Raw genomic sequence first — 45,397 nt, forward strand, 5'->3', positions numbered from 1 at the left:
GGCGCCGGGGGGTGGGGCGGCCCGCCCGCACCCCGGGGGGAACCGGGCGGGTGGGGGCGGCCCGGTTCCCTGCCCCGTGGGTGGTGCGGTCAGCGGCGGAGCGGTCCCTCGCAGGTGTAGTCGGCGCTGCCGGCGCGGCCGTTGGGCCAGATCTCGACCTGGCCGAACCAGCAGTTCATGTCGGCGAGGTTGTTGGCGGCCGTGCCGGCGCGGGTGAGCAGGAAGTAGTCGACGGTGTCGCCCATCGACTCGCGGATCTGGCCGGCGCTCAGGGAGTTGGTGAGGTTGGCGGTGATCCGGCCGGTGCAGGTGAAGCGCATGCTGTTGTTCCAGTCGGCGTTGTCCTTGCAGACCGGGGTGTTCTGGGTGGCGCGGGCGAAGGCGTCCTGCACCTCGGAGGCCCAGGCGTAGTTCAGCTGGGAGTTGGGGGTGTAGGAGGTGGCCGGCACGTAGAGGTCGTCGGCGCGCGGGACCTCGGCGTCGAGGTAGGCGGTGTACTCGCGCTGGAGGGCGGCGTCCTTGCCGAGGCGGTCGCGCCAGGCGTTGTAGCCGTCGAGGTCGTCGGCGCGCAGCAGGCGGTACATCTCGGCGAACCGGTCGGGGTGGCGCTCGCCGAGCAGGTTGAAGAAGGTGGCCGCGTACGGGTAGACGCGGAAGCCCAGGGTGCTCCAGGAGGCGTGCAGGATCTGGTCGACGGTCAGCCGCGGGGTGCCGTCGCGGTCGTCCCAGGCGATCTGGCGGACCATGTACTTGCGGGCCTTGACGCCGTCCTTGGCGGTGGCGCCGGCGAAGTACTCGGCGGTGCCCTCGTTCATCGCGAAGGTGGCGTCGCTCGGCCAGCGCGTGGTGTAGCCGGTCTCGGGGATGGCCCAGCGGGCGTTCAGGTAGTGGGTGTACTCGTGCCGGAAGAGCTCCTCCAGGCTGAAGTACGACTCCTGGGTGGTGCGCTGGTAGGTGTAGAAGGTGGAGTCCGCCTCCATGAACATGCCACCGTTGGCGACGTCGCCGATGCCGAACAGCAGGTACTGGAGCAGCTGGTAGTTGGTCTTGGTGTCGTACAGCTGCACGGTGAGGACGGGGTGGGTGTCCTCGGCGAGCGGCTGGTCGGTGCCGATGGTGCGGAAGAACTGGGCCTTGACCTGCTTGGTGGCGTAGTAGAGCTGGTCGGCGGTGGCCTTGTCGAGGGCGGTGCGGATGACCAGGGTGCCGTTGTCGTAGCTGTAGGTGTTCGGGAAGTAGTGCCGGATCAGGTCGGCGCGGCAGGCGTCGTACGCCTGGCAGATGCCGAAGTCGTTGACCGGCACGGCGACGTTGAGCCATGGGCGGCTGAGCCGGCCGAAGTTGTCGCGCAGGGTGGTGATGACCTCGCCGACGTCGGCCTTCATCGCGGGCTTGAGCGCGTCCACGGTGGCCAGGCGGGCGTACTCCAGCATGGCGTCGCCGACGGCCCACTCCGTCCCGGTGCCCTTGAGGTGGGTGTAGGAGGAGAAGGCGCGGATCGCCTGCCGGTAGCCGGGGTTGGCGGTGGCGGCGGCCTGGAAGGCGCCGCCGTCCTCGACGACGTTGTTGACGCCCTGGAAGTTGATCTGCAGCGAGCTCTGCAGGGCCCAGTTCCAGCCCCGGTTGCCGATGTACGGGCTGGAGGCGTCCGCGACCTGGCGCAGCACCCGCTCGGTGAGCGGGAGGCGGCCGGGGCGGAGCTTGGGGGCGGTGGAGGTCTGCAGCAGTTCGCCCATGGCGTTGCCGGCGGCCTCGGTCGGGTCGAACGCCCGGGGGTTGGCGGTGTAGGCGGCGATCGCGCGCTCGATCGCGGCCGTGGTGGTGTCGTCGTTGATGTCGAGTTCGGCGTGGTCGAAGTCGAACAGGACGGCGACGTGCAGGAAGTACCAGAGTTCCTGCTGGTGGAGGGTGTTGGCGCTGTCGAAGCGCGGCGCGAGGGCGGTGATCCGCTCGGCGACGGCGCGCACGTGGGCCGGGGTGAGGACCTTGGTGAACTCGGGGTGCCAGTCGCGCAGCAGCGGGAGCAGGCAGCCCTCGTAGGAGTGCGCCGGGTCCGTGAGGAAGTCGGCCAGCGCGGTGGGGGACAGGGCGGTGAAGGAGGCGACGGTACAGCTCGCGTCGGCGGCGAGCGGGGCCGGCGCGGCGGTCGCGGTGGTGAGGTCCGACGGGTCGGCGACCGGCTGCCCGGCGGTCGTCGTCGGCTGCCGGGTCTCGTTGCCCGGTGCGCCCTGGGGGCCGGGGAGGCCGGTGCCGGTGTTCCCGTGGGCGACGTCGCCCGCCGGGCCGGCCGGGTGGGCGGTCTCGCCGAAGGCGGAGGGGGCGGCGATCGCGGGGCTGGAGGCGGTCGGCGCGGCGGCGGGCGTGGCGGCCCGGGCGCTCTGCACGAGCGGGGCCGCGAGGGTGACGGCGAGGGCCGCCGAGAGCAGGACTGAGCGCAGACGTGGGGTGGCTGACACCGGTTCTCCAGTGGGGTGGGGGTGCGCGGTGCTGGGCGTGGCAATCGGACCGAGGGCGTGGGGAGCACCAAGGCCGCAGAAGCGCGTGGGAGTTGAAGGCTCGGTGGGTCGGCGTGGAGGTGCTCGACCCACCGGTCAGTAAAATAGTAATGTCAAATTGCATTGCGCAAGAGGGTAAACGCCCAGGTCTCGGCCCGGGTAACGAGAGGGTCTCGACCGGGCCCGACTCGCCGCACGGGTCTTGACGCGGACTTGCCGACAGGCGTTTGCTGGCTCCCGCTCGTTCGACAGTGATCGGTTCTGTTTGTTTGTGTGTGATTTGAACGTTCAAATCGCCCCATAGGTGGGGGAGGGTCATGCGTGACTACCTGACGCAGTTCGCCGAACCGTTCGGCTACCTGGACTTCGCGCGGTTCGGGCCGGTCTCGGAACCGGTGCGCCGGGTGCTCGTCCGCGAGGCCGACCGGCTCCACCGCCGCGGCTGGGCCGCGCTCGAACGCCTGGACGCGGAAGCGGTGGCGGCCGCCCGGACGGCGGGCGAACTGCTCGGCTGCGCGCCGCACGAGATCGCCTTCGTGAGCTCCACCTCGCACGGGCTCTTCGCCGCGGCCCACGCCTTCACCCGCACCCCGGAGGGCGCCGACGGGACGGTGCTGGTGGCCCGCACCGACTTCCCCGGCGCGATCTACCCGTGGCTTCGCGCCGCCGAGCACGGCGGACTGGCGGTGCGCCAGCTCGACGGCCCGCTCACCGTCGACAGCGTCCGCGCCCACCTCGACGACCGGGTGCGCGCCGTCGCGGTCTGCGCGGTGGACGCCGCCACCGGCTTCCGGGCACCGCTGGCCGGGATCAAGGAGCTGATCGGCCCGGACCGGGTGCTGGTGGTGGACGCCGTGCAGGCCCTCGGCGCCGTCGACTTCGACGCCGACGCGGCCGACGTGCTCGCCTCCGGCGGCCAGAAGTGGCTGCGGGCCGGCTGGGGCGCGGCCGTGCTGATGGTCCGCGACCGGGTCGCCGGGCGGCTCGGGCCCGGACTCGGCGGCTGGTCCGGCGTCCTCGACCCGGTCGAGGCCCCCGCCCACCCGTGCCCGCCCCGGCCCGGCGCCGTCGCCCACACCCTCACCAACCCGGACGGTCCCGCCGTCGCCGCGCTGGGCGCGGCGCTCGCGCTGGTGCGGGACACCGGCGCCGGCCGGATCGAGGCCCGGATCGGCGAGGTGCTCGGGGAACTGCTCGCGGCCGCCCGCGGCGCCGGCGCCGAGACCGACGGCGGGCCGGACGGCCCCGCGCCCGGCGACGGCGGCGACAGCGGTGCCGGTGCCGGCAGCGGCATCGGCCGGCTGCGGCTGCCCGGCGCCGACCCCGAGGCCGTGCACCGCGCGCTGACCTCGGCCGGCCTGGCCACCACCCTGCGCAACGGCTGGATCCGGCTGTCGCCGCACGCCAGCACCCGCCCCGAGGCCGCCGAGCCGCTCGCCGAGACGCTCGGCCGGCTCCGCCGCGAGGTCCGCGCCGCCTGAGCGCGCCCCGCGCGGCACCCACCGCGCCACCCGGTCGCGGCCGTGCCACCCCACGTCGCCCGCGCCACCCAGAACCGCCCGCGCGACCCGCGTCACCCGGACCCACCGGCGTCACCGCGCACTACCCGCGCCACCCGCGCCACCCGCACGACCTGGACCACCCACCAGCGTCACCCCGCACCACCCGCGTCACCCTGACGTCCTGACGTCCTGACATCCCCGCCCTTCGACGACCCCCCTCGGAAAGGCTTGCCATGTCACACCTCACTCGCCGCGACCTGCTGCGCGCCTCTGGCGCCGGACTCCTGGCCATGGCCGCCGGCGGAGCCCTCTCCGCCTGCGGCGGCTCCAACGGCTCCGGCTCCTCCGGCGGAGACGCCGCCACCGGAACCATCACCGTCTGGTCCTGGACCAACGCCGCCGAGGCCCTGCGCGGCGTCGTCCCCGCCTTCGAGAAGGACAACCCCGGCATCAAGGTCGACGTCCAGGACGTCGGCAACCCGGCCATCTGGGACAAGATCACCGTCGGCCTGGCGGCCGGCGGACAGGGCCTCGCCGACGTCCTGCACATCGGCTGCGACTACCTGCCCGGCTACCTGGAGAAGTTCCCCAACGGCCTCGCCGACCTCTCCGCCCTCGGCGCCGACGCCCACAAGGACAAGTTCACCCCCGGCCTGTGGCCGGTCGTCACCGACAAGGACGGACGAGCCCGAGCCCTGCCCTGGGAGGTCAACGCCCAGGGCTTCTTCTACCGCAAGGACATGTTCGACAAGGCCAACCTCGACCCGACCACCTTCGCCACCTGGGACGACGTGATCGCCGCCGCCGACGCCTTCAAGGCGGCCAACCCCGGCGTCGGCCTGGTCGGCCTCAACCGGACCGGCACCCCCGGCCCCGACGTGGACTTCCTGCAGGCCCTCATGCAGCAGCAGGGCGCGTTCTTCTTCGACCTGAAGGGCGACATCACCCTCACCTCGCCCGAGTGCGTCCGCGCCCTCACCATCGTCAAGCGCCTCAACGACGCCGGTCTCGTCCTGGAGACCCCCGGCTCCACCGTCTGGCGCGCCCAGATGAAGGAGGGCAAGCTCGGCGCCGGTGCGCAGCCCTCCTGGGCGGCACACTTCATCGAGACCAAGTTCCCCGAGCACAGCGGCAACTGGCGGCTCACCCGACCCCCGGCCGTCACCCCCGGCGGCAAGCGCACCGCCCTGGTCAACACCACCCACCTCGCCGTCGCCGCCTCCAGCCCGCGCCGCACCGCCGCCTGGAAGTTCGTCGAGTACGCGCTCACCCGGGCCGACGCCGTCAACGCGATGTTCAAGGCCGGCAGCGTCTTCCCCGCGCTCACCGCCGCCTATCAGGACCCGGTCTACAGCGAGCCGAGCGCCTACTACGGCGGCCAGCCGGTCCTGAAGACCTTCACCGAACTGCTCGCCGAGGGCGGCGACGCCACCAACTACTCCGGTGACTTCGCCCGCGCGCTCAAGCTCGTCAGCGACGCCCAGAGCAAGGTGCTGACCAAGGGCGCCGACCCGGCCGAGGCGCTCCAGGAGGCTGCCAAGCAGCTCGCCCAGCAGACCGGGCGCAAGCTCAAGTGACGGCCACCGTCCCCTCGGTGGCGGGCCGAACCCCGCCCGGCAGAACCCCGCACGACGGCGCCCCGCTCAGCGGGGCCCGGCTCCGACGCGCCCGGCTGCGCCGCCGGGCCGTGCCCTACCTGCTGCTCGCACCCGCCCTGGTGCTCTTCGGAGTCTTCAAGGCCTACCCCATCGTCTCCTCGATGCTGCTCTCGCTGACGGCCGGCGCCGGCAGCGAGACCCACAGCGCCGGCCTCGCCAACTACCGCCGGCTGATGGACGATCCGCTGTTCTGGACGGCGCTCGGCAACACCGCCCGGATCCTCGTCGTGCAGGTCCCGGTGATGCTCGCGCTCGGCCTGCTGCTGGCGGTCGGCCTCAACACGGCCCTGGTCCGCTGGCGCACCGTGTGGCGGCTCGGCGTCTTCATGCCCTCCGTCACCGGCCTGGTCGCCACCGGCGTGCTCTTTGCCTTCCTGCTCAACACCGACAACGGCGCCGTCAACAAGGCGCTCGGCTCGATCGGGCTGCCCGCCGTCAACTGGCTCGGCGACGGCTTCTGGTCCCAGATGGCCATCGTCCTCGTCCTGACCTGGCACTACACCGGCTACAACGCCGTCATCTACCTGGCCGGACTGCAGGGCATCCCCAAGGAGCTGTACGAGGCCGCGATGGTCGACGGCGCCGGACCGGTGCGCCGGTTCCTCTCCGTCACCCTGCCCGCGCTGCGGCCGGTGGTGCTGTTCACCGTGGTGCTCTCCACCATCGGCACCCTCCAACTGTTCGACGAACCGTACGTCCTCACCCGCGGCGGCCCCGACAACGCCACCCTCACCGTGTCGATGTACCTGTACGACAACGGCTTCCGCTACTTCGACTTCGGCTACGCCTCCGCCATCGCCTACGCCCTCACCCTGATCGTCGCGGTGCTCGGCGCGGTCCAGATGCGCCTGATGGGAGAACGCGAATGACCTCGGCCGCCTCCACCGCGCCCGCTCCGCCGGCGGCGTCCGTGACACCCGCGAAGCCCACGGGCCCCTCGGTCCGCCGCCGGCTGCGCGGCTGGCCGATGACGCTGCTGCTCGCCGCCGTCACCGGCCTGTCCGTCGCCCCGTTCTACTGGCTGGTGATCTCCGCCACCCACAGCGACAACGAGATCTTCGACTGGCCGCCCCACCTGCTGCCCGGCTCCCACCTCGGCGAGAACCTCCAGCACCTCCAGGACCGGGTGGGCATCGGCCGGGTCGTGCTCAACTCGCTCCTGGTGTCCGGGATCCAGACCGTCGGCGCGCTCGTCGTGGCGCTGCTCGCCGGCTACGCCTTCGCCAAGTTCCGCTTCCGCGGCCGCACGGCGCTGTTCGCGCTGCTGCTGTCGACGCTGGTCGTCCCCGACCAGGTGATGCTCGTCCCGCTGTTCAAGATGATGATGTCCTTCGGCCTGCTCGACAGCTACCAGGGCCTGATCCTGCCCGGCCTGTGCGTGCCGTTCGCCATCTTCCTGATGCGCCAGTCGCTCGCCAGCATGCCCGACGAACTCCTCGACGCCGCCCGGGTCGACGGCGCCGGCGAGGTGCGGGTGCTGTTCGGCGTCGTCGTCCCGGTCATGCGGCCGGTGCTCGCCGCCCTGGGGATCTTCCTGTTCCTCGGCTCCTGGAACAACTTCGTCTGGCCGCTGATCGCCCTGCGCTCTCCCGAGATGCACACCCTGCCGGTCGCGCTCGCGACCCTCCAGGGCATGAAGAGCAACACCGACTACGGCCTGATCCTCGCCGGAACCGCAGTGTCCACCCTGCCGATGATGGTCCTCTTCCTGGTCCTCCAGCGGCAGTTCATCTCCGGCCTGTTGGCCGGCGCCACGAAGGGCTGAACCGAACCATGACGGAGAACGCCGAGGGCACGGCGGCCGCGGAGATCTGGGAACCGCACGCCGCCGCCACCACCGCCCGCCCGCGTCCGCTCGCCGTGCCCGGCCTCGCCGCCGGCCGGCTGGAACTGCTGGTCACCGGAACCGCGAGCGTGCGCACCGTCGCCGCGGACGTCGTCGAGATCACCGCCGAGGACCCGGACGGCCCCGACGGCACCGGCGACGTCCGGATCGAATGGCGCGTCCCGTGCACCGACGCCACCTCGTTCTGGACCCCCGAACCGCGCGGCACCGGCTGGCTGCCCGCCGCCTGGAGCGCCCCGCGCCGCACCACCCTCTCCCGCGGCGCCCCCGTCGCCGCCCTGGTCGGCACCGGTGACACCACGCTGTGCGCGTTCGCCGCCGACCGCGAGGAGGCGCTGGCCGGCGCCGGCGTCGTCGAGGAGACCGGCGAGTACCGCTTCTGGGTCCAGGCCGCCGGACGGCTCACCGTCCGCGTCGACGCCTCCGGACGCCACTTCGCCCACAGCCTCGCCGACCTCGCCGACTGGTGGGCCGCCGGGGCCGAGCGCCCGGCGCACGTCCCCGACGCCGCCCGGCTGCCCGCCTACTCCACCTGGTACTCCCTGCACCAGAACATCACCCCCGAGGCCGTCGAACGCCAGGCCGCCCTCGGCAAGGACCTCGGCCTCGACGTGATCATCGTCGACGACGGCTGGATGACCACCGACCGCACCCGCGGCTACGCCCACTGCGGCGACTGGGAACCCCACTCGCTGCCCGACACCGCCGCCCACGTCGCCCGCGTCCACGACCTCGGCGTGCGCTACCTCCTCTGGTACGCCCTGCCCTTCATCGGCAAGGACAGCGCCGCCTGGGACAGCCTCTCCCGCTTCGCCCTCGCCGACGCCGGCCACCTCGGCGCCGTCGTCGTCGACCCCCGCTACCCGCAGGTCCGCGCCCACCTCGCCGACCGGCTCGCCCGCGCCGCCGAGGAGTGGGGCATGGACGGGCTCAAGGTGGACTTCATCGACTGGTTCGGCGTCCAGGACCCGCCCGCCCCCGGTCCCGAGGCCGACTGCGCCACCGTCGACGAGGGCCTGCACCTGCTGCTCGGCGAGATCCGCCGCCGGGTCGACGCCGCCCGCCCCGAGGCGATGATCGAGCACCGCCAGCCCTACGTCAGCCCCGGCCTGTGGCCCTACGCCACCATGGTCCGGGCCACCGACTGCCCGCTCAGCCCGCACGAGAACCGGCAGCGGATCGTCGACACCCGGCTGATCGCCGGGCCGCTCGCGGTCCACTCCGACATGCTGATGTGGCACCCCGCCGAACCGGCCGAGCAGGTCGCCTGCCACCTGATCAACGTCCTGTTCGGAGTGCCGCAGATCTCCGTCGACCTCGCCGCGCAGGACGCCGGCCAGCGGGAGGCGCTCGCCTTCTGGCTGGGCGTCGCCCGCGCGCACGTCGACACCCTGCAGCTCGGCGCGCTGCGCCCGGCCCGCCCGGACCTCGGCTACCCGATGGTCACGGCGGTCGGCGAGGGCGAGGTCGTCGTCGCCCGCTACGCGGCGCTGCCGGTGGCCGCCGCGGGCACGTGGCGTACGCTGCTGGTCGCCAACGCCGACGCCGACCCGGACGTCCGCCTGGCCGGCGGCCACGGCAGCGCGGAGGCCACCGTCCAGGACGCCCGCGGCCGCACCGTCGGCACCTCGACCGTCGACCTCGACGGCGGGGCCACCGTCCACGTCCCCCGGGGCGGCCTGCTGACCCTCCGCCGGATCTGAGGGTCCGCCCGCCACCCCGGCCCGTCCTCGTCCAGGGAGTGCCGATGACCACCCCGGCCCCGCGCCCGGCCCGCCGCGCCACCACCGTCGCGGACGTCGCCCGCGCGGCCGGGGTGTCCCGGCAGACCGTCTCCAACACCCTCAACGCCCCGCACCGCGTCCACCCCGACACCCTCGCCCGGGTCACCGCCGCCATCGACCGGCTCGGCTACCGGCCCGACCAGTCCGCCCGCTCGCTGCGCACCGGCGAGCGCCGCACCATCGGCTACCTCGCCCCCGTCGACGACCCGCACGACCCCAACCCGCTGATGGCCGGCTTCCTCGAAGCCCTCGTCGACGCCGCCGGCGCCGAGGGCCACCACGTGCTGCTGCTGCGCCCGGCGGCGGGGGAGCGGCACGCCCGGGCGGTGATCGACGCCGTGACGGCCGCCCGCCAGGTCGACGGACTGATCCTCGCCGACGTCCTGCCCGACGACGCGCGCGCCGCCCACGCCGCCCGCCTCGGCATCCCCTTCGCCGCCTTCGGCCGCACCGGCCCCGGCCTGCCGCCGCACTGGGTCGACATCGACAACGCGGCCGCCACCGCCGACGCCGCCCGCCACCTCGCCGACCGCGGCCACCGCCGGGTCGCCTTCGTCGGCGCCCCCGGGCCCCTCCCCTGGCTGGCCGCCCGCCGCGAGGGCTTCCGGCGCGAGGCCGACCGCCTCGGCCTCACCCTCGTCCCCCCGCCCGCCGACGGTGACCTCCGCACCCTGCTGCGCGCCCCCGACCGCCCCACCGCCCTCGCCGCCGACAACGACCTCGCCGCCCTCGACATCTACGAGGCCGCCCGCACCGAGGGCCTGCACATCGGCCGCGACCTCGCCGTCACCGGCTTCCACGACACCCCTCTCGCCCGCCACCTGCGCCCGCCCCTCACCTCCCTGCGCCTGCCGCTGCGCCCCATCGCCACCGCTCTGGTCACCCGCCTCCTCACCCAGGTCCGCGGCGAACCCACCCCCACCGAGGGCGTCGAACTCCCCGCCGAACTGATCGTCCGCCCCAGCTCCTCCCACCCGCTGCCGCGCGACTGACGGCGGCCCGCCCGTTCTCCAGGTGGTCGGAGCGGTTCGGCCGCGATGCCCTGGTGCTTCCGTAGGCCTGGACATTCGGCGGCCCCACCACTTCCGGTGGGGCCGCCGGTGTTGTCTGGCCCGCCGCTCGGGGAGGAGGTAGAACTGGCGGAGCGTCATGACAGCTGTGAAGGAAGCGGAGGGTGTGCTGTGCGGCGGATCGCGGTGGTGGGGGCGGGGCAGGCGGGGTTGCAGGTGGCGCTGGGGTTGTTGGGGGTGGGCGGGTACGAGGTGACGGTGGTCGCGGCGCGGACGCCGGCTCAGGTGCGGGGTGGGCGGGTGATGTCGACGCAGGCGATGTTCGGGCCGGCGTTGCGGGTGGAGCGGGCGGCGGGGCTGGACCTGTGGGAGCGGGAGGCGCCCGGGGTGCGGTCGGTGGATGCCGTGCTGGTGCCCGAACCCGGGGTGCGGGCGCTGGAGTTCACCATGACGCTGGACGAGCCGGCGCAGTCGGTGGACCAGCGGCTGAAGATGGCGCGCTGGCTGGAGCTGGTGGAGGAGCGCGGCGGGCGGGTGGAGTACCGGGAGCTGGACCTGGCCGGGCTGCGGGAGCTGGCGGCGGCGCACGAGCTGACGGTGGTCGCGGCGGGGCGCGGCGAGCTGGCCGGGATCTTCGAACGCGACGCCGCCCGTTCGCCGTTCGACGCGCCGCAGCGGCGGCTGGCGGCGCTGTACGCGCACGGGGTGGGGGCGCCCGATCCGGCGGCCGGGCCGCGGGCGCGGATGCACGCGGTGCCCGGGGTGGGGGAGTTGTACCTCCAGCCAGCGCTGACGCTGTCGGGGCGGTGCGACATCCTGCTCTGGGAGGCGGTGCCGGGCAGTGCGTTCGACTGCTTCGGTGATCGGCCGGGGGGAGATGAACAGCTGAAGCGGATGCGGGAGTTGATGGGCGCCTACCTGCCCTGGGAGGCGGAGCTGTGGGCCGGGGCCGAGCCCACCGACGCCGGTGGGTCGCTGTACGGCGCGCTCACGCCGGTGGTGCGCCGACCGGTGGCCGAACTCGGCGGCGGGATCGCGGTATTGGGGATCGGGGACGCGGTGGTGGTCAATGATCCGATCACCGGTCAGGGCGCGAACAGCGCGGCCCGGGCGGCGGAGGCGTACCTGCGGGCGGTCGTCGACCACGGGGACGGCCCGTTCACCGCGGAGTGGATGACCGGGGTCTTCGAGGAGTTCTGGGAGCGGCACGCCCGCCACGGCGTGGCGTTGACGGCGGCGCTGCTGACGATGCCGGACCACCTCCAGGCGGTGTTCGCGGCCGCCGCGGAGCACGAGGAGGTGGCCCGGCGTCTCGCCAACACCTATGCCGAGCCCGCCGACCACGCCGCCTGGCTCGCCACGCCGGAGCTGACCGGCGCGTATCTGGCCTCGGTGGGCGGCTGAGCTGCCGGGCGCTCAGGGCGCGTCGCCCACCCGTAGGTCGGTGGTGATCTGGCGGCGGCCGGTCAGCAGGGCCTCGCCGAGGACGCCGGCCGCGACCAGGGCGGTGAGGGCGAGGGCCGGGGGCAGGACGGCGGCGGGGCGCAGCGGGAGGCCGGGCGGAACCCGGGTGCCGAGCAGGGCGGACAGGTCGAGGGCCGGGCCGAGCAGGAGGACGGCGGCGAGCGAGGCGAGCGCGCCGCCGGCCGCCGCGAGGAGGGTCTGCGGCAGGGTCTCGACCAGGATCAGCGCCAGGCCCTGGCGCGGGCGCAGGCCCATGGTGCGCAGGCGGGCGAGGACGGCGGCCCGGTCCGGGGCGGCGCGCAGCAGGGTGAGCAGGGCGGCGAGCAGCGCGAACGCGCCGGCGCCGGCGGTGGTGGCCCAGAACACCCGGTTGGCGGCGCGCTGGAGGGGGTCGTCGGCGAGCGAGGCGGTGAGGCCGGCGGCGGTCTTCACCAGGTAGCCGTCCGGGACGGACTCGGGGCTCGGTCCGACGTAGGGGACGCCGCTCAGCCGGGCGGTGTCGGCGATCAGCGGGTGCACCGGCAGGTCGTGCACCAGCCGCCGGACGGCCGCCTCGTCGATGTCGCCGACGGCGAACCAGTAGCCGTGGTTGCGGAGTTCGGGCAGCCGGGCGGTGGCCGGGCCGGCCGGGAGGACGATGAACGGGTGGGTGGAGTCGCGCAGCGCGGGGGTGGCGTCGACGGTGCCCGCGTACTGGGCGCGCAGTTCGCCGGTGCTGGTGAGGTAGATCCGCTCCGCCCCGGCGTGGCCGCCGAGCAGGTCGAGGAGTCCGCGGGAGTAGAGGGCGGGGACGGGGTCCTCGCGCCCGTCCGGCCACCGCGGGCCGTCGGGGGCGGCGAGCCGCGCCGGGTCGAAGGCGCCGCGGCCGAGGGAGCGGGAGATCTCCGCGTAGGCCGGCGGGTCGGCGACCACCAGGCTGATGGTGAGGTGGGGTTGGCCGGGGCGCAGGACGGCCGCGTCGGTCAGCAGGGTGACGGCGGTGGCGGCCCTGACGCCGGGCAGCGGGCCGGCCGCCTCGACGAAGGACGGTGCCAGGCCGTAGCCCTTGGGGGCGCTGACCATGACGTCGCCGCCGGTGGCGTACCGGGACTCGCGGGCGCGGCCGGTGTCGACGGCGTCGAGCACGTCGGCGCCGAACCCGGCCGTGGTGACGGCGAGCAGCAGCGCGAGCATCGGCAGGGTGGAGGGGCGCGGGCGGCCGCCGCTGCCCCGCGCGGCGCCGGCGAGTCCGAGGAAGCCGGCCGCGCCGCGCCGCCGGCCGACCGCCCGGGCGAGGGCGCCGACCAGCGGTGGCTGGAGCCGGGCGAGCAGCAGGCCGGTGGTGAGGGCGATCAGCAGCGGGGCGGTGATCAGCAGCGGGTCGAGGCCGGCGCCGGGCGGGGCGGCGCCGCGCCGGCGGACCTCGACCACGGCGGCGGCGGTGACGGCGAGCACGGCGAGTTCGCCGACCACCCGGCGTGCGTCGACCCGGCGCGCGCCACCGTCGCGCGCGCCTCCCCGCGCGCGGGCGCGCGGGCCGAGCAGCATCAGCGCGCGGGCAGGGAAGGCGAGCAGAGCGAACCCGGTGGCCGTCACCCCGGCGAGCAGGGCGGCGCCCCAGCGCGGGGTGGGCAGCAGCAGGAGGGCGAGCAGCGTCCCGAGCGCGGCGCCGGGCAGTACGAGTGCGGCGCCCTCGCCGAGCAGCCGCCGCAGCACGCCCCGGCGGGAGCCGCCGCGGGCCTGGAGCAGCAGGAGTTCGGGGCCGCGCCGGTCGGCGGCCAGCGCGGCGGCCAGGCACAGCACGACCACGACGTCGCCGGCGAGCCCGGCCGGGCCGAGCGCGGCCGGCGGCGCGGCGGCGTCCCGGCGGGCGGTGGCCAGGGCGAACAGTTCGGGCAGCGTGGAGAAGGTGCGCAGGTCGGGGCGGCCGGTCTCGGTGGTGATCCGGGCGGCGGTGGGGCCGGTCAGGTAGCTCGCCAGCTCGCGACCGGCCGCGGGCAGCCGGTCGGCGCGCAGCGAGTCCGGGTCGATCGGCAGCCGCCAGTAGAGCTGGCCGCCACCCGCCCAGGTGAGCAGGCGGTCCAGGTCGTCGCCGCTGGTCAGACCGGTGGCCTCCCACCGGCGCTTCCGCTCGAAGGTGTCCGGGATCTTGAGGCAGGGCCGGGTGAGGCAGGCGATGTCCGTCCAGTACGGGTCGGCCTCGTCGAGGGGGCGGAAGGTGCCGACCACCTCGGTCCCCGGGGTCGGGCCCAGCCGGAACCGGGGGTCGGGCTCCTCGGTGAGCACGTCGCCGATCCGGAGGTTGAGCTTCTCGGCGCCGGCCTGCGACACCACGATCTGCAGCGGCCGGTCGGCGGGGACGGGGGCGGGCCACCGGCCGTCGACGAGGGCGGCGTGCTCGGCGAGCCCGGCGAGGTGGCGCAGGGCCAGGTTCGGCGGCACGTCGTCGGGCCGGGACAGCTGCGGGTCGGTGAGGGTCCGCACCTGGCTGCCGCGCACCCCGTAGACCGGTCCGCCCGCCGAGACGCGGAACTCCCCGCCGGTGTGGGCCAGCAGCCGCCCGGCCACGGCGTCCAGGTCGGCGGAGCCGTCACCCGGGCGGAGCGCGGCGTGGGTGACCAGACTGGTGGCGTCGATGCCGCGGTCGCGCAGGAAGTCGCGCAGGGCGGCGTCCTCGGCGCGGTCGATGCCGCGGGGCAGGCCGGTGGCGAGCAGCACGACCGCGAACACCAGTACGGCGTTCAGCAGCGCCGTCCAGGGCGCGGCCCGCAGCCTGGTGCGCACCCACCGGGCCGGCCGGTGTCCGGTGCGCGGCCCGGACGCGGGCGGTGGCGCGAGGTCCTGCATCCGTTCCGCTCCCCGCCCCCGTGGCCCGCGCTCCCCGGCGCGGGCAGGCCCGATCCCGGTGCCTGGTGACCGGATAGCGGACGATGCTCCCAGAGCGGCCGGCGGGAACGGAAGGTCCGTTCGGGCAGACCCCGCGCCCGGTCGGCCCGGTCGGCCCGTTGTCGGTGCGGGCGGCTAGGTTCTGAGGTGTCGCCGGGCTCCGCGCCCGCCGCGCCTCGCACCCCCGTCACGCCGTGCCCGGAAGGGGCCCACGCCATGTCAGCCACCGCCACCGACGCGCAGTCGACCTACCTGGAGCTGTCCGAGGACAGCGGCAGCGCGCACAAGTTCTACGAGGTCCTGGTCAGCGGGGCGGACGTCACCATCACCTACGGGCGGATCGGTGAGAGCGGTCAGACCAGGACCACCGGCTACCCCTCGGCGGAGAAGGCCGCGTCGGCCGCGGCCAAGAAGATCGGCGAGAAGGTCCGCAAGGGCTACGCCCCGGCGGTGCGCGGGGTGCGCCAGCGCCGGGCGGTGACCCGCCGGGCGATCGTCAGCAGCCGTTCGACGGCCCGCCAGGCGCCGGTGCTGTGGCGCTTCCGCTCCGGCGCGGCGGCGTTCGGCATCTTCGTCGGCGAGGAGCACGCCTGGGTCGGCAACGAGCGCGGCGACGTCTACACGCTCACCCACGACGGTGAGGTGACCGGCCGCTACGGCCTGCCGGACGGCGTCAAGTGCATCGTCGCCGACGACTGGTGGATCTACGCCGGGTGCGACGACGGCAAGGTGTACGACCTGGGCGGCAAGGTGCCGCGGGTGGCGTACGAGATAGCCGAGGACGTCGACATCTACTGGCTGGACATCCACGACGGCGTGCTCGGCGTGGCCGACGCGCGCGGCGGGATCACCACCGTCGACCACGAGGACGAGTTCCAGTGGCGCCGCTCGGCCGAGGGCAACCAGGGCTGGATGGTGCGCTGCGACAGCGACGGCGTCTACCACGGCCACTCGCGCGGAGTGGCCCGGTACGCCGCGCGCGGCGGCGCCCCGGTCTGGCACACCGCCACCGACGGCGCGGTGCTGTTCGGCTGGCAGGAGCGGGACGAGGTGTTCGCCGGCACCTCGCGCGGCTCGGTGCACCGGCTGCGCAAGGCGGACGGCTCCGAGGTGGCCCGCTACCGCTGCGACGCCTCGGTGTTCTCCTGCGCGGCCTCGCCCGACGGCCGCTACGTGTTCGCGGGCGACAACCACTCCTCGGTGTACTGCTTCGCGGCGGACGGCACCCGGCTGTGGAAGCTCGGGACCGGCTGCGGCTCGGCGTACAGCATGCAGTACCGCGACGGCCGGCTCTACCTGGTGACCACGGACGGCTCGCTGGTCTGCCTGGACGCGAGCGAGGCGGCGGTGCGGGCGGCCGAGGAGGGCCGGCTGCCGCAGGCCGCCGAGGTGGACGGCAGCGGCTGGACGGCGGCGGTGGCCGGTACCGCGATCGAGTCGGTGACGGTCGGTTCGGCGGGCGCGGCGGGCGGCATCGAGGTCGAGTGCGTGCAGGACGGCACCCGGCTGCGGGTGCGGGTGGTCTCGCCGGGCTACGACCCGATGCGCCGGGTGCAGTTCCCGAAGGACATCCGGGTCGCGGGCGCGCGGTACCTGGTGGCGGAGGTGCTGGAGTCCGGCAGCGGCTCGTTCTACCGTGCCCGCGGGGACATCAAGCGGCTGCTCTGAGTTCCCCGGACGGACTTTCCGTTCACGCCTGTTGACCGTTGACAGCCCGTCGCGGGCCTCGGTGTAATGCGGGTGCAATACGCACGCACGGCACACCGAACGTTTCGGGCTGTTCCCGGGGAAAGCAGGGCGTCATGAGCGTGGACACCGCGGCCGTCACGGATTCCGCCGATTCGGCGGAGGCCGCCGTGCCGAGTTCCCGGATGGCCGCGCTGTACGAGCGCGACCGGACGTGCCAGGGCCTGGGCATCGCGCTCGACGAGGTGTCCACCGGGCGGGCCGTGATGCGGATGACGGTCGGCCCGCACATGGTGAACGGGCACGGCATCGCCCACGGCGGCTTTCTCTTCCTGCTCGCCGACGCGGCGTTCTCCTACGCCTGCAACAGCTACGGCCCGGTGACGGTCGCCCAGGCCGCGCAGGTGACCTTCCTGGCGCCGGCCGCGGTGGGGGAGGAACTGACGGCCGAGGCGGTGGAACGCACGCGTTCCGGGCGGACCGGTGTTTACGACGTGACGGTGCGGAATGCGGCGGAAAAGGTGATCGCGGAATTCCGCGGCCAGAGCGTGATGCTGGCCGGAACGCCGCACGCGCGCTGACATCCGGGCAGGGGGCCGCGAAGCCCCCCGCCCGGGCGGGTGTCAGGCCGGCGGGCGCTCGTCGACGACCTGCTGGAGCTTGCCGGTGCGCGGGTTGGTGACCAGCTCCGCGCGCGGCACCCACTCCACCACCAGGTCGTGGATCACCCCGGCCGCCACGTCGTCCGGGTAGAGCGGACGCGCCTTGTACACCGCCTCGACCAGCTGCTCGGCCAGGCCGGCCGGCGGCTCCTCGGTGAAGCCCAGGCGCAGGATCAGCCCGTCCTTGCCCTCCCAGCGCCGCTGCACCAGCTGCATCCCGGAGATGACCCGGTCCGGGTCGTGGGCCAGCAGGACGGCGCGGATCTCCTCGGTCGGCATCGCCACCGTGCCGACCCGGGCGCCCTCGGCGGAGCGGCCGACCAGCCGGAACCGCCCGCGCTCCACGTCGACCCACTCGGCGCGGTCGCCGGTCGGGTAGCGCAGGATCGGCATCAGGGTGCGGAACAGGTTGGTGACCACCACCCGGCCGGGCACCCCGGGCCCGGTGACCGGCTCGCCGGTCACGTCGTCGACCAGCTCCACCACGGTGCGGTTCGGGAAGGCCTCGTGCACCCGGACGTCGTCGCCGGGCACCGGCGCGCCGACCAGACCGGCGTCCACCGAGGCGTAGCCGATCGAGGAGACGGCCGCGTTGGGGAACGCCCGGGCGAGGATCGGCCGCAGGTCGGCGAAGAGCAGGTCCCCGCCGAACAGCAGCAGTTCGATCCGCTCGGCGGGCCGGCCCTGCTTGACGAGGTGCTCGGCGACGGAGCTGAGCTTCATCGGCTCCCCGGCCAGCACGTCCACACCGAAGTCGTGGATCAGGTCGGCCACGTACGGGTCGGGCGCGGCGCCGACGGGCAGCCGGACGTTGTCGACCGGCGCGTGGTGCAGGGCGTTCTCGATGTAGAGGAAACCGCCGTAGAGTTCGCCGGCCCAGAACAGGTTGGCGACCCGGTGGCCGGGCTTGAGGCCGGCCTGGACCAGGCCCGCGCCGAAGGCGGTGACCGAGTCGGCGTGCTCGGTGCGCGTCCACGGGGAGAACTTGGGGACGCCGGTGGTGCCGCCGGTCTTGTAGACACCGGCGTCCAGCAGCGGGCCGGTGAGCAGGCGGTTGTCCGGCCAGGAGTTGGCGGCCCAGAAGGCGGTCTGCTCGATCAGCGGCAGCTGGGCGAGGTGCTCGACGCGCGCCGGCAGGTCCCGGTACAGCTCGGCGTAGAAGGGCGAGTTGCGGCGGGCGAAGTCGACCAGCTCGGCAAGGGGTTTGGCGGGCATGCGGGGGCTCCTGACGGGTGATCAGTTCGTTTGGTCGGCGCGGCCGATCCAGGTGCGGGCGAGGGCCTGGACGGCCGAGCCGTCCGGGTCGGCGAGCTTGTGCGCCAGGTGGCCGGCGGCCCAGGCGTTGGTGGGCACGCGGAAGGCGGGCCGCTCGGCGCGCAGCGTGCGCACCACCACCTCGGCGACCTCGGCGGCCGGCTGGCCGGCGGCCTCCCAGCCCTGGCCGCCGACCCAGGCCAGGTAGTCGGCGAAGGTCGGCGCGTACGGGCCGGAGGCGGCCGCGATGGTGCGGCGGTCGATGTCCGGGAAGACGCCGAACGCCGTGTCGGGCACGAAGCCGGGGACGACCACGGAGACCCGTACGCCGTGCGCGGCGGCCACCGGGGCGAGGCTCTCCATGAAGCCCTCGACGGCGAACTTGGCGGCGCAGTAGGCCTCGTTGAACGGCTGGCCGACCACCCCGTGCACGCTGCCGAGGGTGACCAGCCGGCCGCCGGCGGCGCGCAGCAGCGGCAGGGCGGCGCGGCTGACGGCGATCACGCCGAAGAAGTTCACCTCCAGGTTCGCCCGCAGCGCGGCGTCGGTGGACATCTCCAGCGTGGGGTCGAAGTTGGAGACGCCGGCGTTGTTGACCACCGCGTCCAGCCGCCCGTACGTCGCGGCCACGCCGTCGACGCAGGCGGCGACGGACGCCGGTTCGGTGACGTCCAGCCGGCGGACGTCCAGGGTGACCCCGGCCAGCTCGGCGGCCTTCAGCAGGGCGTCGGCGCGGGCCGGATCGCGCAGGGTGGCCACGGTGGTGAACCCGGCGCGGGCGGCGGCCACCGCGGTGGCCAGGCCGATGCCGGAGGAGCAGCCGGTGATCAGCAGCACGTCCTTCGCCGTCATGACGCGCTCTCCGACAACTCCGGTGCGGTGTCCGATGGTTGGGCCTTCGGCTCGCGGGCGGCGGCGTCCAGCCGGGGCTGGATGCCGAGCGCGGGCAGGAAGGAGCAGGCCGCCAGCAGCGTGCCGCCGGCCATCACCCAGCGCGCGGCGTCCCGGATGCCCAGCGGCCCGGTGAGCGCGGTGACGGCCAGGCCGCCGACCAGCGCGGCGAGCGGGATCACGCCCCAGGTGACGGTGCGGAACGCCGCGTGCATCACGCCCTGGTGCTCGGCGGACATCCGCGACTGCCGGGTGGGCGCGCTGCACACGTTGATGCAGGACATGAAGAAGCCGTAGCAGCCCATGGTCACCGCGATCACCGGCCCGGCGGGCAGCGCGGGCGCGGCCAGCACGCCCAGGCCGACCAGGCAGTGCAGCAGCAGCGACCAGGCCAGCGTCCGGCCCAGGCCGAGGCGCCCGCTGATCCGGGGCGCGACCACGGCCCCGATCAGCGCGCCCACCGCGCCGACCGACATGGCCGCGCCCAGCACGCCGACCGACACGCCGAGGCCCCGGTAGGCGAGCACCGGCAGCACGGTGACGAAGACCGGCCCGCCGGAGTTGAGGACGACGGCCGCCAGTACCACCCGGCGCAGCACCGGGTCGGCCCAGTTCATCCGGAAGCCGGCCGTCAGCCGCTCCCACACGGTGCCCTCGACGACGGTCCGCTCGCCCCACGGCGGCATGGCGCGGAAGCAGGCGGCGGACACCAGGTAGCTGGCCGCGTCCACCACCAGCGCGCCCACCCCGAGCGCGCTGTACAGGCCGGCGGCGATCGAGGGGCCGGCCACCTCGGAGACCGAGTTGCTGCCCTCCAGCCGGGAGTAGGCGCGCACCATCCGGTCCTCGGGGACCACGGCCGGGACGGCGATCAGGTAGCCGACGTTGAAGAAGATGGTCGCGCCGCTGATCACCGCCACGCAGCCGAACAGCAGCGCGGTGGAGAGGAAGTCCAGCCAGTAGGCGAGCGGGATCACCAGGACGGCGGCCAGCCGCAGCAGGTCGCAGACGAGCATCGTGCGGCGCTTGTCCCAGCGGTCGACCAGCACCCCGGCGACCGGGCCGAGCAGCGGGATGCCGAGGTACTGGGCCATCGCCACCACGCCGACCTGGAGGGCGGAGGCGTGCAGGACGAAGATCATCAGGGTGGGGACGACGAAAACGGTGATCCGGTCGCCGACCACGCTGATGGTCTGGCCGCTCCAGAACAGGTTGAAGCCGCGGCCCAGGTCCTCCGGCCGCCGCAGCTTCACGAGGCCTCCCCGGGCGCCTGCGAAGCGACAGAGGCCTCGCGGACCACGCCCTCGCGGACCCCGGCCTCGCGGACCACGAAGGAGGCCGTCTTGCCGGTGCGGTCGTTGCCGACCAGCGCGTCCGTGACCCGGACCGTGACGTGCTCCGGGTCGTGCTGGAAGGCGGTGCTCAGCGTGAAGGTGTCGGCCAGCAGCCCGGCGCGCAGCGCCGCCGTGTCCACCCCGGCGCCCGGGTCGGCCAGCAGCAGCACGTCCACGCCGGTGGCCCGGCCGCCGTCCTCGGTGATCACCACCTGCGCCCGGGAGACTCCGGGCGCGCCCTCCGCCCGGGCGACCAGCTCGTCCACGTGCAGCCCGAGGCCGCGCACCTGGACGACGTTGTCGCGCCGCCCCAGCACCCGCATCGCCCGGCCCGGCCGCCCGCACGGGCAGGAGGTCAGCTCGCCCGCGTCGCCGGTGCGGTAGCGCAGCACCGGGTTGAGCATCTCCGGGTTCAGGGTGGTGAAGTCCAGCAGCCCGTCCGGGCCCGCGTGCACCAGCTGCTCGGGCAGCGGGTGGAAGGTGTCGGCGGGGCAGTCGGGCGTGTTGGTGGCGACCACCCAGGTCTCGGTGGAGCCGAACATGCCCCAGCGGCGGGCCCGCGGCGCGACGGCCGCGAGGTCCTCCTCCAGCTGGGGCTGCCAGGCCTCGCCGAGCCAGAGCACCTTGCGCAGGGCCGGCAGCTCGATCCCGGCGGCGCGGGCGTGCGCGAACCACAGCCGCAGCACGCTCGGGGTGCCGCCGATCGCGGTCACGCCCCGGTCGGCGAGGAAGGCCAGCCAGTCCGGGTACTCCTCCCGGGTGATCGAGCCGAGCGCGATCACCCGGCAGCCGGCCCGGTCGGCCAGCGCGGCGGCCAGGAAGTGCGCGCCCCACATCCGGCCCGCGCCCCAGGCGTTGGCGAACACGTCCTCGCGCTCCAGGGCCTGCCAGTGGGCGTGCACGCCGGCCATGTAGAAGCCGGTGGGCGCGTAGCCGACCTTGGGCGCGCCGGTGGAGCCGCCGCTCTGGAACAGCCAGGTGGCGGCGGTGTCGGAGCGCGGCTCCAGGTGGGCGAGGGCGGCGTTCAGGTCGTCCTTGAGCAGCGGCGGCAGCGCGGCCAGCGCGTCGAGGGTGCCGACGGCGCCGGGGTGGGCGGTGTAGTGCCCGGCGAGCGCGGGCACCGTGCGCAGCCGCTCCAAGGTCGCCGTGGCGACGGCGAGTCGGGCCTCGGCCGCGTCGGGCGGCAGGGAGAAGGCGTCGGTCATCGGTCTTCCGATCGGGGGGTGGTGGGCTGCGGGGTGCCACCGGCGAGCCAGGTGGCGTGGGCGTTGCGGTAGGCGGTGAACCGGGCCCGGGTGATGTCGCGTTGCAGGACGCGCCCCGGGTCGTCGAAGTCCGGGGCGATCACGCCGTCCGGCTCCAGCTCCGAGAACCAGTACCGCTCGCCGTCGTGGAGGAAGTCCACGCAGAAGAACGGGATCGCCAGCTTCTTCGCGAAGTACGCGGTGGCCTCGGCCAGTTCGGGCGGCACGGGCGGGAAGTCCATGGTCCCGCCGCGGCTGGCGTTGGCCACCGGCGAGCCGGGCTCGGGCACCCGCCGCAGCGCCGCGTACGGCTCGCCGTCGATCACGTAGACGCGGTAGTCCACGGTGCCGTCGCCGAGGTAGGGCTGGGCGACCAGCGTGGTGTCCCCGCCCTGGGCGAGGCTGGCCAGGCCCCGGATGTCCTCCGGGCCGCGCGCCAGGTTGATCCCGCCACCGCCGCACCAGCCGGCCGGCTTGACGATCGCCGGGTAGGTCAGACCGTCGAGCGCCACCTCGTACCGGTGCTTGGCGATGTCCCGGCCGGTGCCGATGCGGATCGACGGGATCGGCGGCACCGGCGAGTCGGCCAGGTGCAGGACGGTGGCCAGCTTGTCGTTGCCGATCAGCGAGATGTGCGGGGGGAAGGGCAGGTAGAAGCCGGCCTGCTCCAGCACCGCGTACAGCGCGTACTGGTTGAACACGTCCATCGACTGGTACGGCAGCGAGTACAGCGCGGTGATGAACAGGGTGTCCTGCGGGGTCACCGGCTCCTCGTCGACGTACACCAGCGGGCGGGCCGGGTCGGTGGCGTCCACGGTGACCGCCTCCGGAGCGTGCCGGCACCAGGTGAGGCCCAGCTCCTCGGCCACCTCGGCGTAGAGGTCCCAGAAGAAGTGGCGCCAGGTCGCGGTCATCCGGGTGGACTCGCGGTCGGGGAAGATCCAGCACATCCGGCGCAGCGGGCCGGGATCGGGCGCGGCGGGACCGGGGTGCTGCGGGGCGGCGGGGTTCACCGTGCTGCTCCTTCCTGGGGTGCGGGCTGCCCGGCCCGCTCGGCCCACCAGCGGCGGCCGGCGTCGGGGAGGGTGTCCACCGGGTCGTAGTAGGGGTGGAGGCGGTCGAGCGCGTCGTGCCCGGCCGGGGCGGAGCCGGCCTCGCGGGCCTCCGGCCCGGTGCGGTAGTTCTTCGTCCAGTACGAGATGCCGCGTTCGCGGTCGTACGCCACCACCTGGTGCACCCAGCGCTTGCCGAGCCTCGGCACGTCGCAGACCAGGCGCGGGGTGGCGTAGCCGGGCAGATAGCCCATGATCGCCTCCTGGAGGCGCTGCGCCTGGTGCAGGCTGGTCCGCCAGTGCTCGGCGTTGGGGATCATGTCGCAGAGGTAGAAGTAGTACGGCAGGATGTTCGCCTCGCCCTGGAGGGCGAAGCAGAGGTCCAGCAGGTCCTCGGGGGTGTCGTTGACCCGTCGCATCAGCACGCCCTGGTTGCGCACGTCCCGCACGCCCGCGTCGAGCAGCGCCCGGGCGGCCTCGGCGACCAGCGGGGTCACCGAGCGGACGTGGTTGGCGTGGGTGTGCACGGCGAGGTTGACGGCCCGGCCGGCGGCGAGCGTCGCCACCCGGTGCACGCCCTCCAGGACCCGCGGCTGCAGCCAGTGCTGCGGCAGCCCGACCACCGCCTTGCTGGCGAGCCGGATGTCGCGCACCGACTCCAGCTCCAGCAGCCGGCGCAGGAAGGACTCCAGCTGCGGCCAGGGCACGTTGGCGAGGTCCCCGCCGGAGACCACCACGTCGCGCACGGCGGGGGTGCGCTTGAGGTAGTCGAGCATCTGCTCCTGGCGGTGCTCCGGCCGCAGCACCAGCCGGGTCTTGGCGACCTGCGGGGTGGAGGTGCCGACCAGGTCCATCCGGGTGCAGTGCCCGCAGTACTGCGGGCAGGTGGAGACCAGTTCGGCCAGCACCTTGGTGGGGTAGCGGTGGGTGAGGCCCTCGACCACCCACATCTCGGCCTCGTGCAGCGAGTCGCGCTCGGCCTTGGGGTGGCTGGGCCACTGCGGCAGCCGGTCGGCGTGCACCGGCAGCATGTAGCGGCGGACCGGGTCGGCCAGGAAGGCCGCGGTGTACGCCTCGGGGGTGGTCGGGGCCTGCGCGGCGATGGTGTTGAGCAGCTGCGGCGGCACCAGGAGCGGCATGGTCGCGAACCGCGCCTGGTCGGCGTCGAGCTGCTCGTAGACCTCGGGTGTCAGCAACTCGCCGACTACGGCGCGCAGTTGGCGGGTGTTCTTGACGCAGTGGGCGCGCTGCCACTGGGCGTCGCGCCACTGCGCCCCGGTCACGTCGCGCCAGCCGGGCAGCCGGCGCCAGTCCGGCTCCACCAGCGGCGTGCGGACGTACTGGTAGGGCTGCGGCGGCGCGGGGGGCGCCTGGGTCGCGGGGTGGTCGGCCATCCCGGGGCTACTGGCCGGTGAAGAGGGTGGCGAAGCGGGTGCGCAGTTCGCGCTTGAGCACCTTGCCGGTGGGCCCGAGCGGGAACTCCTCCGGTGTGCGGGCGATCCGGACGGCGGCGAGCGCGGCCAGTCCCGTCTCCGCGAGCGCCTTGTTGGCGGCCTCCAGGACGTCGTCCTCGGTGGCCTGCGCCGCCTCCTGCTGCACCTGGACGACGGCGATGGGCCGTTGAACCTCGCCGGCGGCGCCGGGCACGCCGACCACCGAGCAGTCCCGGACCAGCTCGGCGCAGTCCGCGAGCAGCACCTCCTCGATCGGCAGGCTGTAGACCGGGCCGGCCGCGGTGTCGATGACGTCCACCGTGCGGTCCAGGTGGTAGAACCGGCCCTCGGCGTCGCGCCGGGCGACGTCCCCGGTCAGCCAGTACCCGGCCAGCTCGAAGCTCGCGGTCAGCCGCTCGTTGTTCCAGTAGCCCGGGGTGCGCGAGGGCGAGTCGACCGCCAGCAGCCCGACCGTGCCGTCCGGCACCTCAGTGCCGTCCTGGTCCAGCACGGCGGCCCGGCGCACCACCTCCAGCGGCTTGCCGACGCAGCGGTCGTCGCGGACCGTCTCCGGCGTGGTGACCTGGCCGAACAGGGCCATGCCCATCTCGGAGGAGCCCAGGCCGTCGACGAACTGCGAACCGGGCAGGGCGGGTTGGTCGGCCCGCTCCTGCGGCAGCAGCCAGGGCCGGATCAGTCCGGCCGGGCGCTCGCCGAGCCGCACCAGCCGGCGGATGTGCCCGTAGTGCGCGCTGTCGCCGGTGTTGAACCAGGAGTGCACCTTGGCGGCGCCCTTCACCGGCAGGTCCCCGGTGGCGAGTTCGACGAAGGTGCGCGGGAAGGAGGCGACCATGGTCGGCCGGAAGGCCTCCATCACCGGCTCGACCACCGAGCGGCGCCAGTCGGCCATCACCACGGTCGGCAGGCCGAGCAGGGTCGCGGTGAGGAAGTAGCTGAGGCCGCCGGCGTGGGTGTGCGGCATCAGCGACATCAGCCGGTCGTACGGCTCGGCCGGGAAGCGGACCATGCGGGGCTGCTTGCCGTCCCAGAACTGGCGGTGCGCCAGCATGGTGGACTTGGGCGTGCCGGTGGTCCCGGAGGAGTGGATCAGCGCGACCACGTCGTCCGGCGCGTGCCGGTAGGGGTACGCGGCGGGCAGGCCGCCGGAGGCGTCCGCGTCGAAGGCCTGCACCTCGGCGGCGAGCGCGAGGAAGCGGGGACGGCGCTGCGGGTCCTGGCGGTAGGCGGCGGCGAGCCGGGTGGTGTCGTCGGCCACCACGCCGACCACGCCGACGTGGTTGAGGTAGCGGACCATCACGTCGTGCCGCATCGCGTCGTTGACCAGGGCCGGGACGGCGCCCAGCGCGGTGAGCGCGAGGAAGTGCAGCAGCGGCTCCAGGCCCTCGGCGATCACCACGGCGACCGGCTCGCCGGGGCGCACGCCGTTGGCGTGGTACCAGGCGGCGTAGCGGTCGCGCAGCGCGGCCAGGTCGAGCAGGCTGTGGCCGCGCAGCACGACGGCGCCGCGGTGGTCGGTGTGGTGGCTGTAGGCGAAGGGGACCGCGCGGTTCGGGTTCACGGCGATCGCGTGGTCGAGGAAGTTGCCGGCGCCGAGGCCGGGTTCGGCCATCAGCCGCTCGCGGGCGGCGAGCGGCGCGACCGGGCCGGGCGCGGTGGTGCTCGGGGAGGAACTCGGGTCGCTCATGGCGTCTCCTGAGAGGGGGGTGGCCCGCGGTTCTTGTGGAACGGGAGCACGGGCGAAGGGGGAAGCGGTGCCGGGTGGTGCTGGTGCCCGGGGCGGTGGACCGGACGGTGGATCAGACCCCGCCGTCGAGGATCTCCGCGACGACCCGGTGGCCGGAGCGGATCGCGCCCTCCAGCAGGCCGAAGAACTCCGTGCTGGTCTCGGTGCCGGCCCAGTGCACCCGGCCGTGCGGCGCGGTCAGCGTCGGGCCGAGTCGCAGCCAGTCGCCCGGCCCGAAGAGTGCGGCGTAACAGCCCTTGCTGTAGGGCTCGTTGACCCAGTCGGTGACATGGAAGCCGACCGGCTCGGGCAGCATCGGGAACAGCCGGGCGGCCTGCGCGACCGCGGCCGCGCGCTGCTCACGCGGCCCAAGTGCGGCGTAGCGGTGCGCCTCGGCGCCGGTGACGAAGCCGGTCAGCACGCCGGCCTCCGAGCCGGCCGGCGAGTCGTCCACCGTGGAGAGCAGCGGGCCCTCCGCGTTGACCGACCACCCGGAGAGCCCGTGCTCGCGCCAGAGCGGCGACGGGTAGACCAGGTTCACCTTGACGGCGCAGCCGCGCCCGGTGCGCTCGCCCGCCCGGCGGGCCGGCGGCTCGGGTCCCAGGTCGAGAGTGTCGGCGAGCAGCGGCGGCAGCGCCACCACCGCGACGTCGGCCCGGTACGCGGCGCCGCGCTCGGTGTGCACGGTGACCCCGTCGGCGTCCTGGGCGACGGCCCGCACCGCCTCGCCGAGCCGCACGGCGCCGTGCGGCCGCCCGTCCACCCGGGCGGCGAGCCGCTCGCAGAGCAGGTGCGCGCCGCCCGCGACCCGGTCCTGCTGGGCGCCGCCCTCGAAGGCGTTGAGGTAGCGCAGGCCGCCGCCCGAGCGCAGGTAGAAGGCCATGTGCAGGACGGAGACGTCGGCCGGGTCGGCGGCCATCATCTCGCCCAGGAAGAGCGGGAAGAACAGCCGGGCGTCCGGGTGGGTGAGGTACTGCCCGGCCCACTCGGCGGCGGTGAGGGTGTCCAGCCGCTCGGCGTCCGGGGTGAGCCAGGGCGCCTCCGGCCGGACGACGGCGGTCAGGTCGGCGAGGTGGTCGAAGAGCTCGCCGAGCGCCACCGCGTTGAGCGGCGGGAACCGGCCGTCCCGGGTGGCGTGCGCGCTGTCCTCGCCGCCGCCGAGCGCGAAGCGGCTCGCGCCGAGCATCGTGGTGGGGCTGGTGTGGAGGCCCAACTCTTTGATGAGGGTCAGGAGTTCGGTGTGCCGGGCACCGAGGTAGGCGGCGCCCGCGTCGATCCAGGCGCCGGGGGCGACCTCGATCCCGTGGGTCCGTCCGCCGACCCGCTCGCGGGCCTCCAGCACGGTGACCCCGACGCCGCGGGCCGCCAGCCCCTCGGCGGCGGTCAGCCCCGCCGGCCCGGCGCCGACGACGACGGCGGAGCGCGCTCTGCCGCCGCTCATCCGGCGCTCGCGATCAGCTCGGCGAGGCCGGCCGGGGTCGGCGCGAGCACGAAGTCCTCGAAGGACAGCTCGACGCGGTAGGCGCGGGCGACCGCGCTCAGCACGCGGGTGGCGATGAGGGAGTCGCCGCCCAGGAGGAAGAAGTCCGAGTCCGCCGCGACGTCGTCCGTCTCCAGGACGCGGCGGAAGATCGCCGCCACGCCCTCCGTGTCGGCGGGGGTGGTGTCTACGCTGCTCAACGAGGCTCTCCTAGGACCGTCGGGTGTGCGGTGCGCCGGGGCGGCACCGGGTGAGGGGGACCGTTCGTTCGCGCGGGCCCGGGTCCGGGCGCGCGGGCAGGGGGAGGTCTGCAGGGGGGGGGCTACGAGCGCGCCGGGGCCGGTGCGGCGGCGCCGTGGCGGCGGTGCGAGGCGGCCCGGTCGACCTTGCCGCTCGCGGTGAGCACCAGCTCGGGCACGACGGTGATCCGGCTGGGCACGAGGTGGCCGGGCAGCCGGTCCCGCAGGTACCCGCGGACCTCGGCGGCCAGGGTCGCGGTGTCCGCCCCGGCGCGCGGGACCAGGTAGGCGACCAGCGCGGAGCGGCCGGCGAGGCTCGCCCCCGTCACCGCCGCGGCCTGCACGCCCGGGTGGCCGCCGAGGTGCGCCTCCACCTCGGCCAGGTCGACCCGGATCCCGCGCACCTTCAACTCGCCGTCCATGCGGCCCTGGTGGGTGAGCGCGCCGTCCGGTGCGCGGCTCACCCGGTCGCCGGTGCGGAACCAGCGCACGCCCTCGGCGTCCTCGGTGAAGCGGGCCGCGGTGGCCTCCGGCAGGCCGAGGTAGCCGAGCGCCACCGCGGGTCCGCCGATCAGCAACTCGCCGCGTTCGTCGATCCGTTCGAGCACGTGGGGCAGGGCCCGGCCGATCGGTACCCGGTCGCCGGGCGCCCAGGGCCGGTCGCGGCCGGCGGCCAGCGGGCCGTGCAGGTCGACGGCATGGGTGATCAGCGTGGTCTCGGTGGACCCGTAGGTGTTGAGCAGCCGGATCCGCCCGGTGTCGAGGGCGGCCCAGTCGGCGAGCCGGGCCGGGTTGGCGGCCTCGCCGCCGATCACCAGCAGCCGGACGCAGCCGGGCAGTGCGCCGCCCTCCTCGGCCAGGTGGAGGACCAGTTCGTGCCAGAAGGCGGTGGGCAGGTCGAGCACGGTGATCCGCTCGCGCTCGACCAGTCGCAGGAAGCGCGGGAACGATCCGCTGTGCGCCTCGCGGTCGAGGACGAGCGCGGCGCCGGTGGTGAGCGCCGGCAGGATCTCCTCGAAGCAGGTGTCCCAGTTCAGCGAGGCGAACTGGAGCACGCGGTCCCCGGCGGTGAGGCCGAACAGGGTGCGCAGCGAGTCGACGGTGGCGGAGATCGCCCGCCTCGGTGTGACGACGGGTTTCGGCTGCCCGGTCGAACCCGACGTGAAGAGCAGATAGGCCGGCGGCTGCGGTCCGGGTTCCCCCGCGCCGCCTCGGGCGGTCTCCGCTAATCGCGGTAACCCGGCCGGGGCCGGGCGGAGTTCGGGGTCCAGGCCGAGGGTGGTGCGGCAGCCGGCCGCCGTGAGCATCTCCTGCTGCCGCTGCGGCGGGAACGCCGGGTCGACCGGGCAGTAGGTGCCGCCGGCGGCGAGGATGCCGAGCAGCCCGACGACGGTGTCCGGGGTGTGCACCGCCGGAACCGCCACCACGCCCGGCGCGGTGCCGATTCGCTCGGCCAAATGGCCTGCCATTTCGTGCAGTTGGCGATAACTGAGGTCCTGCCCGTGGTGGACGATCGCCGGTCGCCCGGGATATCGGCGCACGGTTTCCGTGAACGCGTCAATCACGTCGGAAGTGGCCCCGTTGATGTTGCGGTTATTTGTCATGCCCGCCCCAAAGAATGCCGTGCGAGCACGTGTTCGGTGCTCGGCGGACCGGGACTCTACCCGCCGAGCCTGCGGAGCCACAATGGTTGTTGAGGATGTCGCTTCAAGGAGGTGTGGTTGACATGTGAACGGGACCGGCGCTGTCCGGGCGCTCTCCTGTGATCCGAGTGACTGCGGAAGGTGTCGGCCCGATCACCTGACGCGACGGCGCCCCGGCGGCTTTCCACGCGGAGATCGCACACCATCCAACTCCGCTGCCATTTCCCGTCGTTTACGGGAATGCCGATCCGTTCGACTGCGCCGTGCCGGGCGCGCCCGCCGGCGCGCGGGCGTTCCCGCTGCTGGCGGCCCCCCGCCCCGGGCCGCGCCGGCGCACCCGGAAGCCGGCGCCGCCCGGCCGTGAATCCGCCGATCGGACGCCGACGGACCGTCCGTCCGTCAACCGCGCGCCGCCTCCCACACGGCACTCGCGCCGAAGTGCACGTCGTACTCCTCCTGCCGGGCCCGCAGGTCCTCGAACGGCAGCCGCCCCCGGGTCACGTCCCCGAGCGCGCGGAAGTACCCGAAGCGCCGCACCCCCGGCGCCGCGACCACCAGCAGGTCCGCCGTGCTCCCGGCCGCCGCCCCGAAGGCGTGCGGCAGCAGCGGCGGCACCGCGACCGCCCCGCCCGCCGCCACCGTCACCAGCTCCTCGCCCAGCAGGAACTCCGCCGCCCCGTCCAGCACCTGGAAGAACTCCCAGGACACCGCGTGGTGGTGCGGCCGGGCCCCGTTCGCGCCGACGCCGAGCGTCAGCCGGTTGGCGCCGAGCGCGCCGCGCGTGGCGTCCCCGTCCACCAGCAGCCCGAACGCCCCGCCCGCCGGCAGCTCCACCCGCTCGGCGTCCTCCGCCCGCACCACGATCGCCCCTGCCCGCTCCGCCGTCATGTGCCGTTCCCTTCGTCCTTCGTCCGAGCTCCCGCCGTACGCCACCATTCGACCGGCGGGATGGATCGGGAGCCAGCGGCGGTTGGAGACCACCGTGATCGCCGATCGAGATGACCGGAGGCGGGCGGGGTGGAACTCAGGCAGCTCCAGTACTTCGTGGCGGTGGCCGAGGAGGGCGGCTTCGGCCGGGCCGCCGAACGCCTCGTCATCGTCCAGTCCGCGGTGAGCGCGCAGATCGGCCGGCTGGAGCGCGAACTCGGGGTGCCGCTGTTCGACCGCTCCACCCGCGGCACCCGGCTGTCCACCGCCGGCGAGCGCCTCCTCCCGCAGGCCCGCGCCGCCCTCGCCGCCGCCGACCGGATCCGCGACAGCGCCGCCGCGCTGCGGGACGGGACGGACGGGGTGCTGCGGCTCGGGGTGGTGCAGACCCCCGACGGCCGCCTGGACGCCGCGCTCGCCCGCCTCGCCGCCCGTGCCCCCGGCCTGCGGGTGCGCCTGCGCCAGGCGCCGCCCGCCGAACGGCTGGACGCCCTGCGCTCGGGACGCCTGGACGCCGCGCTGTTCCGCCCGGCCCCGGACACCCCCGGCCTCGTCCGCCTCCCGGTCTGGCGCGACCCCCTCCACGTGGCGCTGCCCGCCGACCACCCGCTCGCCGCCGAGCCCTCGCCGGATCTCGCCCGGCTCGCCCGGCTGCCCCTGCGCCTGGCCCCCCGCGACCGCAACCCGGGCTTCCACGCCCTCGTCACCGAGGCCTGCCGCGCCGTAGCCGCCGACCCGCCGCCCGGCGAACCGTTCACCACCCTGCGCGAGACCCTCGCCGAGATCGGCACCGCCCCCGAGCCGTCCTGGACCGTGTTCTACGAGGTCAACGGCCTCCCCGGGCTGCCGCGCACCGCCGTCCGCCCGCTGGCCGCGCTCACCGTCCCCACCGTCCTCGCCCACCCCGCCGGCCCGCGCTCGCCGGCCCTCGGCCACCTGCTGGCCGCCCTGCGCGAGCCCGGCCCGGCACTGCGCACGCCGATATGAGACGGCCGGGGTCGCACCCGCCGGCCGCCCCCGTCATGACTCCCGGGTGCCTCGCGGCGCGGGGAGTCCGGACCGCGGCCCGGCCCACGGGCCGGCCGGTCGGCGGGCTCCGTCACCGGCGGCGCCCCGCCGGCGGTCGAGCCGCTGCGGTGCGGTGCGGTGTTCGGCGGGTGCCGCGGTGGCCGCCACCCAGCTGTGGGACTGGTTCGCCTCCCGCTGACACGGCCGGTCGTGCCGTGCGCGGAGCCGTGGACGGAGGGGAGGAGCCGGTGCGGCCGTCTCCCCCCTTCCGCCCCGGTCACCGGGTCAGCAGGAGAGGTTGCCGCCGCCGACGTCGGTGCCCAGGGTGGCGGTGAACTTCTTGAAGAGGTTGATCCGGTCGTCGCGCTGGCCCGGGTTCTTGCCGTCGCACTCCAGCGCGCCGTTGATGCTGCGGATCGTCTCGCCGAAGCCCTTGTTGTTGACGATGGCGTCGTGCGGGGTCATCCGGCCGGCGCCGCTCTGGGTGTTCCAGAACCAGAGCGCGGTCTTCCAGGACACCGCCGGGTTCTTCTCCGCCTGGTACGGGTCGTGCAGCAGGTCGATGCCGAGGGCGTCGCCGGCCGCCTTGTAGTTGAAGTTCCAGCTCAGCTGCAGCGGCCCGCGTCCGTAGTAGGCGGACTGGCCGGCCGGGCAGCCGTACGGCTGTGAACTGTCGCAGTAGTGCGAGTAGTTGGCGGTGTTCTGCTCGACGACGAACTTCAGCCCGCCGGTCTCGTGACTGACGTTGGCGAGGAAGGCCGCCGCCTCGCGCTTGCGGGTGGCGGTATCACCGGAGGCGGCGAACTTCGGGTAGGCGCCGAGCGCGTCGACCAGGCCGCGGTAGGTGTAGAAGGAGTTCCGGGCAGGGAAGAGCTGGTTGAACTGGGACTCGCTGACCACGAACGAGTCGGCGGCGGAGGCCGGCGCCGTCTGGCCGGTCAGCGAGAGGGTGCTCAGCACGGCGGCCGAGGCCGCCACCGACAGGGCACGCAGGAGCTTCATCGTTCCTCGCTTCGGGGATCCGGGAATCGGAGGGGGACGGGCGGTGCTTCGCGGGCGAAGCGCCGGAGTCCATCCTGGTAGCGGATTCCCGGAATCAGCGGAGTGCGAGGAGCTAAACCACCCCTTCTGGGCAGATCTGCGGAAGGGGGCTGACGTCACGTCAATTATGACGCACTGGAGGGATGTTCAGGGGGTCCGAAGCAGGGCTGCGGGCAGCCGTGGAGGCAAAGGGGAAACGACGGGAAGGATGGGCCGGAGGCGGTCGGACCTCGGCTGCTCAGGACAGCAGTGCGGAGGCCGCCGCCAGCAGGTCCCGGTTGTGGCCGAGGACGTCACGTCGGGTCAGCCGGTGCAGCGGGTCGGCCGTTACGCCGAAGTCCTCCAGGGGGACGCCGGCGTTGCCCCCGGCGCGGGTGGCGCGGCGCAGCGCGACCCGGAACCCGGCCCCGCGCGGCAGCGGGCCCAGCAGGTCCGGCAGCCAGACGCCCAGCAGCTCGTACGTCCACACGTTGGCGCCGCCCGCGCCGGTGGTCCCGGCGGTCCCGAGGACGGGGCCGAGCCCGTTGTCCGCGAACCCGGCGGCGAAGATGTCGGCGGCCGAGTAGCTGAGCGCGTCGACGATCAGCACCTTCGGCCCCGGGTAGCGCGGCAGGCCGTCGGCGACCGCGTCCGGGTCGGTGAGCGGGAAGGCCTGGGAGTACGGCTCGCCGCTCTCCACCGCGTCGCGGATCGAGGGCGCCCACGGGCGGAAGGCCGGGTTGGCGCGGGCCAGGGCGAGCGCGGCGCGGGAGGTCGGCAGCGCGAAGCGGACCGGGTCGACGGGGCCGGTGCTCAGCACCCGCAGGGCGGCCTCGGCGGCCAGGATGTTGCCGCCCGGGTTGCCGCGGATGTCGACGATCAGGCCGTCCGCCGGTGCGCCCGCCGCGATCGCCGCCACCTGCTCGGCGAACCGCCGCGCGCTCGTGACGTTGAACGAGTAGACCCGCAGGTACCCGTACGGGCGGCGCCCGCGCGTGCGGCGGAACGCCAGGACGTCCCGGGGCGCCCGCGCCGCCGAGCGGCGGGCCGGGGCGGGGGCGAACAGCGCGCGCTTGGCCTGGCGGGTGGCCTCGTTGCCGGCGTCGATGCCGAGGTGGGTCCCGAGCGTGGGCACCGGGTCCTGGTCGCGCCCCCGGTGCCGGTCGGCGGGGCGCACCCGCCACGGCACCCGGGTCTCGCGCAGCCGCCCGTCGGGGGTGCGGTAGGTGAGCTGCACCCAGCGCTCGTCCGGCGGGGGAGCGGTGCGCAGCGGGCGCAGCGTCAGCGACTCCAGTCCCCGGGCGAGCCGGGCGTCGGGGCTGCAGCCCACCTGGGCGGCGGCGCCGCGTTCGATGGCGCGCTCCACCGGGACGCCGTTCCACAGCTCCAGTTCGACGCCGGCGTCGAAGTCCCCGTGCTTCAGCGCGTCGTCGATCCGGGAGACCGGGTAGTGCGGCGCGCCGTCCTCGTCGTGGTAGCGCTCCACCAGGAAGCCGAGTACGGCGACCTGTCCCCGGTACGGGGCGGGGAGCTGGTAGACGGTGTGCAGGTCGCGCAGGTCCCGGAAGACACCGGCCAGTTCGCCGTGGAACTGGAGCTCGCTGAGGGCGGGCACCCGCCGCTCCAGCAGGCGCAGGCGCTGGACCGGGTCGGTGGCGTAGCGCGCCCGCTTGAGCGGCAGGTGGACGTACAGCTCCTCGACCAGGACGCGGGCGGCGGCCAGCAGCCGGTAGCGGTCGGCGAGCGGCAGCGGGTCGGCGGCGGCCTGCGCGAGGAAGGCGTCGAGTCCGGTGGACTCCGGCAGGGCGCGGGCCGGGGCGGTGACCCGGGGGCTCACGGGTAGCAGTCCTTCAGGTGCCGGAGCGCCGGGATGCCGCTGCGGTCCACGGCGGCGAGGAAGGCGGCGTCGTGGGTCAGCGCGTCCGGCTCCGGGACGACCAGGCCGGGCGGGATGTCGTCGGTACCGGCCAGGGCCGCCGCCTCGCCCTCGGGCATGTCGCCGAACAGGGCGAGCGGGGCGTCGGGGTCGTCGAGCGATCCGCCCCACGCGGCCAGCGCGTCCTGGGCGTCGCGGAACGCGGCCCGCGGGTCCTGGTGGACCTTGTCCAGCGCCCGCTTGACGGCGGGCCAGTCCAGGACGCCGCCGTCCGGTCCGGCCCCGCCCGCTCCGTCCAGCGCCACCCGGCGGCGCAGCCCGGGCGCCGGCTGGATCGCACTGGTGGCCGTCGCTCCGGCGGCGGTCATCAGCGGCTGCGTGCCGTAGCGCGGCCGGCCGCGGGTGACCACCAGCAGGATGTGGCGCTCGGTGGCGTCGATGAGCGCGCGGTACACGTCCTTGCCGGGCTGCTGGCGGTCCAGCACCAGCAGGTCGGCGGCGCTGCCGGCCGCCAGCCGCCCCACCTGCGGCCCCCAGGCGGTCGCCAGCGCGTCGCCCGGGTCGGCGGTGACCAGGTCGCACAGCGCCCGGTCGTCGAAGTGGCCGCCCAGCTCGTCGCGGTTGAGGCCGTCGGCCACCTTCAGCTCGCCCAGCACGTGCTTGGTCCCCGACGGCGACCAGTCGGAGCCGAGCGCGATCCGCAGCCCCTGCGCGGTGGCCGCGACCACGTCCGTCGTCTCCCGGTAGAGCCAGAGGTTGGAGAACGGCGACCACACCACGGTGCCGCGCTCGGCCGGGTCGAGGGCCGTCACGGCGCCCTGCCAGGTGGCGAACTCGGCGGCCGTGAGCGCGGTGCCGTGGACGCAGACCAGCCCCGGCTTCAGGCACGGCGCGAGGTCGGCGAACTCGCGGTGGACGTGCGACACCGGCTTCGCCGGGTCCGGCTCGGCGGCGCGCCGCCCCTCCGCGACGTGGTAGATCAGCACCCGGCTGCCGTCGAGCTTGTCCGCCGTCTCGTTGCGCAGCACCTCGGCGTCCTGCTGGAGCGCCGCGGTCATCACCATGTCGCGCCCCGCCGGCAGCTTCTCGATGTCGACGATCCGCACCAGCCCGTCGCCCAGCGGGCGGGTCGAGCGCGGCGCGCCCTGCACCGAGGTCGTGCCGCCGACCAGCGCCTTGACCGCGATGTAGGCCAGCAGCGCCCCGGGCGCGGCGTGGCCGAGCACCTTGGCGGGCCAGGTGACGGTGGTCGCGTAGTCGGGTGCGTCCCGCTCGTCCACCCAGCGGTCGTGGTGCAGGTACGGCACGCCGACCGCCTCCCAGAGCGGCAGCGTGTGGTACTGCAGGTGGCCGTGCAGGTCGACCAGGCCGGGCAGGACGAGCGCGCCGGTGGCGGTGAGGTCGACGACCGGGGCGGCGGCGAAGCCGGGGGGCGGCGCCTGCCCGGCCGGCTGCACCGCGGCCAGCCGGCCGTCGTCGCCGGCGTACACCGCGCCGGGGTCGAGGACCCGGTGCTCGGCGTCGAAGGTCACGACGGTGCCGCGCAGGACGAGGGCCATCAGTCCGGTGCCTTCCAGAGCAGGGTGTGCCCGTCGTCCGGGGCGGGCCGGCGCACGGAGGTCGGCGGCCCGGTCCCCTCGGCGCGCACCCAGGCGTCGTCCCCCAGGAACGCCGGCACGCCGAACGGCAGATCGCGCCGGGGGATCGGGCGGTAGTCGTCCTCCTCGAAGGTCTCGCCGTAGTTGGGCCCGGTCCTGTCGCCGTCCTCGTCGGCGTCGACGACGGCGCGCAGCGTGGTGACGGCCGCGCGCCAGCCGTTCAGCAGCGCCACCGGGTCGTGGCTCGACGGGTGCGGCACCTTGGCCAGCACCGCCTGTTGCGGCCGGCCGTCCCAGAGCCGCACCGCCTCCTGGGCCATGAAGCCCATCGCGACGACGGCCTGCAGGGCGGGGCCGACCGCCGCGCCGAACACCTCGTTGCGCCAGTGGAGTTGGTCCGCGTCGCCGAGCCGCTCCTTCATCTCCTCGGCCTGCGAGGGGTGCACCGCGTACGCCCAGGCGTTGAGGCAGACGTAGGACCGGGTCAGGCCCAGCTTGCCGAGGAACCCCTGCACCCGCTGCCCGGCGTCGCCGACGAGGGTGCGCCCGGCGATCCGCTCGGTCGGCCCCGGGTCGGAGGCGACCACCAGGACCCGCGCCGAGCCGTCCAGCCGGCCCCGGTAGAAGACCGGCCCCCAGTCGGACCAGAACGCCTGCGCGTCGGGCGGATCGGGCACCCGGGCCAACAGGTCCGCGAACGCGTCCGCCGGACCCCGGTCGAACTCGGCCATCGCTCACCACCTCCTCAGCGGCGGCACCCCGGCCGTGGCGGTGTCCCTTCCAATGCACCACACCGCCCCCGCCCCCGCAAACGGTCCCGCCGGGGGTCGGCCCGGAGCGCGAGAAGGCCAAGGGACACGTCCTCCGTGCAGCGTTCTGACATGCACCCGATCATGGCCGGTTTCCCGAAGCCGGGGCAGACGGGCCGGAGGCGCGCGCCTACGCTGGGCGACCATGTCCATACCCGCCTCGGCGATGAGGCGTGTGCGCCTCATCGCCGCACTGACGTTGTTCCTCAGCCTGTTCGGCTTCGGAGGGCAGGCCTTCGCCGCGGCCGAGCCCTCGTCGCCGCACTTCGCCTTCAGCGTCGACGACACGACGCTCACGCCGGGCCAGGTCGGCGCGTTGTCCGTGACGTTCACCAACCGGCAGGACACTCCGGTGACCTTCCTCTACGCGACGGTCTACGCCTCCGAGACGGGCTCGGCGGCGCACCGAGAGTTCACCGGGTGCACGGGCGCCAGCTGGTGCGAGCTGTCCCCCTCGTCCGTTCGCTTCAACCTGGTCTCACCGGCGGTTCCCATCGCTCCCGGGGACAGCCGCGCCGTGACACTGCCCTTCCGCTTCACCGCGGACTCGGACTGCGCTGTCGGGGGCACCGTGGGCTTCCTCGTCTACTACTTCTATTACGAGTACACCCAGGGCACCTACCAGGGCGCCCAGGTCCCCGATCCGTCCGTCGCAGGCAACCTGGTCTGCCCGCCCGCCTCCTGACGGGCCCCCTGACCCCGTGCCCTCCCGGCGAACGGCCGGGAGGGCACGGGCGATCCGGGTGGTCAGGCGGTCATGAACTCGCGGACGCGCAGGGGGCGCTTCACGATGCGGACGTCGCCGATGTGTCCGTGGAAGACCTTGTCCAGCACGCCCGCGTAGGAGTAGCCGCCCAGCATCCACGGGCGGCCCAGGGTGGTCAGGCCGACGGCGGGGGTGGCGGGGTTGCGGGCGACCTCGCAGCCGTCGACGTACATCCGGCTGAGCTTGCCGTCGTTGACGACCGCGACGTGCCACCACGCGTCCAGGGGCAGCTGGTGGCCCCAACAGGTGGACGCCCCGGTCTGGTTGAGCGGGTAGACGCACCACTGCAGGGCGGGCGCCTCGGAGAGGCTGAGCGTCACGACGGGCTCCTCGGCGTCCGTCCCCGGACCGCTCTTGCCCGCCTCGCCCGCCATCCCCCAGCGGCTGAGCAGGGCGGACCAGCGGCTCTGCCCGGAGTCCCAGTCGGCGGGCAGCTTGCAGAAGGCCTCGACGGTGAAGCCGCGCTCGAAGGTCTCCCGGTTCAGCGGCGCGGTGGGCGCCGTCTCCAGGTAGCCGCCGCGCACCGGCGAGCGGGTGCCCCTGAACAGCAGGCTGCCGTGGCCCGGCTGGTCCGGGTGGTGCTCGGCGGACCAGGTGAGCGCCTCGTCGGGGGTGCCCGGGGCGGTGCGCCGGAGCAGGTCGTTGCCCTGGCCCGACAGGTCCTTGACGACCAGGTTGGGCGGGACGGTTCCGGCGCCGCCAGCGGCGTCGAAGCGCCAGTACGCCACGGTGTCCCGGACCAGCAGCTCGGCGGGCCGGCGCGCCGGGCGCTGCGGGACGGGGGCGAAGCCCGCGAAGCGCCGGTCGAAGTCGATGGAGAGCGAGAAGCGGTCCACGTCCGAGGTCAGCTCGACCTCCTTCGCCGCGAGCACGTTGCGCTCCTCGGCGGCGATCTCCTGGATCCACGGCGAGAAGGTCGACACGTCGACGGTGTTGCGGTCGAGGTCGAAGCGGTACGCCCGGATCATCGCGGCGCCGCCGTAGTAGCGGTCCTGGTAGTTGGTGATGTGGACGTGGACGTCGTGGCCGGCCTGGTTCCGCAGCACGGTGCGGCCGGGCGGCCAGTAGTGCCCGTTGACGGTGAGGAAGACCTGGTCGTTGCCGCTGATCAGCCGGTCCCAGAGCTTGCGGCCGTAGTCGGACAGCTCGGCCCGCCCGGCGTCGTCGGCGTGGGCCAGCTCGTGGGTGGTCAGGATCACCGGGACCTTCGGGTTGGCGGCGATCACCGCGTTGGCCCAGTCGAAGCCCGCGTCGGACAGCCGCCAGTCCAGCGAGAGCACCATCCACGGGCGGCCGCCCGCGGTGAAGACGTGGCAGGTGTTGTAGCCGTCCGGGCTGGAGCTGTGGTAGCCGGAGGTGCGGGCGGCCCGCTCCTTGCCGAAGGCCTCCAGGTACGGGCTGCTGCCGCGCCGGTCGTCGGTCGAGGAGCGGACGTCGTGGTTGCCGGCGAGCACGCCGTAGGCCGCGCCGGCGTCGTCCAGCAGGCCGAACACCTTGCTGACGGCGGCGAACTCGGTGGGCAGGCCGTTCTCGGTGACGTCGCCGAGGTGGGCCAGGAAGACGATGTTGTCGTCCGTCCCGTCCTCGCGGTTGACCCCGCCGTCGAGCACATAGCGGATGGAGGCCTCCACCGGCGCCGGGTGGATGCGGTCCTGGTCGAACAGGTACTGGGTGTCCGGCATGACGACCAGGGTGAACCGGCGGGCGTCCGGGTCCGGCTGCCAGCGGCGCTTCCCCTTGGCCTTCCCCTTGTCCTGCGCCTTCCCCGCCTTCTCCGGTGCCGCGCCGCCGTCGGTCGGCGCGGCACCGGCGGCCTGCGCGGGCGCGGCGCCGAGCAGGCCGAACCCCGCCGCCCCGACCCCGGCTCCGAGCAGTCCGGCCCCGCGCAGGAACCGGCGCCGCCCGGCCGCGGCCGGGCCGTCCCCGTCGAGGTCGGCGGTCCGCGGGCACCCGCACTCGTGCCCGGACTCGTGGATGTCGTGCATGTTCGCTCCCGAAGTGGTCCGGCCCACGACGGTAGGGAGCGGGTCTGGTCGGAGATCATCGCCGGAGCCACGTCCCGCTGAACAGCGGAGGAACCCGGAGGACACCGCGCCGGCCCTCCCGCCCAGCCGGACCGCCCGCCCCGTCGCCGCCCCGCCCGTCCCGCCGGGAGCGGGATCAGATCCACCCCTCTTCCCAGGCACGGCGCGCCGCCTCGTGGCGGGTGCGGACGGCGAGCTTGGTGATGGCGCCGGAGAGGTGGTTGCGGACGGTGCCGGGCGCGAGGTGGTGCTGTGCGGCGAGGTCGCCGCTGGCCTGGCCGTGGTGGACGCCGCGCAGGACGTCGAGTTCGCGCGGGGTGAGCGGACAGGAGGTCTCGGTGAGGGCGTAGGGGGCGAGCCGGTGGTCGGTGTAGCGCCCGCCGGCGTGCACGTCGCGCGGGATCCCGGCCAGCCGGTCGGCGGGAGTGGTCTTGGGGACGAAACCCAGGGCGATGTCGACCGGGTGCCGGGCGGCGGGAAGCTGTGCCACCACAACGCCGACAACCAGTACCCGAACGACTCGATCGAAGGGCTGGCCGACGGCGCCAACCTGAACGTCCGGGACTGCTCGGGGTGGTACATCCACGCGAACCAGGCGTTCAACTTCCTGTACCCCACGCCCGGCTCCGACCAGGCGCTGATCCGCCTCGTGCACAGCGGCAGCTTCGCCGCCGCCGCCGACCCGGCCGGCTCCACGGGCTCGGCGCTGGCCCAGGACGCCTACCGGGCGTCCCTGTTCACGCTGGAGCACCTCGCCGCGTGACGGTCCCCGGCCCGACCGGGCCCGGCCGCCGACGGTGAACCGGCGGGCGTCCGGTGCCGCGCCGCCCCCGTCGGTCGGCGCGGAACCGGCGGCCTGGGCGGCGCCGGGGCCGGGAGCCGTGCGGCTCCCGGCCCCGGGCTCATGGGAGCTCGGATCAGCAGGGGATCGGGGTGCTCACGGTGACCGGCGACGGGTTCCAGCCGAACTTGGCGACGCTGAAGGTGCCGCTGACGACGTTGTTGCACGGGACGGTGCCGCTCGGGCCGTTGACGGTGACCGTGCTCGCGAGGAAGTTCACGCCCTGGTTGACCGTGCCGAGCGAGGCACCGCCGACGACCTGGCCGGAGATGGTGGTGATGAGGTCCTGGGGCTGCGGCGGGTAGCCGGGGGACGGCGGGCCGGCCAGGGCGATGCGGCCGAGGAACTGGACGTTGGTGCCGTTGACGGAGGCGCAGACCTGGGTCGACAGCCCGCTCTGCAGCGACCACGGGCTACAGGTTTCGAAGGTCGCGGTCGTGGTCGAGGTACTGGTGGTCGCGGCCTGGGCGGGCGCGGCCATCAGCGTGCCGGCGGCGGCCGTGGAGGCCGCGAGCAGGGTCAGACCCTTCAGCGAACGGTTCATGGCGAAGTACTCCTTCACTTGGTGGTGCCCGCCCGTGGGTGAGCCACCGGGCGAGGTGATGCCATTTCACATGTGGAACCTGATGTGTGCAATGGCATGAGCGTGTATCAGTTTCGAATGTCAGATGGATTCTTCGCATTTGGAATGGTGTGTCAGGCTGGAAAATGACCTTCGATGGCTAGATCGCGTCGTAGCCTCGGCCGACCCTCCGCAGCCGTGTCATGCGGCTGCGGCGCCGACAGGGGTGGTCTGTGGGGGTGGTGGGAGTGGGAAGTCGGGCCGGCCGACTTCCCACTCCGGTCATCGCCGGGCCATCCCAGGGGCGGATTCGTCCCGGACGATCACGGCGGCGCCGCCGGTCGTGGCCAGCCAGCCGAAGACCGGGATGGCCAGGAGGGCGGCGAGTGACCACTCCATCGTGATGAGGGTGAGGCAGCCGAGCATCGCGGTGGCGACGGTGAGACAGCCCATGGCGAAGGCGAAGGAGCCCGCCCGCGCGCCCACCCGTGGCCAGGTCAGGCCCAGGATCGTGAGGGTCACTCCGAGGCCGGCCAGGAGGGCGACCTTGAAGGAGGCCAGGTAGAGCGTGCCCGGGTTGCCGGTGTGGTGTCCCTGGTAGACGAGTTCGGCCACCCGCCCCCGGTAGATCGTCAGGTCCACGTCCGTGCCGACCTTGGTGGCGGCGTAGAAGCTCGCGTTCACCGAGTAGCGGTGCGCGCGGCCCGCCTCGCGCGCCACCCCCACCATGTAGGTCCTTCCGTCGCCGTCGACGGTGTACTGCTCCGTCACCTTGCCGGTCTCGCGCCGCACGCAGTCCGTGCCGGGCGTGTGCGCCGCCGTGGCGCAGACGGGGGCGGAGCGGTAGCCGAGCGTCGTGTCGTTCACGTCGACGAACCGGCTGAAGCAGAGGACGGTGATGGCCAGTCCTGCCAGGGGGAACAGGCCCGCCGGCAGTGCGCGGGCGACCGCTCCGCCGAGCCGCCTCCAGGCCGGCGGCTTCACATCCCTGGTAGGAGCGTTCATCGCAACCCCCATCGATCGCGTCCACGGACACCTCCCCGGTGCCCAGCAGGGATGCTTCCAGGGAGGTGGCCGAACGGGGCGTGGCACGAACGTTCTTGTGGCGAACTTGTGGCTATGTCCCGATCCGGGGGGAGGTGGTTTGGGCGGCGCCTAAGCCTTGACCGGTGCGGCCGACCTGGCGGCCCGCTCGATCTTCGCCCAGTAGGCCGCACGGGCTTCCTCGTCGATCGGCCTCTCGTGTTCGGGGCGCAGGCCGGTCCGGCCGTCGAGGCCCTCGCGCAGGATGTCGGCGTGCCCGGCATGCCGGACGGACTCGCCGAGGACGTGGACCATGACGGCGAACAGGTTCGTGTCGGCATGGGGCTCCGGCCACCACGGCACGTGACCGGGGGCGTCCAGGGGAAGCTCGTCGATCGTCGAGTCCGAGTGTTCCCACGTGCGCCGGTAGAACCCGATGATCTGATCGCGGGTCTCGCCCTCGGCCGCCCACAGATCGCCGCCGTCGTGGTCCTGCCACCGCGGCAGCCCTTCCGGGGACGGGCGGCCGAAGACCTCGCCGAAATACCGGGCCTCGACGCTGGCCACGTGCTTGACCAGGCCGAGGAGGTTGGTCCCGGTCGCCGTCAGAGGCCGGCGGGCGTCGTACTCGGACAGGCCGTCGAGCTTCCAGAGCAGCGCCTCGCGGTCCCGCCGCAGTCTCCCGTGCAGGGTGTCCTTCGCGAATTCATCGATCATGCGGCATGAGCCTGCCACGGTCCGCTCGCGCTCTCAAGATCCGGTACGTGCTCCGGCCCTGGTCCTGCCGCCCCCGCCACGGAGGTTCTTCCGGCGCGCTCGGCGGTGTACTGGCGCGCTATGCCCCGGTTCGGGGGGAGGGCGGTGTCGCGGGTCGGGAGGGGTGTTGTGCTGGGGAAGGAGCGATGAGAGCGGAGGCGAGTTCGCGCCACTCGCGCTCCGGCAGCGCCGTTTGATCGGCGCTCAGGACCTGCAGGCAGACGTGGTCGGCCCCTGCGTCGAGGTGATCCCGCACGCGGCGGCGGATCGTTTCCGTGTCGCCGTACGCGACGATCGCGTCCACCAGCCGGCGGCTCGGGCCGCCGGTGATGTCCTCGTCGCCGAATCCGAGCCTCCGGACGTTCGCCTGCTGGTGGGGCGCCATGGCGACGTATCCGGCCACGTGTGCCGTGGCCACCTCCCGGGCCCGGCCGAGGTCGGTGTCCAGGACGACGGCCTGCTCGACCCCGAGGAAGGCGTCCGGCCCCATGATCGTACGGGCCTGCGCGGTGTGCTCGACGGGCACGAAGTAGGGGTGCGCGCCCCAGGTGCGTTCGGCGGCCAGCCGGAGCATCTTCGGGCCGAGGGCGGCCAGGACGCGGCGGGGGGCCGGGTCCGGTACGGGGCCGTGGGCGGGGGTGGCGTCCATGGCGTCGAGGTAGGCGCGCATCGTGGCGAGCGCCCTGCCCCGGGCCGGGACGGGGTAGCCGTCCACCAGGTGCACCGTGTCGTCGACCCGGTGCCCGCCCAGGCCGAGGAGGTAGCGTCCGGGGAAGGCCTCACCGAGGGTGCGTGCCGCGCCGGCCGTGGCGATCGGGTCCCGGAAGGCGATGTTGGCGATGCCGGACGCGACGGTGATCCGGCGGGTCGCGGACAGCAGTAACCACGCCTGGCCCACCGTGTCGCGGCCGAAGGCCTCACCGTGCCAGATCGCCCCGTAGCCCAACTCCTCCAGCTCCGCGGCCGATTCGCGGACGCGTCCGGCGGGGTGTCCCTCGTAGGCGAAGGTCCAGATCCCGACCGGGCCGAGCCCGGTCCGTGCGTCGTCAGTCATCCCGTACTCCTCGGGCAGCTTTCCGGAGAGGTTCTCCGGTTGTGTGTCGGCTAGAATACGGAGAACCTCTCCGGTTTTCCATCCCGGGAGTCGACCGAAGGGCGGGACGATGACGAACAGGCAGGCGCGCATCCCGGTCGGGCCCGCGCGGCGTACGGACGCCCGCCTCAACCGGGAGCGCCTGGTGGCGGCGGCGCGAGAAGTGTTCGCCGAAGCCGGGCCCGGCGCGTCCCTCAACGAGATCGCCCGCCGGGCCGGGGTGGGCCCCGGCACCCTGTACCGCCACTTCCCCAACCGCTCGGCCCTGTTGACCGCGGTACTCGCGGACCGGATCGAGACACTGCACGCGCGCGCGGAGCAGCTGCTCGCCTCGGAGGACGCCGACGACGCCCTGGAGGAGTGGCTCCGGGCCTTCCTCGCCCATGCCCGGGTGAACCAGGGCATGGGCGGCGCCCTGCTGGTGGAATCGGCCGGCGAGTTGGGCTTCGACTGCCATCGACGCATCCTGGACATGGCGACCGGCCTGCTCACCCGGGCGCAACGGCGCGGAACGGCCCGCGCCGACCTGGCCGGCGACGACCTCCTCCAGCTCGTCATCGGCATCGCGCTGTCCACGGCCGGCAGCGCTCGGGCCGGGCAGCCCGAGCTGCTGCTGGACCTGGTGCTGGACGCCGTGCACGGGGCACCGCGCCGGAGGAAGCGTCCGTAGCGGGCGTCCAGGCGGCCCCGACGTGACCGTCAGCGGCCCATGAGAGCGAAGGCCCCCCAGCCGAGGTACTCGCGCCGGTACCTGGCGTAGCGGGCCGGCTCCTCGGCGAGCTCGGCTCTCAACCCGGCGGCCAGCTCGTCCTCGGGATTCCGGTCGAGCCAGCGTCGGATGTTGAGCCACTGCGCGGCCTGGTACCGGTCCCAGCTGTCCTGGTCGGCAAGCATCATCTCGACGACGTCGTAACCCAGTTCGCCGAACCGCCCGATCAGCTCGGGCAGCGGGCGGAGGTCGTCCTTGCCGCCGGCGTGGCACGCTTCGACGGTGTGCTGGTCCGGGGGATCCTGACGCCAGTACGGTTCGCCGATCAGCAGGATGCCACCGGGGCGGAGGCTGCGACGGAGCAGATCGATCGTGCCGGCCACTCCGCCGGCGATCCAGGTGGCGCCGATGCACGCCGCGAGGCCGACGGGTTCGTCCGCGACATAGCCGGAGGCGTCGCCGTGAACGAAGACCACCCGATCGGCGACGTCGAGCTCGGACGCCCGGGCACGGGCCCTGGCCGTGAACTCGGAGCTGATGTCCACTCCCGTCCCGACGATGCCGTGGGTGTGCGCCCAGGTGCACAGCATCTCGCCCGACCCGCTGGCGAGGTCGAGCGCGCGCGTCCCGGGGGCCAGGTGCAGCGCCCGCCCCAGGGCGGCCAGCTTCTCGCTGGTGAACGGGTTGTGGATGCGGTGGCTGCTCTCGCGGATGGTGAAGCTACGTGGAAGGTCCACTGTTGGGATTCCTTACGTCCGATGAGGTGATGAAGCGAGCGGGGAACGGCCTGTTGACGCTGGCCGCCGTTGCCTGGACCGTCATCACATTCACCCCATCCGGACGTGCGAACTTCCGACCTCCGCGAGGCTAGGACGCGCAGGAAACCGTGTCCATCGGTTTTCCCCGCCGCCCGCTCGGCCGTCCGCCCGGGGGAGCCGGGAGTCGGGAGCCGCGGCCGACAGGCGGGTTCTGTAGGGGTTCCGGGCGTGGGGGGGGGGGGGGGGGGCCCGGCCCCCCCCCCGCCCCGGGGGGGGGGGGGCGGGAGGGGGGGCGGTGTAGGTGGGGGGGCGGGGGGGGGCGGGGGGGGTGAGCGACGCGG

37 protein-coding genes are annotated in these 45,397 nt (G+C 74.3%); 13 read left to right on the plus strand and 24 right to left on the minus strand.

Annotated features, from left to right (window positions below; translation table 11 throughout):
- Positions 1-89: 89 nt before the first annotated feature.
- On the minus strand, positions 90-2,456 hold the full coding sequence (locus ABT238_RS34025) for a collagenase (RefSeq protein ID WP_350564413.1): 2,367 nt from the start codon (positions 2,454-2,456) through the stop codon (positions 90-92).
- Positions 2,457-2,812: 356 nt separating this feature from the next.
- Here ABT238_RS34025 and ABT238_RS34030 point away from each other — a divergent pair, with 356 nt between their 5' ends.
- The 7 genes from ABT238_RS34030 to ABT238_RS34060 all read left to right on the plus strand — a co-directional run bounded on the left by ABT238_RS34030 (position 2,813) and on the right by ABT238_RS34060 (position 11,699).
- Complete coding sequence (locus ABT238_RS34030) at positions 2,813-3,976, plus strand: aminotransferase class V-fold PLP-dependent enzyme (RefSeq protein WP_350803632.1); 1,164 nt, start codon at positions 2,813-2,815, stop codon at positions 3,974-3,976.
- Positions 3,977-4,230: 254 nt separating this feature from the next.
- Complete coding sequence (locus tag ABT238_RS34035) at positions 4,231-5,574, plus strand: ABC transporter substrate-binding protein (RefSeq protein ID WP_350564410.1); 1,344 nt, start codon at positions 4,231-4,233, stop codon at positions 5,572-5,574.
- A gap of 17 nt (positions 5,575-5,591) precedes the next feature.
- Positions 5,592-6,524, plus strand: coding sequence for a carbohydrate ABC transporter permease (locus ABT238_RS34040; protein ID WP_350803644.1), 933 nt, complete (start codon positions 5,592-5,594; stop codon positions 6,522-6,524).
- Positions 6,521-7,420 carry a carbohydrate ABC transporter permease gene (locus ABT238_RS34045; RefSeq protein WP_350564406.1) on the plus strand — a complete coding sequence of 300 codons (900 nt, stop codon included), beginning with the start codon at positions 6,521-6,523 and terminating at the stop codon, positions 7,418-7,420. Before ABT238_RS34040 ends, ABT238_RS34045 begins: the two co-directional genes overlap by 4 nt.
- 8 nt (positions 7,421-7,428) lie before the next feature.
- A complete protein-coding gene (locus tag ABT238_RS34050; RefSeq protein ID WP_350564404.1) occupies positions 7,429-9,204 on the plus strand; it encodes a glycoside hydrolase family 36 protein in 1,776 nt (591 codons plus the stop codon).
- 44 nt (positions 9,205-9,248) lie between these two features.
- A complete protein-coding gene (locus ABT238_RS34055) occupies positions 9,249-10,277 on the plus strand; it encodes a LacI family DNA-binding transcriptional regulator (RefSeq protein WP_350803661.1) in 1,029 nt (342 codons plus the stop codon).
- A 321-nt stretch (positions 10,278-10,598) separates the two neighbouring features.
- Entirely contained in the window at positions 10,599-11,699 is a 1,101-nt protein-coding gene (locus ABT238_RS34060; RefSeq protein WP_350803668.1) for a styrene monooxygenase/indole monooxygenase family protein, read from the plus strand.
- A 12-nt stretch (positions 11,700-11,711) separates the two neighbouring features.
- Here the strand turns inward: ABT238_RS34060 and ABT238_RS34065 are convergent, their stop codons facing one another.
- Positions 11,712-14,585: a thioesterase domain-containing protein gene (locus ABT238_RS34065; RefSeq protein ID WP_350803672.1), complete on the minus strand. Its 2,874-nt coding sequence runs from the start codon at positions 14,583-14,585 to the stop codon at positions 11,712-11,714.
- Between the two features lie 255 nt (positions 14,586-14,840).
- Between ABT238_RS34065 and ABT238_RS34070 the strand changes: the two genes are divergently transcribed.
- Together ABT238_RS34070 and paaI are read left to right on the plus strand one after the other, a co-directional pair.
- Complete coding sequence (locus ABT238_RS34070) at positions 14,841-16,292, plus strand: WGR domain-containing protein (protein WP_350564396.1); 1,452 nt, start codon at positions 14,841-14,843, stop codon at positions 16,290-16,292.
- A 140-nt stretch (positions 16,293-16,432) separates the two neighbouring features.
- Positions 16,433-16,891 (plus strand): hydroxyphenylacetyl-CoA thioesterase PaaI, encoded by a 459-nt coding sequence (gene paaI, locus ABT238_RS34075; RefSeq protein WP_502891491.1) that lies wholly within the window; start codon positions 16,433-16,435, stop codon positions 16,889-16,891.
- Positions 16,892-16,933: 42 nt separating this feature from the next.
- On the opposite strand, the gene ABT238_RS34080 is transcribed toward paaI, so the two are convergent.
- The 11 genes from ABT238_RS34080 to ABT238_RS34130 all read right to left on the minus strand — a co-directional run bounded on the left by ABT238_RS34080 (position 16,934) and on the right by ABT238_RS34130 (position 30,174).
- On the minus strand, positions 16,934-18,187 hold the full coding sequence (locus ABT238_RS34080; RefSeq protein WP_350803680.1) for a phenylacetate--CoA ligase family protein: 1,254 nt from the start codon (positions 18,185-18,187) through the stop codon (positions 16,934-16,936).
- 21 nt (positions 18,188-18,208) lie between these two features.
- The gene (locus tag ABT238_RS34085; RefSeq protein WP_350803685.1) at positions 18,209-19,078 is read right to left on the minus strand and encodes an SDR family NAD(P)-dependent oxidoreductase; all 870 of its coding nucleotides are present in this window, start codon (positions 19,076-19,078) and stop codon (positions 18,209-18,211) included.
- Positions 19,075-20,370: an MFS transporter gene (locus tag ABT238_RS34090; protein WP_350564392.1), complete on the minus strand. Its 1,296-nt coding sequence runs from the start codon at positions 20,368-20,370 to the stop codon at positions 19,075-19,077. Before ABT238_RS34090 ends, ABT238_RS34085 begins: the two co-directional genes overlap by 4 nt.
- Positions 20,367-21,656 (minus strand): phenylacetate--CoA ligase family protein, encoded by a 1,290-nt coding sequence (locus ABT238_RS34095; protein ID WP_350564390.1) that lies wholly within the window; start codon positions 21,654-21,656, stop codon positions 20,367-20,369. Before ABT238_RS34095 ends, ABT238_RS34090 begins: the two co-directional genes overlap by 4 nt.
- On the minus strand, positions 21,653-22,708 hold the full coding sequence (locus ABT238_RS34100) for an ATP-grasp domain-containing protein (protein ID WP_350803697.1): 1,056 nt from the start codon (positions 22,706-22,708) through the stop codon (positions 21,653-21,655). The genes ABT238_RS34095 and ABT238_RS34100 overlap by 4 nt, the downstream gene beginning before the upstream one ends.
- Complete coding sequence (locus ABT238_RS34105; protein WP_350564387.1) at positions 22,705-24,141, minus strand: KamA family radical SAM protein; 1,437 nt, start codon at positions 24,139-24,141, stop codon at positions 22,705-22,707. Before ABT238_RS34105 ends, ABT238_RS34100 begins: the two co-directional genes overlap by 4 nt.
- 7 nt (positions 24,142-24,148) lie before the next feature.
- On the minus strand, positions 24,149-25,885 hold the full coding sequence (locus ABT238_RS34110; protein ID WP_350564385.1) for a class I adenylate-forming enzyme family protein: 1,737 nt from the start codon (positions 25,883-25,885) through the stop codon (positions 24,149-24,151).
- A 112-nt stretch (positions 25,886-25,997) separates the two neighbouring features.
- Positions 25,998-27,365, minus strand: coding sequence for a flavin monoamine oxidase family protein (locus tag ABT238_RS34115; protein ID WP_350564383.1), 1,368 nt, complete (start codon positions 27,363-27,365; stop codon positions 25,998-26,000).
- Positions 27,362-27,604 (minus strand): phosphopantetheine-binding protein, encoded by a 243-nt coding sequence (locus ABT238_RS34120; RefSeq protein ID WP_350564382.1) that lies wholly within the window; start codon positions 27,602-27,604, stop codon positions 27,362-27,364. Before ABT238_RS34120 ends, ABT238_RS34115 begins: the two co-directional genes overlap by 4 nt.
- 122 nt (positions 27,605-27,726) lie before the next feature.
- Positions 27,727-29,247, minus strand: coding sequence for an amino acid adenylation domain-containing protein (locus tag ABT238_RS34125; protein ID WP_350803709.1), 1,521 nt, complete (start codon positions 29,245-29,247; stop codon positions 27,727-27,729).
- A 438-nt stretch (positions 29,248-29,685) separates the two neighbouring features.
- The gene (locus ABT238_RS34130; protein WP_350803718.1) at positions 29,686-30,174 is read right to left on the minus strand and encodes a cupin domain-containing protein; all 489 of its coding nucleotides are present in this window, start codon (positions 30,172-30,174) and stop codon (positions 29,686-29,688) included.
- 129 nt (positions 30,175-30,303) lie between these two features.
- Here ABT238_RS34130 and ABT238_RS34135 point away from each other — a divergent pair, with 129 nt between their 5' ends.
- Positions 30,304-31,200, plus strand: coding sequence for a LysR family transcriptional regulator (locus ABT238_RS34135; RefSeq protein WP_350803725.1), 897 nt, complete (start codon positions 30,304-30,306; stop codon positions 31,198-31,200).
- Between the two features lie 306 nt (positions 31,201-31,506).
- Here the strand turns inward: ABT238_RS34135 and ABT238_RS34140 are convergent, their stop codons facing one another.
- From ABT238_RS34140 to ABT238_RS34155, 4 genes are all read right to left on the minus strand, one after another.
- Positions 31,507-32,223, minus strand: a complete 717-nt coding sequence (locus ABT238_RS34140) for a chitinase (RefSeq protein ID WP_350564375.1) — start codon at positions 32,221-32,223, stop codon at positions 31,507-31,509.
- Positions 32,224-32,500: 277 nt separating this feature from the next.
- Positions 32,501-34,078: a S41 family peptidase gene (locus ABT238_RS34145; protein WP_350564373.1), complete on the minus strand. Its 1,578-nt coding sequence runs from the start codon at positions 34,076-34,078 to the stop codon at positions 32,501-32,503.
- On the minus strand, positions 34,075-35,676 hold the full coding sequence (locus ABT238_RS34150) for an amidohydrolase family protein (protein WP_350803734.1): 1,602 nt from the start codon (positions 35,674-35,676) through the stop codon (positions 34,075-34,077). The genes ABT238_RS34145 and ABT238_RS34150 overlap by 4 nt, the downstream gene beginning before the upstream one ends.
- Entirely contained in the window at positions 35,676-36,446 is a 771-nt protein-coding gene (locus ABT238_RS34155) for a uracil-DNA glycosylase family protein (RefSeq protein WP_350564369.1), read from the minus strand. Before ABT238_RS34155 ends, ABT238_RS34150 begins: the two co-directional genes overlap by 1 nt.
- Before the next feature lie 223 nt (positions 36,447-36,669).
- Between ABT238_RS34155 and ABT238_RS34160 the strand changes: the two genes are divergently transcribed.
- Complete coding sequence (locus tag ABT238_RS34160) at positions 36,670-37,209, plus strand: hypothetical protein (protein ID WP_350564367.1); 540 nt, start codon at positions 36,670-36,672, stop codon at positions 37,207-37,209.
- A 62-nt stretch (positions 37,210-37,271) separates the two neighbouring features.
- Here ABT238_RS34160 and ABT238_RS34165 read toward each other — a convergent pair whose 3' ends face one another.
- On the minus strand, positions 37,272-39,275 hold the full coding sequence (locus tag ABT238_RS34165; RefSeq protein ID WP_350803746.1) for a LamG-like jellyroll fold domain-containing protein: 2,004 nt from the start codon (positions 39,273-39,275) through the stop codon (positions 37,272-37,274).
- A gap of 175 nt (positions 39,276-39,450) precedes the next feature.
- Positions 39,451-39,804: a response regulator transcription factor gene (locus tag ABT238_RS34170; protein ID WP_350803754.1), complete on the minus strand. Its 354-nt coding sequence runs from the start codon at positions 39,802-39,804 to the stop codon at positions 39,451-39,453.
- Between ABT238_RS34170 and ABT238_RS34175 the strand changes: the two genes are divergently transcribed.
- The gene (locus tag ABT238_RS34175; RefSeq protein WP_350564363.1) at positions 39,778-40,077 is read left to right on the plus strand and encodes a hypothetical protein; all 300 of its coding nucleotides are present in this window, start codon (positions 39,778-39,780) and stop codon (positions 40,075-40,077) included. The two genes, ABT238_RS34170 and ABT238_RS34175, sit on opposite strands and share 27 nt — an antisense overlap.
- 154 nt (positions 40,078-40,231) lie before the next feature.
- Here the strand turns inward: ABT238_RS34175 and ABT238_RS34180 are convergent, their stop codons facing one another.
- From ABT238_RS34180 to ABT238_RS34195, 4 genes are all read right to left on the minus strand, one after another.
- Positions 40,232-40,699: a hypothetical protein gene (locus ABT238_RS34180; protein ID WP_350564361.1), complete on the minus strand. Its 468-nt coding sequence runs from the start codon at positions 40,697-40,699 to the stop codon at positions 40,232-40,234.
- Between the two features lie 300 nt (positions 40,700-40,999).
- The gene (locus ABT238_RS34185) at positions 41,000-41,722 is read right to left on the minus strand and encodes a hypothetical protein (protein ID WP_350803763.1); all 723 of its coding nucleotides are present in this window, start codon (positions 41,720-41,722) and stop codon (positions 41,000-41,002) included.
- A 150-nt stretch (positions 41,723-41,872) separates the two neighbouring features.
- Positions 41,873-42,457, minus strand: coding sequence for a DinB family protein (locus ABT238_RS34190; protein ID WP_350564358.1), 585 nt, complete (start codon positions 42,455-42,457; stop codon positions 41,873-41,875).
- A gap of 118 nt (positions 42,458-42,575) precedes the next feature.
- Positions 42,576-43,550, minus strand: coding sequence for a TIGR03620 family F420-dependent LLM class oxidoreductase (locus tag ABT238_RS34195; RefSeq protein WP_350803770.1), 975 nt, complete (start codon positions 43,548-43,550; stop codon positions 42,576-42,578).
- A 109-nt stretch (positions 43,551-43,659) separates the two neighbouring features.
- Between ABT238_RS34195 and ABT238_RS34200 the strand changes: the two genes are divergently transcribed.
- Positions 43,660-44,259, plus strand: coding sequence for a TetR/AcrR family transcriptional regulator (locus tag ABT238_RS34200; RefSeq protein ID WP_350803777.1), 600 nt, complete (start codon positions 43,660-43,662; stop codon positions 44,257-44,259).
- A gap of 29 nt (positions 44,260-44,288) precedes the next feature.
- Here ABT238_RS34200 and ABT238_RS34205 read toward each other — a convergent pair whose 3' ends face one another.
- The gene (locus ABT238_RS34205; RefSeq protein ID WP_350803784.1) at positions 44,289-45,035 is read right to left on the minus strand and encodes an SAM-dependent methyltransferase; all 747 of its coding nucleotides are present in this window, start codon (positions 45,033-45,035) and stop codon (positions 44,289-44,291) included.
- Positions 45,036-45,397: the final 362 nt, after the last annotated feature.

It is taken from the genome of Kitasatospora sp. NPDC001527 (genome assembly GCF_040298605.1).
Lineage (GTDB): Bacteria > Actinomycetota > Actinomycetes > Streptomycetales > Streptomycetaceae > Kitasatospora.

Coding starts and splice junctions, on each gene's coding strand:
- ABT238_RS34030 (WP_350803632.1), top strand. CDS start 2,813: ATGCGTGACTACCTGACGCAGTTCGCCGAACCGTTCGGCTACCTGGAC.
- ABT238_RS34035 (WP_350564410.1), top strand. CDS start 4,231: ATGTCACACCTCACTCGCCGCGACCTGCTGCGCGCCTCTGGCGCCGGA.
- ABT238_RS34045 (WP_350564406.1), top strand. CDS start 6,521: ATGACCTCGGCCGCCTCCACCGCGCCCGCTCCGCCGGCGGCGTCCGTG.
- ABT238_RS34050 (WP_350564404.1), top strand. CDS start 7,429: ATGACGGAGAACGCCGAGGGCACGGCGGCCGCGGAGATCTGGGAACCG.
- ABT238_RS34055 (WP_350803661.1), top strand. CDS start 9,249: ATGACCACCCCGGCCCCGCGCCCGGCCCGCCGCGCCACCACCGTCGCG.
- ABT238_RS34060 (WP_350803668.1), top strand. CDS start 10,599: ATGTCGACGCAGGCGATGTTCGGGCCGGCGTTGCGGGTGGAGCGGGCG.
- ABT238_RS34065 (WP_350803672.1), bottom strand. CDS start 14,585: ATGCAGGACCTCGCGCCACCGCCCGCGTCCGGGCCGCGCACCGGACAC.
- ABT238_RS34070 (WP_350564396.1), top strand. CDS start 14,841: ATGTCAGCCACCGCCACCGACGCGCAGTCGACCTACCTGGAGCTGTCC.
- ABT238_RS34080 (WP_350803680.1), bottom strand. CDS start 18,187: ATGCCCGCCAAACCCCTTGCCGAGCTGGTCGACTTCGCCCGCCGCAAC.
- ABT238_RS34085 (WP_350803685.1), bottom strand. CDS start 19,078: ATGACGGCGAAGGACGTGCTGCTGATCACCGGCTGCTCCTCCGGCATC.
- ABT238_RS34095 (WP_350564390.1), bottom strand. CDS start 21,656: ATGACCGACGCCTTCTCCCTGCCGCCCGACGCGGCCGAGGCCCGACTC.
- ABT238_RS34105 (WP_350564387.1), bottom strand. CDS start 24,141: ATGGCCGACCACCCCGCGACCCAGGCGCCCCCCGCGCCGCCGCAGCCC.
- ABT238_RS34110 (WP_350564385.1), bottom strand. CDS start 25,885: ATGAGCGACCCGAGTTCCTCCCCGAGCACCACCGCGCCCGGCCCGGTC.
- ABT238_RS34115 (WP_350564383.1), bottom strand. CDS start 27,365: ATGAGCGGCGGCAGAGCGCGCTCCGCCGTCGTCGTCGGCGCCGGGCCG.
- ABT238_RS34125 (WP_350803709.1), bottom strand. CDS start 29,247: ATGACAAATAACCGCAACATCAACGGGGCCACTTCCGACGTGATTGAC.
- ABT238_RS34130 (WP_350803718.1), bottom strand. CDS start 30,174: ATGACGGCGGAGCGGGCAGGGGCGATCGTGGTGCGGGCGGAGGACGCC.
- ABT238_RS34140 (WP_350564375.1), bottom strand. CDS start 32,223: ATGAAGCTCCTGCGTGCCCTGTCGGTGGCGGCCTCGGCCGCCGTGCTG.
- ABT238_RS34150 (WP_350803734.1), bottom strand. CDS start 35,676: ATGGCCCTCGTCCTGCGCGGCACCGTCGTGACCTTCGACGCCGAGCAC.
- ABT238_RS34155 (WP_350564369.1), bottom strand. CDS start 36,446: ATGGCCGAGTTCGACCGGGGTCCGGCGGACGCGTTCGCGGACCTGTTG.
- ABT238_RS34160 (WP_350564367.1), top strand. CDS start 36,670: ATGTCCATACCCGCCTCGGCGATGAGGCGTGTGCGCCTCATCGCCGCA.
- ABT238_RS34165 (WP_350803746.1), bottom strand. CDS start 39,275: ATGCACGACATCCACGAGTCCGGGCACGAGTGCGGGTGCCCGCGGACC.
- ABT238_RS34180 (WP_350564361.1), bottom strand. CDS start 40,699: ATGAACCGTTCGCTGAAGGGTCTGACCCTGCTCGCGGCCTCCACGGCC.
- ABT238_RS34185 (WP_350803763.1), bottom strand. CDS start 41,722: ATGAACGCTCCTACCAGGGATGTGAAGCCGCCGGCCTGGAGGCGGCTC.
- ABT238_RS34190 (WP_350564358.1), bottom strand. CDS start 42,457: ATGATCGATGAATTCGCGAAGGACACCCTGCACGGGAGACTGCGGCGG.
- ABT238_RS34195 (WP_350803770.1), bottom strand. CDS start 43,550: ATGACTGACGACGCACGGACCGGGCTCGGCCCGGTCGGGATCTGGACC.
- ABT238_RS34200 (WP_350803777.1), top strand. CDS start 43,660: ATGACGAACAGGCAGGCGCGCATCCCGGTCGGGCCCGCGCGGCGTACG.